We start from the raw sequence: 57345 nt of genomic DNA on the forward strand, positions 1-57345 counted from the left end.
ACCTTTTGCTCTGGGGAAACAGGAGAGGCGTCTAGTCGCGCCTGTGCGGGAAATGGGCCCCCCAATTTGGGGGGGGGGCGCTTCCCGCGCGGGCGCCGCCAAGAACTCCATCACCACGGTTGCACCGCAGCTCAACGTCAAGGGCACGTTTCTCGTTCGCGTCGAAAGCAACCTGGCATACCAGCCGATCATCACCTGGTCGGCGGACAGTGAAAAGCGGCTTGGCTTCACTTCGGCTTTCAACTCGATATCGATGGGCGAAACCTATTTTCTCAGGCCCCGCAGGAGCCCGATCATTACCTGCGACGCCTGCTGAAACGACGGCGCCCGATCGCCATTGCTATCGGCCTGACACCAGGCGCACGATAGCCGCGGATTCCTTGCATGTCGCATGTGAGTTCCCTCTCGTTTTCGTCGATCCACGCCGATGCCGGCGACAATTCTACCATCGCGCCCGGATGTGCACACAGCCGTCTGGTTCCGAATTGCCAATGGCGGCGCGGCCGCCTATGTCTGGGCGGACAGACAAACGATAATAATGATCCCCTGCAATGGCGCGCGCCTTCCTTTTTGTTCTCGATTCCTTCGGCATCGGCGGCGCGGCCGACGCCGAGCGCTATGGCGACACCGGTTCCAACACGTTCGGACACATCGCTCGAGCCTGCGCGGAAGGCCGGGCGGATCGCGAGGGGCTGCGCAAAGGCCCGCTTTTCGTACCCAACATGCTCTCGCTCGGCCTGGCGCACGCGGCGAAAACCGCGACAGGATTCTGCTTCGACAGCGGCGGCCTGCTTGCCTCCGCCTTCCACGGCGCGGCGCAGGAGATTTCCAGCGGCAAGGACACGCCGTCAGGCCATTGGGAAATCGCTGCCTTGCCGGTCCGCTTCGACTGGGGCTATTTCCCGGACACGGTTCCCGCCTTTCCAGCCGACCTGACCGAAGCGATCATTCGCGAAGGAAAGGTGCCGGGCATTCTCGGCAATTGCCATGCTCCGGGCACCGAGATCATCGAGCGGTACGGCGAGGAGCATGTCCGCACCAGCAAGCCGATCTGCTACACTTCGGTCGACTCCGTCCTGCAGATCGCCGCGCATGAAGTTCACTTCGGCTTGGAGCGGCTCTACGAATTCTGCAAGGTGGTGCGCAGGCTGGTCGATCCCCTGAACATCGGACGGGTGATCGCGCGGCCTTTCATTGGCGAAACCGCCGCCAGCTTCGAACGGACGCACAACCGCCGGGACTATTCGGTGCCGCCGCCAGAACCGACCCTGCTCGACCGGCTGACGGCGCGCGGCAGCCGGGTCATCGCGGTCGGCAAGATCGGCGACATCTTCGCCCATCGCGGCATTTCGGAAGTGCGCAAGGCCGCCGGCAACATGGCGATGTTCGACAAGGCGCTCGGCGCGATGGATGACGCGGGCGACGGCGACCTCGTCTTCGCCAATTTCGTCGATTTCGACACCGAGTTCGGCCATCGGCGCGACGTTGCCGGCTATGCCGCTGCGCTCGAGGCCTTCGACCGGCGGCTGCCGGAGGCGCTTGCACGGCTCAGGGAAGGCGACCTTCTCATCCTCACGGCCGACCATGGCAACGATCCGACCTGGCACGGCACCGATCATACGCGCGAACGCATTCCGGTGATCGGCACCGGACCGGGCTTTGGCGGCGACATCGGGCTGAGAGCGACATTCGCCGACATCGGTGAAACCGTCGCCGAGCATCTTGGCTTGGCACGCGGCCGTCACGGCGCCTCCTTCTATAAAGCGATAGGCGGCCATGCCTGAGTTGCCTGAGGTCGAAACGGTGCGGCGGGGCCTGCAGCCGGTTCTGGAAGGCGCCCGCATCGCCCGCGTCGAGGCGCGCCGGCCCGACCTGCGCTTTCCGTTTCCCGAGAATTTTTTGGAGAGGCTGACCGGCAAGACGATTACGGCGCTCGGCCGCCGGGCCAAATACCTGACGATGCACCTGGAAGGCGGTCCGGTGCTGATCTGCCATCTCGGCATGTCGGGCTCGTTCCGCATCGAAACGTCTGATGACACGCCCGAAAGCAGCGAAATGCTGGGCGCGTTTTATCATGAGCGCCCGAAGGCCGCGGTGCACGACCATGTGGTCTTCCATATCGTCTCTCCCCAAGGCGCCCGGTCCCGGGTGACCTTCAACGATCCGCGCCGTTTCGGCTTCATGCTGTTTTCCGAAGGAGCGCCTGACACGCATCCGATGCTGGCGGGGCTTGGCGTCGAGCCGACAGGCAATGCGTTGGACGGCGAGCTGCTCGCCTCGCTGCTGAAAGGCCGGAAGTCGCCGCTAAAGGCAGCACTTCTCGATCAGCGGCTGATCGCCGGGCTCGGCAATATCTATGTGTCGGAGGCGCTGTGGCGCGCCGGCCTGTCGCCGTTGCGCGAGGCGGGCACCATCGCAAAGCCTGGAAAGAAGGCCAAACAGCAGCGCGACGCACTGGCCGAAGCAATCCGCGAAGTGATCGCCGATGCGATCGCCGCCGGTGGATCGTCGCTGCGCGACTACGTGCAGACCGACGGGTCACTGGGCTATTTCCAGCATTCGTTCGCGGTCTATGATCGCGAGGGCGAGGCCTGCCCCAAGCACGGCTGCGGCGGCCATATAGAGCGCATCGTGCAAAGCGGGCGTTCCACCTTCTATTGCCGGACCTGTCAGTTGTGACTTAGGTGGGGATGTAAGCCAGGTGCCAGGGTGTGAGTTGGACGCCTGATGCAAGGAGATGACCGAGTGAGGAGATACAGTCATGGCCTATGAAACGATTATCGTCGAAACCCGCGGCAAGGTAGGGCTGATCACGCTGAACCGGCCGAAGGCGCTCAATGCGCTGAACTCGCAGGTCCTGGCGGACGTGGTCGTGGCCGTGAACGGCTTCTGCGCGAATGCCGACATCGGCGCGATGGTCATCACCGGCTCCGAAAAAGCCTTCGCGGCAGGTGCCGACATCAAGGAAATGCAGGCGATCTCTTTTGTCGACGCCTATGTGCAGGATTTCTTTATCGGCTGGGAAGAGCTCACCCGGGCGCGCAAGCCTGTCATCGCGGCGGTGGCCGGCTATGCGCTCGGCGGCGGCTGCGAACTGGCGATGATGTGCGATTTCATCATCGCCGCCGACAATGCCAAGTTCGGCCAGCCCGAGATCACGCTCGGCGTCATGCCGGGCATGGGCGGATCGCAGCGCCTGACCCGTTTCGTCGGCAAGTCGAAGGCGATGGACATGTGCCTGACCGGACGGATGATGGATGCGGCGGAAGCCGAGCGTTGCGGCCTGGTGTCGCGTGTCGTGCCCGCCGGCGAATTGCTCGAGGAGGCGTTGAAGGCGGCGGCCAAGATAGCCGATTTTTCGCTGCCGTCGGTGATGATGGCGAAAGAGGCCGTCAACCGCGCCTATGAAACGACACTGGCCGAGGGGCTGCGGTTCGAGCGCCGGCTGTTTCACTCACTGTTTGCGCTCGATGACCAGAAGGAAGGCATGGCGGCCTTTGTCGATAAGCGGAAGCCAAATTTCTCGAACCGCTAGCCAAATTTCTCGAACTGGTAGATGGCGACGACATCAGCCGGGAGCGAGCGACAGCAGCGGCCCAAAAAGAAGGCGAAGCAGCGTTGACGCGCCGGAAAAGCTGAACTATAAGCCGCACCAACCGAGGCGGCCCTGTGGCTGCCCGTTTGTTTTTTGCGCCTTGCGGCATCCCGCATGCGCCCACCAGATCAGAAGAGAGGCATCATGGCCAATACCTCCTCGGCCAAAAAGGCAACGCGCAAGATCGCCCGCCGCACGGCGATCAACAAGAACCGCCGCTCGCGCGTGCGGACCTACATCCGCCAGGTCGAAGAGGCGCTCGCCTCGGGCGACAAGGCGGCCGCGCAGGCTGCTTTCAAGGTGGCTGAGCCGGAATTGATGCGCGCCGCGAGCAAGGGCGTGGTGCACAAGAATACGGCATCCCGCAAGGTGTCGCGCCTGGCCCAGCGCCTCAAGGTGTTGTCGGCCTAACCCGGATATCCGGGCTGATATACCTTTACTAAACTTGTCCTTTTCAGACCCGGCCGCTCGTGCCGGGTTTTTTCGTTTGCCGGCAAGTACTTAAAAAGAAAGCCCGCAAGCAACACCCCGCACGATTTCGAAGTTCGAATTGCTTTGCCGGCATATACATGCCGGCTGACAGGCGCAGCCGCTCAAAGCGTTCACGGCGAAAATATCAACTGTCGAAAATCGCCTTTATTTTTCAAACGGTTGCAGACGGTCATCCACAGCTTGTTCACATCGGGTGCGAGGGATGGGGGACAATTGCCTGTCAAGAAAATTATTTGATAAAATTTCGCGCGACGCGGCCTTTTTCACATTCGCCGGAAAAGGGTTTGAATCACAATGGGTTTGTCAAAACAAGCCAGTGCAACGCAGGCTCCGAACACGTTTGCGCTAACCACATTCCTTAAAAATCCGTTAGTCGTGGCCTTGCCCTATCCACAGCGATTTCGCTAAGGTCTGTCTATCGAGAGGGACGGGCCGTTGGCCCTTAACCCAGCCTGAATCGGCCAGCACAAAATGGCAGAATTCATGACGCGGATCATCTCCGCGTACGGGTTTGGTTTGCCTTTTCGATACGGTAGGGGAATGGCGTAATTGTACATGGCAGATCAATGACGCGCCGGCGTTTCGCCGGGCGGAATTGTATTGCCCTGACATGACCAAAGCGGGCTGGCTCCGAGGAGCCGGCGCCGGTTCCCCGACAATGAGGCGACATCAGCTGCCGGCGGCGGCGATGGTGTCGCTGTGAGGACACGGTCGCCGGAAACATGGATGCAGGAGGCGCATTCCCGGCGGAAAAAGGTACAAAAGGACAAGGAACTCGATCATGCAGAGCGGCATCGAAAGGGAGCTTACGGGCGACCTCCCATTCCCTGGGACCTTAACCGGAGGGGACGCTATGTCGGCTTCCATCGACGCGGAACAAAAGTTCGACCGGGTCAAGGCCCAGTTGAAGGCGCGTCTAGGAACCGAAGTCTATTCGAGCTGGTTCGGGCGCATGAAGGTCGCCGAGGCGTCCCGGGGCATTGTCCGTATCTCGGTGCCCACCGCCTTCCTGCGCTCGTGGATCAACGGCCACTACCTCGACCTCATCGCCGAGCTGTGGAAACACGAGGATCCTGAAATCCTCAAGATCGAGATCGTCGTGCGCACCGCTACCCGCCCGGGGCGCAACGGCGTCGAGCCCGAAGTGGCCCCGGCGCGCAAGATGACCAGGCAGGCGCAAACGGCGCTGGCCGCGGGAACAGCGGCCCCCGGCAGGGTGGAGCGGGTACCGGCACCTCGCCCGGGAATGCCTGCCGAGACCGAGTTCCGGCACAATGTGCTCGGTTCGCCGCTTGACCCGCGCTACACGTTCGGCTCCTTCATCGAAGGACCGTCGAACCGGGTGGCCTTCGCCGCCGCCAAGGCGGTGGCGGAATCGCAGTCGAGCGCGGTGCGCTTCAATCCGCTGTTTCTGCACGCGACGGTGGGGCTGGGCAAGACGCACCTGCTGCAGGCGATCGCGGCGGAATCGCTGAAGCAGAATCCGAAATCGCGCGTCGTCTATCTCACGGCCGAATATTTCATGTGGCGGTTTGCCACCGCGATCCGCGACAACAACGCGCTGACGCTGAAGGAACAATTGCGCGACATCGACCTCCTCATCATCGACGACATGCAGTTCCTGCAAGGCAAGTCGATCCAGCATGAATTCTGCCATCTGATCAACATGCTGCTCGACAGCGCCAAGCAGGTGGTGGTCGCCGCCGACCGGCCGCCGTCGGAACTGGAATCGCTGGAGCCCCGCGTCCGCTCGCGCCTCAACGGCGGCGTCGCGCTCGAAATGTCGGCGCCGGATTTCGCCATGCGGATCGGCATGCTCAAGCTGCGCCTTGCCACCGCCAAGGCCGACGATCAATCGCTCGACATCTCGGAGGAGATCCTCAACCATGTCGCCCGCACGGTGACCGGCAGCGGGCGCGAACTCGAAGGTGCGTTCAACCAGCTCCTGTTCCGCCAGTCGTTCGAACCGCAGATCACCATCGACCGCATCGATGAGATCCTCGGCCACATCTATCGTTCGGGCGAGCCGAAGCGGGTGCGCATCGAGGACATCCAGCGCATCGTCGCGCGCCACTACAATGTGTCGAAGACGGAACTTCTGTCCAACCGGCGCACCCGCACCATCGTCAAGCCGCGGCAGGTCGCGATGTACCTGTCGAAGGTGATGACACCGCGCTCCTTGCCGGAGATCGGGCGGCGTTTCGGTGGCCGCGATCACACGACGGTGCTGCACGCCGTGCGCAAGATCGAGGATCTTTCAGGCGTCGACAACACGCTGGCGCAGGAACTCGAATTGCTGAGAAGACTGATCAACGACCAGGCCTGACCGGCCCGAAAAACAAAGGCGTGTCGCGTCTGGATGGCCGCGACGCGCTTGTTATCTTCGTCCTTATGCACGTCGTTGCCGCAAAAACCGCTGCGCACCCTCGGGCCTGACCCAGGGCCTGACCCGGGCCTGACCCGAGGGCATACTTTTGGGCGACGAGCATTGGCTTGCGGGCTTGCCCAGTTTTATCCTGGGAAAGCCCGGGTAACCGGCCGGAAGCGGCAGCGCGGGCTTGCGTTCACCGGTTTTTTCCTGTCAGTTTGTGCAGATTCTGAGCCTGTTCAGACCTTTCGCGGGTTGCCGCTTGCCGGAGATCCGCTCATTCATTCAAGCGAGCCTGTTTCGTCATGCGTGTTATCCTGGAACGGTCAAATCTCCTGAAGTCGCTCAACCACGTTCATCGCGTGGTCGAACGGCGCAACACCATACCGATCCTGTCGAACGTGCTGCTGAGCGCCGAAGGCGCCACCCTTGAAATGAAGGCGACCGACCTCGACCTGGAGGTGACCGAAGCCACGCCCGCCAAGGTCGAGCGCGGCGGGGCGACGACGGTTCCGGCGCACCTGCTCTACGACATCGTGCGCAAGCTCGCCGACGGCGCGGAGGTCATGCTGAAGACCGACGAGGACGGCAACGCCATGACGGTGACCTCGGGCCGCTCGAGCTTCCGCCTCCAGTGCCTGCCGCAATCCGATTTTCCGGAGCTTTCGGCCGGATCGTTCTCGCATATCTTCCGGCTCGATTCGGTCGCGCTCAAGGGCCTGATCGAGAAGACCCAATTCGCCATCTCCACCGAAGAGACGCGCTACTACCTGAACGGCATCTACCTGCACACGCATGACGCCGACGGCAAGCTGAAGCTGCGCTCGGTAGCGACCGACGGCCATCGGCTGGCGCGCGCCGAGATCGACGCGCCGGCAGGATCGGAAGGCATGCCGGGCATCATCATTCCGCGCAAGACGGTCAGCGAATTGCAAAAGCTCGTCGATGACCCGGATATCGCGGTGACCACCGAATTGTCCGACACCAAGATCCGCTTCACCATCGGCAGCGTCGTTTTGACCTCGAAGCTGATCGACGGCACCTTCCCGGACTATCAGCGGGTGATCCCGACCGGCAACGACAAGAAGCTGATCATCGACCGCCAGAGTTTCGCCGCCGCCGTCGACCGCGTCTCGACCATTTCGTCCGAACGCGGCCGGGCGGTGAAGCTTTCGATTGGAGAAGGCCAGGTCACGCTTGCAGTCAACAATCCGGATTCGGGCAGCGCCACCGAAGAACTGGCCGCGGATTATTCGTCCGACGCGATCGAAATCGGCTTCAACGCCAAATATCTGCTCGACGTCGCCGCCCAGTTGACCGGTACCGAGGCAAAATTCATGCTGGCGGATGCCGGCTCGCCAACGCTGATCCACGACATGGCCGACGAAACCACGCTCTACGTGCTGATGCCGATGCGGGTCTGATGCAAGTCGCGCAAAAGTGTGCAGCGGTTTTGCGATAACGACATGCATAAAACAACAACCTAAAGCGCGTCGCATGAGGCCGGTCAAACGCGGCGCGCTTTAGGCCCGAACGAGGCCATCTTGCTGTCATGACCGGAGTTGCGAAGCAGCCTGAGCGCGAACAGCAGACTCATATAAGTAAGCTTTCGCTTACCAATTTCCGCAATTACACAACACTGTCGATCGATCTCGATCCCGGCCCGGTGGTTTTTTCCGGTGACAATGGTGCCGGCAAAACCAATCTGCTGGAGGCGATTTCCCTGTTGACACCGGGGCGCGGCCTGCGCCGTGCGCCTTATGCCGACGTGGCGCGCGAAGGCGGCGACGGCGGCTTTGCCATCCATGCCCGGCTCGATGGACCGGACGGCCCGGTCGAGATCGGCACCGGCATCGCAGGCGGCGACGCCGCCGAGAGCGGCCGGCGGGTGCGGATCAACGGCGCGGCGGCGCGCTCGGCGGAGGACATGCTGGAATGGCTGCGCGTCGTCTGGCTGACACCGGCGATGGATGCATTGTTCACCGGGCCGGCCGCAGATCGGCGGCGCTTTCTCGACCGGCAGGTGCTGGCGATCGATCCGGGCCACGGCCAGCGCGCGCTCGACTACGAAAAAGCGATGCGCGGCCGCAATCGACTGCTTGCCGAAGGCTCGCGCGACGGCGCCTGGTTCGATGCGATCGAGACGCAAATGGCCGAAACCGGTGTGGCGATTGCCGCGGCGCGTGCCGAACTGATGCGCCTGCTCGCCGCCATGATCGACAGGCTGCCAAGCTCCGGTCCGTTTCCGCAAGCCGACATCGGCCTGTCCGGCGCACTGGAAAGCGAGGTCGCAACCAGCGCGGCTGTCGATGTCGAGGAGCGGTTCCGCCGCACTCTTGCCGAAGCGCGCGATCGCGACCGCGCCGCCGGGCGCACGCTCGACGGGCCGCACCGGTCGGATCTCGTGGTACGGCACCGGCCAAAGGCGATGCCGGCCGAAGTCTGTTCGACTGGCGAGCAGAAGGCGCTGCTGGTCGGCATGGTCCTGTCGCACGCCCGGCTGACCGGCGAGATGTCTGGCATGACGCCGATCCTGCTGCTCGACGAAATCGCCGCCCATCTCGACGCGGGCCGACGCGCCGCGCTGTTCTCGATCCTCGAAGAGCTGAATTGCCAGGCTTTCATGACCGGGACCGATGCGGCGCTGTTTTCCAGTCTCAACGGACGCGCGCAGTTTTTGACGGTCGATCATGGGGCGGTTAGGTAATGAATGGTGAATGGTGAATGGTGAATGGTGAATGGTGAATGGTGAATGGTGAATGGTGAATGGTGAATGGTGAATGGTAGTGAGTGTACCCTCACTCCACTGTCCACTGTCCACTGTCCACTGTCCACTGTCCACTGTCCACTGTCCACTGTCCACCACTACCGGCTACCAGCTACTCCCTACTCCCTACTCACTACTCACTATTCACCATTCACTATTCACTATTCACTATTCACCCCCTATATGGTCCGGCGATGATCACCACCGCGCTCACCAACGAAGAACTCGAACGCTACGCCCGCCACATCGTGCTGCCCGAGATCGGCGGCGCCGGCCAGCAGCGACTGAAGCGGGCTCGGGTCCTGGTCATCGGCGCCGGCGGGCTGGGAGCGCCGGTGCTTGAATATCTTGCCGCAGCCGGCGTCGGCACACTCGGCATCGTCGACGACGACAGCGTCTCGCTGTCGAATCTGCAAAGGCAGGTGATCCACGGCACCGGCGCTGTCGGCATGGCGAAGACCGACAGCGCCAAGGCGGCGATCGCCCGCATCAACCCCAACGTCGCCGTGGAACTGCACAATCTCAGGCTGACGGCGGACAACGCCCCTGCCCTTGTCGCCGGTTATGACATCGTCGTCGACGGCTCCGACAATTTCGAAACCCGTTATGCGGTGGCCGACGCCTGCGCTGCCGAAAAGCGGCCGCTGGTCCATGCCGCCGTCGGCCGCTTCGACGGCTCGGTGACCGTGCTGAAACCGTTCGAAACCGGCACGGATGGCAGGCCGAATCCGAGTTATCGCGATCTTTTCCCGGAACCACCGCCGGCCGGCCTGGTGCCATCCTGCGCCGTGGCCGGCGTGCTCGGCGTGCTGACCGGCGTCGTCGGCACGCTGCAGGCCATGGAGGCGATCAAGCTGATCGCCGGCATCGGCGAACCGCTGGTCGGCCGGCTGCTGCTTTACGATGCATTGGCCGCCCGCTTCGACACGATCCGCTACAAGAGCAGCTAGAACAAGAGCAGCTAGATTTTGGACAGCCTGGATTCCGTCGCGCAGCTTCCGGCCGATTTCGACCGTTGGGACGAGGTGCTGGCGCTGATCATGCGCGCCTTCGCTGCCATGGATGGCGTCATCGATCCGCCATCCTCGGCGCATCGGCTCACGGTCGAAAATCTCCGGGACAAGGCCCGGCAGGAGACGGGCTTTGCGGCGCTGAAGGGCGGCAGGATTGTCGGCTGCGTTTTTGTCCTGGAGCGGGCCAACGATTTCTATGTCGGAAAGCTCGCGGTCGAACCGGACTTTCAGGGACAAGGCATTGCCAGGCGGCTGATGCAAGCTGTCGAGAATCTTGCCCGCTACCGCGGCAAGCCTGCGATCGAGCTTCAGACGCGGATCGAATTGACCGGGAACCACGCGGCCTTTGCCCGCCTCGGCTTTCGCGAAACGGAACGGACGGCGCACAGTGGCTATGACCGACCGACCTCGATCACCATGCGCAAGGTGCTTTCGTAAGCCTACGCTAACTTACGATGGTAGCCAGTCACGTCCGCAGCGGCAGCACGCGATCCGGCGGCCGATGGCCATCGAAGAAGGCGCGGATGTTGATGATCACCTTCTCGCCCATGTCGATCCGGCCTTCGAGCGTCGCCGACCCCATATGCGGCAACAGCACGACCTTGCCCTTGGCGGCGAGCTTCAGTAATTTGCTGTTCAGCGCTGGCTCATGCTCGTAGACATCGAGCCCGGCGCCGGCGATCTTGCCGTCCTGGATCAGCTTGACCAGAGAGTCCTCGTCGATGATGTCGCCGCGCGCCGTGTTGACGATGTAAGCGGACGGTTGCAGAAGCGCCAGCCGCCGCGCCGAAAGCAGATGGAAGGTCGCCGGCGTCGACGGACAATTGACCGATATGATGTCCATGCGGGCAAGCATCTGGTCGAGGCTTTCCCAATAGGTCGCCTCCAGCTCATCCTCGACCGCGGCAAGCACGCGATGGCGGTTGTGATAGTGGATCGACAGGCCAAAGGCCTTGGCCCGCCGGGCGACGGCGGTGCCGATGCGGCCCATGCCGACAATGCCGAGACGTTTGCCCCAGATACGCCGGCCAAGCATCCAGGTCGGCGACCAGCCGGCCCATTTCTTGTCGCCGGTCAGCACATTGGCGCCTTCCGCCAGCCGCCGCGGCACCGCCAGCATCAGCGCCATGGTCATGTCGGCGGTATCTTCGGTCAAAACGTTCGGCGTGTTGGTGACGGTAATGCCCTTCTTCGCTGCTGCTGACACGTCGATCTTGTCGACGCCGTTGCCGAAATTGGCGATCAGCTTGAGGTTGTCGCCGGCCTGGGCGATCAGCGCCGCGTCGATTTGATCGGTTATGGTCGGCACCAGCACGTCGGCTTCCTTGACCGCCGCGACCAGTTCCGGCTGCGTCATCGGCCGGTCTTCGACATTCAGCCGGGCGTCGAACAGCTCACGCATGCGGGTCTCGACCGGGTCGGGCAGCTTGCGCGTGATGACGACGAGGGGCCTTTTTCTGCCTACCATTGTTTCCTCGAACCCGACCTCGTTGAGACCTCTTTAACCAAGACAGGCGAAACTGCAGGCCGGTCGCGGTGCCAGTTCTCCATGTAACAAGAGGTTCCGCCGAAGACAAAGAAAAAGGGGCGCCAGGGCCGATGAGCCGGCGCCGAAAGGGAACGAAAGTGTCTGGTTTCGCGTCGCTCCGCCTGGCCCTCAGCGCAGCATTTCTCGGCGCTCTGCTTTATTCCCCGGATGTGGCGGCACAGAATGCGGCAGCACCGACCCAGAGCGTCACGCTCGGGCCGAGCGGCCTGCCGCTGCCGCGCTTCGTCAGCCTGAAAGCCGGCCGCGTCAACTCCCGCGTCGGACCAGGCGTCAACTATTCCGTCGACTGGATGTATATGAAACCCGGCCTGCCGATGGAGATCATCCAGGAATTCGACACCTGGCGTCGGGTGCGCGATGCCGACGGCTCGGAAGGCTGGATCAACCAGTCGCTGCTTTCAGGTCGCCGCACGGCGATCGTAGCACCCTGGCAGCGCGGCAAAGATGCCCGAATCAACCTACTCGACGACCCGCAAAAGGATGCCGGCATCGTCGCAATCGTCGAGCCTGGCGCCATGGGCACGATCAAGTCCTGTGACGGCCAGTGGTGCGAAATGACCTTCAGTGGCCACACCGGCTGGCTCGCCCAGTCGCTGGTCTGGGGCGCCTATCCCGGCGAACGGGTCAAGGACTGACTCTTCTTGCCGGTCGAGTCCGGAGGCCGATACCGGCGAAACGATATCTCGCGGCCTTATGACGAGCCGATCACTCGCAGCGTTTGGGGCGCAGCCTCACCACGATATCGACATTGGCGATCTCCATGCCCTCCGGCGGCTCCGGCAGGTTGGAAACCGTGACAGGACCGCTGGCGATGTCAAAAATCCTGTTTTCGCCCTCAATGTAGAAATGATGGTGATCGGAGGTGTTGGTGTCGAAGTAGGTCTTCGACCCCTCGACGGCCAGGATGCGCAGAAGGCCCGCCTGGGTGAATTGATGAAGGGCGTTGTAGACGGTGGCGAGCGATACCGGCACGCCGGCGGCGATCGCCTCCTCGTGCAGTTCCTCGGCCGACAGATGGCGGTCGCCTTTGGCAAAAAGCAGATCGGCCAGCGCAATGCGCTGACGCGTCGGCCTCAGGCCAGCTTCGCGAACCCGCTTGTCCACAGCGACATTTTCCTTCCGGCAGCCCAGATCCATCTATCCGTCCAAGCTCAAGTTTCGCCTCAAAACCTGTCCAGAACGGCAAAAAACCAACTTTGACCGAACCTGGACATCCCCCGACATATATTCTGTCGGCCGAACACGATCAATAGCGCGCATTGACCCCGGCAGGCGGGCGGGTTAAGCGCAAACGCCGGTTTCCGGCCTGAAATAGATTGTGTTAGGAAACCAACGACAAGGGCGCGCTACCGCCCGGACGATTATTGGGGACGGAGACTGATGGCGGTTTCGAAATCCAGCTACGATTACGAGGAACTGCTTGCCTGCGCCCGCGGCGAGCTGTTCGGACCTGGAAACGCCCAGCTGCCCTATCCGCCGATGCTGATGTTCGACCGCATCACCGAAATCAGCGAGACCGGCGGCGCCTTCGACAAGGGCTTCATCCGCGCCGAGTTCGACATCAAGCCGGACCTGTGGTTTTTCGCCTGCCACTTCATCGGCAACCCGATCATGCCGGGATGCCTGGGCCTCGACGCCATGTGGCAATTGACGGGATTCTACCTCGGCTGGCTCGGCGAGCCGGGCAAGGGCATGGCGCTGTCGACCGGCGAAGTGAAATTCAAAGGTATGGTGACGCCGTCGGTCAAGAAGGTAGAATATGGCGTGGATTTCAAGCGCGTGATGCGCGGCCGGCTGGTGCTGGGTATCGCCGATGGCTGGCTGAAGGCGGATGGCGAACCCATATACGCAGCAACGGATCTCAAGGTGGGTCTGTCCAAGCAATCGGCCGCCGCCTGACCGGCGCCTGCGCAGCGCGGCGAGTCCGCGGGAGGCGCAAAGGAAGCTGTAGAACTTAATTTGCGCATCCTTGTCCGGCAGGTTTCGGTCCGGCAGGTTTCGGGTTCATGCGCTGGAAGGAGTTGCGAATGAGACGGGTCGTAGTGACAGGCCTCGGCATCGTGTCGTCGATCGGCAACAATGCCAACGAGGTGCAGGCCTCGCTGCATGATGCCAGATCCGGCATCAGCTTCTCCGATTCCTTCGCCGAACACGGCTTCCGCTGCCAGGTCTGGGGAGCGCCGACGCTCGACCCCGCCGCGCTGATCGATCGCCGCGCCATGCGCTTCCTGTCGCAAGGTGCGGCCTGGAACCATGTCGCCATGGACCAGGCGATCGTGGACGCTGGACTTGGCGAGAGCGACATCACCAATGAGCGCACAGGTATCGTCATGGGATCGGGCGGACCATCGACCAGAACCATCGTCGAAGCCGCTGAAACCACGCTGAAGAACGGCAGCCCCAAGCGCATCGGCCCGTTCGCGGTGCCGAAAGCGATGTCGTCGACCGCTTCGGCGACGCTCGCCACCTGGTTCAAGATCCACGGCGTCAATTATTCGATCTCTTCGGCCTGCTCGACCTCGGCGCATTGCATCGGCAATGGCTACGAACTGATCCAGTGGGGCAAGCAGGACATGGTCTTCGCCGGCGGCCATGAGGATCTCGACTGGACGATGTCGGACCTGTTCGACGCGATGGGCGCCATGTCCTCCAAGTTCAACGACCGGGCATCGGCTGCCTCGCGCGCCTATGACGTCGATCGCGACGGCTTCGTCATCGCCGGCGGCGCCGGCGTGCTGGTCCTGGAAGAGCTCGAGCACGCCAAGGCGCGCGGCGCCAAGATCTACGCCGAGGTCGTCGGCTATGGCGCGACCTCCGACGGCTTCGACATGGTGGCGCCCTCGGGCGAAGGCGCGGTGCGCTGCATGCGGCAGGCGCTGGCGACAGTCTCTTCGCCGGTCGACTACATCAACACGCACGGCACCTCGACGCCGGTCGGCGACTCCAGGGAGATGGGCGCGATCCGCGAGGTGTTCGGCGAAAACATGCCGTTCATCACCTCGACGAAATCGCTGACCGGCCACTCGCTGGGTGCGGCCGGCGTGCAGGAATCGATCTACTCGATCCTGATGATGCAAGGCGGCTTCATCGGCGAGAGCGCCCACATCGAGCAGCTCGATCCGGAATTCGAGGGTATGCCGATCGTGCGAGAGCGCATCGACGATGCCAGGATCGACACCGTCCTGTCCAACTCGTTCGGTTTCGGCGGCACCAACGCAACGCTGATTTTCCAGCGCTATTCCGCATAAGGACAGCCGACCATGGACGGATTGATGAAGGGCAAGCGCGGGCTTGTCATGGGTGTCGCCAACGACCATTCGATCGCCTGGGGCATCGCCCGGAAACTGTCCGAACATGGGGCGGAACTCGCCTTCACCTATCAGGGCGAAGCCTTCGGGCGCCGGGTCAAGCCGCTCGCCGACAAGCTCGGCTCCTCGCTGGTCGTGCCTTGCGACGTTGAGGACAGCGCATCGGTTGCCGCTACCTTCGAGACCTTGGGCGAGGCCTGGGGCGGGCTGGACTTCGTCGTCCACGCCATCGGCTTTTCCGACAAGAACGAGCTGAAAGGCCTTTACGCCGACACCAGCCGCGAAAATTTCGTCCGCACTATGGTCATCTCCTGCTATTCCTTCACCGAGGTCGCCCGTCATGCGGCCGCGCTGATGAGGGACGGCGGCTCGATGATCACGCTGACCTATGCCGGTTCGGTCCGCGTCATGCCGAACTACAACGTCATGGGCGTCGCCAAGGCCGGGCTTGAAGCCAGCGTCCGCTATCTCGCCAACGACTACGGCCCGCGCGGCATCAGGGTGAACGGCATATCCGCCGGACCGGTGCGGACACTGGCCGGCGCCGGGATTTCCGACGCACGCCACATGTTTTCCTACCAGCAGCGCAACTCGCCGCTGCGCCGCACAGTGACCATCGACGAAGTCGGTGGTTCCGCGCTCTATCTGCTGTCCGACCTGTCGTCGGGCGTCACCGGCGAAATCCACTATGTCGATTCCGGCTACCACATCGTCTCGATGCCGGCGCTCGACGAGCTGAAGCGGACCGACAGCGGACGAGAGTAATTTAATTTCGGCCGCAGAAGATGCCGTTGTCCGCGTGAACCAGCCTTCAGCGGCGCGCCGCGAAAACCTTGAACATGCGGTCGCGGGCAATCTCGGCATGGCTGGAGAAGGCGGCCGCCAGCACCGGCTCGTAGGGAAGCTGGCGGTTCGCCACCATGAACAGCCGACCGCCCGGCTTCAGCGCCTTTGCCGCGGCGCGGACCATGCCGGCGCCGATCTCCGGCTCGGCCGCCCGGCTGCGATGGAAGGGCGGGTTCATGGCGATGGCGTCATAGCGCCGCTCGACCGGCTCGCTCAAAAGATCGATCCAGAAGAAACCGGGTTCCGCCGCTGTATTGCCGATATTGCCTTTCGCCGCCTCCAGCGCATCGAACTCGGCCTCGTAGAGATCGAGCGCCGATATGCCAGGTGAGCGGGCGGCGACCTCGGCCGCCACATAGCCCCAGCCGGCGCAGAAATCGGCAACGCTGCCACGCAGGTCGCCGGGGAGATTGTCGACCAGCAATCTCGAACCTGCATCGATCTTATCGAAAGAAAACATGCTTGGTGCGGTGCGGAACCGATCCTCGACCAGAAGGGCGGGATTGGCAGCGCGAAGCGCTGCCGCGACCGCAGCATCGGCAGGTCGATGAAACCAGAAGGCGATGCCGTGATGTTTCGGCAAATGGCCGTCGAGCGGCACAAGCTCGTCGATGCGCTTGCGCAGGCTGGCAATGCCATCGTCCTTGGCGCCGGCAACGACAATCGATCCGCCCGGCCGCACACGCTCAATCGCCTCGGCGATGCGCAATTCGTTCTGCCCGCGATGGCGGCCGGCAAGCACCAATGCCGCATCGAAACCTTCGCCCTCCAGGCGCGGCGTGACGGTGAAACCGGCCGCCTGCAGCGCGCGAAAGTGCGGCCGGAAGCCTTGCACAAGATGCAGTGCTGCATCAAAACCTTCGGGCAGGCGGAAGCCCGGCTCAGCGCCCAGAAAGAGGACACGCTCGCCCTTACGCGGCAAGGAAACAGCCTCCGCCTCGAACGGATGGAACAGTGTCTTCAGCGGCTCAGCGGACATTTTTCGATCTCGAAGTGCAGCTGGCTTGACCAGAAAATGAAAGCGGGCGCGACCTGTCGGCGCGCCCGTTTCGATTGTTCGGTCAGATCGCTCAGGCGGCGTCTTCTTCGCCGTCGGCCTTCTTGTCGCGGGCGATTTCCTTGCCGGTGGCCTGGTCGACGACCTTCATCGACAGGCGGACCTTGCCGCGCTCATCGAAGCCCATCAGCTTGACCCAGACCTTGTCGCCTTCCTTGACGACGTCCGAAGTCTTGGCGACGCGATCATTGGCGAGCTGCGAGATGTGGACGAGGCCGTCACGCGGACCGAAGAAGTTGACGAAAGCGCCGAAGTCGGCGGTCTTGACGACCGTGCCCTCGTAGATTTCGCCGACTTCCGGCTCGGCGACGATGGTGTGGATCCACTTCTTCGCCGCCTCGATCTCCTTGGCGTTGGACGAAGCGATCTTGACCGTGCCGTCGTCCTCGATGTTGATCTTGGCGCCGGTCTTTTCGACGATCTCGCGGATGACCTTGCCGCCCGAGCCAATCACGTCGCGGATCTTGTCGGTCGGGATGTGCATGACCTCGATGCGCGGCGCGAATTCGCCGAGTTCGGAGCGCGCGCCGGACAGCGCATGGCCCATTTCGCCGAGGATATGCTGGCGGCCGTCCTTGGCCTGATCCAGCGCGATCTTCATGATCTCCTCGGTGATGCCCTCGATCTTGATGTCCATCTGCAGCGAGGTGATGCCGTTGGCGGTGCCGGCAACCTTGAAGTCCATGTCGCCGAGATGGTCCTCGTCGCCGAGGATGTCGGAGAGCACCGCGAAGCGCTCGCCTTCCTTGATCAGACCCATGGCGATGCCGGCGACCGGCTTGGCCAGCGGCACACCGGCATCCATCAGCGCCAGCGAGGTGCCGCAGACGGTAGCCATCGACGACGAGCCGTTGGACTCGGTGATCTCCGAGACGACGCGCAGCGTGTAGGGGAACTGGTCCGATGTCGGCAGCATCGGGCGGATCGCGCGCCAGGCGAGCTTGCCGTGGCCGATTTCGCGGCGGCCGGGCGAACCCATGCGACCGGTTTCACCGACCGAATAGGGAGGGAAGTTGTAGTGAAGGAGGAACTTCTCCTTGTACATGCCGGTCAGCGAATCGACATACTGCTCGTCCTCCCCGGTGCCGAGCGTGGCGACGACCAGCGCCTGGGTCTCGCCGCGGGTGAACAGCGCCGAGCCGTGGGTGCGCGGCAGGACGCCGACTTCGGAGACGATCTTGCGAACCGTCTTCAGATCGCGGCCGTCGATGCGCGAACCGGTGTCGAGGATGTTCCAGCGCACGACCTTGGCCTGGAGCTCCTTGAACACGGTGCCGATCTGCTCGGACGTATACTTGGCTTCTTCGCCTTCTGCGGGTGCGAACGCAGCCTTGACCTTCGCCTTGACGGCGTCGACGGCGGCATAGCGCTTCTGCTTGTCAGTGATCTTGTAGGCATCGCGAAGCTCGCCTTCGACGATCTTCAGCATCTCGGCTTCAAGCGCCGAATAATCCGGCGCGGTGAAGTCACGCGGATCCTTGGCGGCGACTTCTGCCAGCTTGATGATCGCGTCGATCACCGGCTGGAAGCCGCGATGGCCGAACATGACGGCGCCGAGCATCAGATCCTCGCCGAGTTCCTTGGCTTCGGACTCGACCATCAGCACGGCGTCCGAGGTGCCGGCGACGATCAGGTCAAGCTTGGATTCCTGCATCTCGTCGACATGCGGATTGAGCACATATTCGCCGTTGATGTAGCCGACGCGGGCGCCGCCGATCGGACCCATGAAAGGGACGCCGGACAGCGTCAAAGCCGCCGAGGTGGCGACGATCGACAGGATGTCCGGGTCGTTTTCGAGATCATGCTGGACGACGGTGACAACGATCTGCGTGTCGTTCTTGTAACCGTCAGCGAAGAGTGGGCGGATCGGACGGTCGATGAGACGGGAAACCAGCGTTTCCTTTTCGCTCGGACGGCCTTCGCGCTTGAAATAGCCGCCCGGGATCTTGCCGGCGGCATAGGTCTTTTCCTGGTAGTTGACGGTCAGCGGGAAGAAATCGAGGCCGGGTTTTGGTTCCTTCATCGAAACGACGGTGGCGAGAACCTTGGTTTCGCCGTAGGTGGCGAGCACCGCGCCGTCAGCCTGGCGCGCAATCTTGCCGGTTTCGAGGATGAGCGGACGGCCGCCCCATTCGATTTCCACTTTGTGGTGATTGAACATGTCTTGTCCTTCATATGCGGAAAGGGACGCGCCATTTCACCGTGCGCGAGTGCCCCTTTCCCTTGGCTTCGTTTCTCGGGCAGCCACGGGCAAGACAACGGGAAGCTCGGGTATCCGGCGCGGGTGCCGCGCGAGCGTCCTGCAATCCTGCCCCATGACCGTCCATGGGCGGTTTCGAATGGCCCTGTGCTATATCGAAACCGGGTCTAGCCAATCGATCCGACTGGCCTTGCGCATGACCCGAAAACCGCGGCTCTCGGAAATGCCTTGCGCAAATTCAAAGTTTCAGAGCGTCCCATGTGCGCGTCCAAATCGAAGCGCGGCGCTCTACTTCCTTCATTGGAACAATGGACTGCTCCAATGCGCGACCGGCGGGCTCTCGAAAGAACCCGCCGGTCAATTCGTCAACGGCGCAGACCGAGCTTCTCGATCAGCGTCTGATAGCGCGCGTCGTCCTTGCGCTTGAGATAATCAAGCAGGCTGCGGCGCTGGGAGACGAGAGCGAGCAGACCACGGCGGGAATGGTTATCCTTCTTGTGGTCCTTGAAATGGTCGGTCAGGTTCTTGATGCGCTCGGAAAGGATGGCCACCTGGACTTCCGGAGACCCGGTATCGCCCTTGGCGGTTGCGAATTCACCCATCAATTCCTTCTTGCGCTCGGCAGTAATCGACATCGTGTTTTTCCTTATCTGTTTGAGGAAACGGGACGCCCTCGGCCGGGATGTCGTCCAGCAGGGGCCGGTACAAGCAACGTGGCATTGCACGATGCTGCGGCGCATATAGGGCAATTCAGGCAAAAACACCAGCCCAATTCACAAGCCGGCTTTTTGCTGCACAAGCGAAGATTTCGCCTCGGCTAAAGCCACTTCTTCCATCTGAAGAAGGCGACAAGCCCGAGCGCGACAACGGCCATGAACACCAGCGCTGCCGGATAGCCGTATTGAGCCTTCAGCTCCGGCATGTTCCATGGCGAGGCTTCGGGATCGAAGTTCATGCCCCACACGCCAGCGAGAAAGGTGAGCGGGATGAAGATCACCGAGACGATCGTCAGATAGCTGATGACGTCGCTGGTGCGTGCCTGACTCAGCGACAGATGCATCTCGATCAGACCGGTCAGCATGTCGCGCTGGGTTTCGACCAGTTCGATGAGCCGAAGCGAGTGATCGAGCGTGTCGTTCAGGAAGATCTTGGTCTCGGGCTTGACGTAGGGCACGTCGTTGCGGATCAGCGTCGCCAGCGCGTCGCGCATCGGCCAAAGCACCCCCTTCAGCACGTTGGCGTCGCGCCGCAACTCGTGAAGCCGCCGCATCTGGTGCCTGTCCGCCGCGCGCAGCATCTGGTCCTCGATGCTGTCGACCAAGTCGCCGGCGGTCTCGATCGGCGGGAAATAACTGTCGACGATGGCGTCGATCAGCGCATAGGCGAGATAGTCGGCGCCGCGTGAGCGCAGCCGGTTGGGCATCGAGCTTTCGATGCGCTTGCGCACGGGATCGAACGGATCGCCTTCGCGCTCCTGGAAGGTGACGACGAAGTTCCTGCCGAAGAAGACCGCGATCTGCTCGTAGCGATGCGCGGTGACGTCGTCGATCATCCTGACGACGACGAAGGCATGGTCCTCGAAGAAGTCCACCTTGGGCCGCTGGCCGGTGTTGACGACGTCTTCCAGCGCCAGCGGATGCAGGCTGAAAATCCGGCCGATCTCCTCGATCAGCGGGATGTTGGCGAGGCCGGTGCAATCGAGCCAGATGACCGGCCATGCGTTGCAATGAGCATTCAGGTCGTTGATGCTGGCATCTTCGATTGTCTCGAATTTGTCGGGCGACATCAGTGTCAGTCGCAGTTCGCTGCGCCGCGCCGCAGGGTCGGCGATCAGTGTGCCCGGTGATGCGCCGATCGGCGGCCGCCGTGCTGTCACCGGCGCCCGCTTCCTGATTGTCTCGGCCTTTGCCATGTGCCCCTCGAATGTACCTCTGATCGAAGATTAGACGAGGGGGCTCAGCCGGCAAAGACCCGCTTCGGCTTGAACATGCCTTGCTCGACGGCGCCGATGGCGACCAGCTTGCCGCGCGCCGTGGCGCAGGCTTCCTCGGCTTCCACCGGCGCGTCGCGGCCACGGATGATGACCGGGTTGCCGAGGCGGATTTTTGTTGCCGCGTCGTCGCTAATCGCGATCTGCGGCAGGCAGTCGAGCGCGGCTGACGTGTCGACCAGAAACGCGTCGATGGCGTCGAAGTCGACCGGCACCGTGTCCGCTGAATCCGAACCCTCATCGGGCTGTTCGCCGAAGCGGGCGGCTTCCAGCTCGGCGATGGTGACGAAGTCTTCCTGCGTGAACGGCTCGACCTCGATCCGGCGCAGTTCGGCGATGTGACCGAAACAGCCGAGATCGCGGCCCATGTCGCGGGCCAGCGAGCGGACATAGGTGCCCTTGCCGCATTCGACTTCGAAAATGGTGCTGTCGGCACTGTGCTCGATCAGGTCGAGGCGGCCGATCTCGACTTCCCGCGCCGGAATGTCGACCGTCGCGCCGTCGCGGGCAAGATCATAGGCGCGCTCGCCTGCGATCTTGATGGCCGAAAATTGCGGCGGCGTCTGCATGATGACGCCGGTGTATTTCGGCATCAGCAAAAGCACATCGGCTTCAGCCGGACGCTGGTCGGAGCTTTTCGTCACCGGCCCTTCGAGGTCATCGGTCGAACGCTCCTCACCCCAGGCGACCGTGAAGCGGTAGACCTTGGCGCCATCCTGGACATAGGGGACGGTCTTGGTCGCTTCGCCGAGCGCGATCGGCAGCATGCCGGAAGCGAGCGGGTCGAGCGTGCCGGCATGGCCGGCCTTTTCCGCCTGGAACAGCCATTTGATCTTGGAGACGGCTTCGGTCGAACCCATGCCGACGGGTTTGTCCAGCACCAGCCAGCCGGAGATCGGCCGACCCTTCTTCTTGCCGCGACGCGCCACTATTTTTCGTCCTTGTCGTTGTCTTTGTTCTGGTCGCCGATCTGGGCGTCTGGGCCGAGATCGCGCGCCACTTCGGGCGAGTGCAACAATTCGTTGATCTTCTGGAAATTGTCGTAGCTGGTGTCGAGCCGGAAGCGGAATTCCGGCATGTACTTCATCTGCCGGAGCGCGCCGGAAACGCGGCCGCGCACGAATTTCGCATGCTTGTTGAGCGCCTCGACCACCGCATCGGCATCACTGGCGCCAAGCGGCGAGACGAAAGCGGTGGCGATCTTCAGATCGGGCGACATGCGCACCTCCGAGACCGAAACCACCGAATTTTCGATCAGCGGATCGAGGATCTCGCCACGTTGCAAGGTTTCCGACAGCGCATGCCGCACCTGCTCGCCGACGCGAAGCATGCGCTGGGATGGACCTGACGTGGTTGAACGGGGCATTTTTCTCTATCCTGAAATCGTGAGGCACGGGATGGGACCGCGCCGCATGTCTCATATGCTTTAAAGCCTGATCCATCCCGATAGAAATCGGAATGGATCAGGCTCTATTTTTGTTGACCATGATCTTCTCCGAAAACCGGATACCACTTTTCGGGATCATGGTTTAGGCGGCAGCCTTTCGACCACCGCCCGGTTTGTAAATGCTCGAACTCAAGTTGCTCGAACTCAGAGCGTCCTGGTCACCATCTCGACGCGGAAGCACTCGATGACGTCGCCGACGCGCATGTCTTCGTAGTTCTGGAAGGCCATGCCGCATTCCTGGCCACCCGGAACCTCCGCAACTTCGTCCTTGAAGCGCTTCAGCGTCTTCAGCGTGCCTTCGTGGATGACGACGTTGTCGCGGATCAGGCGAACGCCCGCACCGCGCTCGACCTTGCCTTCGGTGACACGGCAGCCGGCGATCTTGCCGACCTTGGTGATGTCGAAGATCTCAAGGATCTCGGCATTGCCAATGAAGGTTTCGCGACGCTCCGGCGACAGCAGGCCGGACAGCGCCGCCTTCACGTCATCCACAAGGTTGTAGATGATCGAGTAGTAGCGGATCTCGATGCCTGCAGCCGCGGCCGCCGCACGCGCCTGCACATTGGCGCGAACGTTGAAGCCGATGATTGCGGCGCCCGAGGTTTCCGCCAGCGAGACATCGCTTTCGGTGATGCCGCCGGCGCCCGCATGAACGATGCGCGCACGCACCTCGTCGGTGCCGAGCTTGTCCAGCGCCGCGCTGATCGCCTCGATCGAGCCCTGCACGTCGCCCTTGATGACCAGCGGGAATTCCTTCAGCCCGCTCGTCTGCAGTTGCGACATCATCTGTTCGAGCGAACCACGCTGGCCGGCATGCTTGGCCACCGCCTTCTCACGCGCCAGACGCTGGCGATATTCGGTGATCTCGCGGGCGCGGGCCTCGTTGTTGACGACGGCGAAGCGGTCGCCGGCCTGCGGGGTTCCCTGCAGGCCGAGCACTTCCACCGGCATCGCCGGCGGCGCTTCCTTGATCTGCCCGCCGCGGTCGTTGACCAGCGCGCGCACCCGGCCCCATTCGTTACCGGCAACGAGGATGTCGCCAGGCATCAGCGTGCCGGTCTGGACCAGCACCGTGGCGACGGGGCCGCGGCCCTTGTCGAGCTGGGCTTCGATGACGACGCCCTCGGCGGTGCGGTCCGGATTGGCCTTCAGGTCGAGGATTTCGGCCTGCAGCAGGATCGCTTCGAGCAGCTTGTCGAGATTGGTGCCCTTGGTCGCCGACACTTCGACGTCCAGCACCTCGCCGCCCATCGATTCGACGAAGACTTCGTGGCGCAGCAGTTCCGAGCGCACCTTCTGCGGGTCGGCGTCATGCTTGTCGATCTTGTTGATCGCCACAATGATCGGAACGCCGGCCGCCTTGGCATGGCTGATCGATTCGATCGTCTGCGGCATCACGCTGTCGTCGGCCGCCACTACCAGGATGGCGATGTCGGTCGCCTGAGCGCCACGGGCGCGCATCGCCGTGAAGGCGGCGTGGCCAGGCGTGTCGATGAAGGTGATCTTGTTACCGTTCTTCTCGACCTGGTAGGCGCCGATATGCTGGGTGATGCCGCCGGCCTCGCCGGACACAACATTGGCATTGCGGATGGCATCGAGCAGCGACGTCTTGCCGTGATCGACATGGCCCATGATGGTCACCACCGGCGGACGCGGCTCGAGATCCTCGGGACGATCGGCGATGTTGAAGAGGCCTTCCTCGATGTCGGACTCGGCGACGCGGCGAACCGTGTGGCCGAATTCGGTAGCGACCAGTTCGGCTGTGTCGGCGTCGATGACGTCGCCCGGCTTCAGGATCTGGCCCTGTTTCATGAAGAACTTGACCACATCGACGGCGCGCTCGGACATGCGCTGCGCCAGTTCCTGGATGGTGATGGTTTCGGGAAGTATCACTTCGCGCATGACTTTCTCGCGCGGTTCGTTATGCAGCGCGCGCTTGAATTTCTCCTGGCGCCGACGCATCGACGACAGCGAACGCGCACGCGCATCCTCATCGGAAAGTGCGGTATTCAGCGTTAGCTTGCCGCGGCGGCGATCTTCCTCGCCCTTTGTCGGCTTGGCCGGACGCGCCACTTCCGGCGTGACCGGACGGCGCACCGGGGCACCGGCGCCGGTCCGCTTCGGCTTGGTGTCCTCGTCGTCGACTGTCGCCAGTTCGGCGGTCAGCGGCGCGCGGCGGCGCGCCTCTTCCTCGGCACGCCGGCGGGACTCGGCCTCGGCCTGCAGCCGGGCTTCTTCCTCGGCCTGGCGGCGCGCGGATTCCTCGCGCTCGCGACGGCGGCGCTCTTCATCCTCGGCGCGGCGCTTGGCCTCGTCGATGGCGCGCTGGCGATCCTCGACGTCGCGCACCTTCGAACCCTCAAGAGCCCGGCGGCGCGCCTCCATTTCATCGCGCGACAATTGGTTCAGCACCATGCCGCCGCGTTCGACCGGCGGCGGAGGCGGCGGCGCCTTGGGCGCTTCCTGCACAACCGGCGCTGCCGCGACCGGTGGCTTCGGCGTGAAGACGGACACAGGGGCAGCAGCCGGCTCCGGCTTGTCACCGGGCAGCGAGAACTTGCGCTTCTTGGTCTCGACCACGACCGCCTTGGTGCGGCCATGCGAGAAGCTCTGGCGCACGGTGCCCTGTTCCGTACCGGGGCGCTTCAGCGTCAAAGTCTTCTTCGGCGTAACACTCAACGTCTTGTCGTCGCCCGATTTCGTATCGCTCATTCCATATCCTCTGCGGCATCATCTTCGTCAGCAACGGCCGCAAGCATTGCCAGATCGTCCGGGGAACCGCCCCGATACCGGTCGAGCGCAACCATGCGCTTCTGGACCGCCCTGCCCGCGTCTCCCGCGAGAACGGCAGCATGTATCACATTTGTACCCCCCAATGCCAAGCTCAACTCGGCCTCGGAGAAAAGTTTGTAGGCAAGGATGGCGGGGCCACCGAGGTGGACGGTTGCCCGTCGCGCCTGGCTGATCTTGCGGACGCCGTCATCTGACGCCTCGGTCGCATGCAACACGAAAAGCGCCAGCCCGCCACGCACCGCGCTCTCAACCTTGGTGGCGCCGAGCGCGATCGCGCCTGCCTTGCGGGCAAGACCGAGCATGCCCAGAGCGTATCTGGAAAGCAGCCCGTCGACCGTGTCGCCGAGATCGGTCGGCACGGTCACCTGCGCCTTGAAGGCGCGAGCGAACAGGTTTTTCGCTGCCGCCTTGTCGATATGTAGGCGGTCGGCAGTCACCCAGCAACCGCGTCCGGGCAGGTTTTTCTTGATATCCGGAACGACGGCCGAATCCGGGCCGACGACGAAACGGATCAGTTCATCCGGTTCGGCCTGTTTGCGCGTGACGATGCAAGTGCGATCGTTCATCTCGTCCAAGGGCGGCTTGTGTGCGATGCGGTTTCACCTCACGCACCAACGGCTTCGTCAGCCGGCACGTCTTCGGCTGCTAGCTCGTCTTCGGTGATCCAGCCGGCCTTGAGGCGAGCAGCCAGAACCATCTGTTCAGCATCGGCCCGCGACACGCCGTGATTGGCGAGCACGCCCGGGAATACCTTCGTCTCGCCGTCCTTGCGTTCCTTCCAGCCGGTCAGATCATCGGCCGCATAGCCGGCGAAATCCTCGATCGTCTTCACGCCGTCCTCGCCGAGCGTCACCATCATGGCGGTGGTCACGCCTGGAATCTCACGCAACTCGTCCTTGACGCCGAGCGCCTTGCGCTTCTCGTCATGCTCGGCTTCGATCTTCTCCAGATATTCGCGGGCGCGGGCCTGGATTTCCGAGGCGGTGTCCTCGTCGAAGCCATCGATCGACGCGATCTCGTCGGCATCGACATAGGCGACTTCCTCGACGCTGGTGAAGCCTTCGGAGGCGAGCACCTGGCCGACCATCTCGTCGACGTTGAGCGCATCCATGAACAGCGCCGAGCGTTCGACGAACTCCTTCTGGCGGCGCTCGCTCTCTTCCTGTTCGGTCAGGATGTCGATATCCCAGCCGGTGAGCTGCGAGGCGAGCCGGACGTTCTGGCCGCGGCGGCCGATGGCCAGCGACAGCTGGTCGTCCGGCACCACGACCTCGATGCGTTCGGCGTCCTCGTCGAGCACGACCTTGGCGACTTCCGCCGGCTGCAGCGCGTTGACGATGAAGGAAGCGGCCGAAGGCGACCACGGAATGATGTCGATCTTCTCGCCCTGCAATTCGCCGACCACCGCCTGAACGCGGCTGCCGCGCATGCCGACGCAGGCACCAACCGGATCGATGGAACTGTCACGCGAGATGACGGCGATCTTGGCGCGCGAACCTGGATCGCGGGCGACCGACTTGATCTCGATGATGCCGTCGTAGATTTCCGGCACTTCCATGGTGAACAGCTTCGCCATGAACTGCGGATGGGTGCGAGACAGGAATATCTGCGGACCGCGCTGCTCGCGACGCACGTCATAGACATAGGCGCGGACGCGATCGCCATATTTGTAATTTTCGCGCGGGATCAGCTCGTCGCGACGGATGATCGCCTCACCGCGGCCGAGATCGACGATGACGTTGCCGTATTCGACGCGTTTGACAGTACCGTTGACGATCTCGCCGATACGGTCCTTGTACTCGTCGTACTGGCGGTCACGCTCGGCCTCGCGCACCTTCTGCACGATGACCTGCTTGGCCGACTGGGCGGCGATGCGGCCGAAATCCATCGGCGGCAGCTGTTCGGCAATGAAGTCGCCGAGCTGGGCGTCGGGATTGCGCTCACGCGCCGAGGATATGGCGATCTGCGTCGCATAGTCGTCGACCTTCTCGACCACTTCCATCAACCGCTGCAGCTTCATCTCGCCGGTATTCGGATTGATGTCGGCACGGATGTTGGTTTCCTGGCCATAGCGCGAGCGCGCCGCCTTCTGGATCGCATCGGCCATGGCGGCGATGACGATCGACTTGTCGATCGACTTCTCACGCGCGACCGCATCGGCGATCTGCAGCAGTTCAAGCCTGTTGGCGCTTACAACCATCTTTTTTCTCCCGAGCCTGTTGCCGAGGCTTTGCGCCCGGCAGCCCAATCACATTTCCTGTTCGGTTTCATCTTCTACGCCCGCTTCCACGCTCTCTGGCGCGTCTTCGGGCTCGCCGCGGCGATTCTTGGCTTCCTTGCGCGCCCTGTTGTCCTTCGACAGTGCGTCGCGGATAAGGTCGTCGGTCAGGATCAGCCGTGCTTCGGCAATCGAATCGTAGGGCACACGCACCGTCGGCTGTTCGCCATAGGCCGCCTTGTCGCGCTCGATCAGCACGCCGTCCGCGTCGCTCTCGGCGATCTTGCCCTTGAAGCGCTTGCGGTCGGCGACGAGGACCGAGGTTTCCATCTTCACCAGATGACCCGTCCAGGTCACGAAATCCGACTTGCGGACCAGCGGCCGGTCGATTCCCGGCGACGACACTTCGAGATGATACGCCTTTTCGATCGGATCATCGACATCGAGCGCCGGCGACACTGCCCGGCTGACCTCTTCGCAATCCTCGACGGTCATGGTGCCGTCCTCGCGTTCGGCCATGATCTGCAGCGTCAGCCCGTTCTGGCCCGTCAGATGCACCCTGACAAGGCGGAAGCCAATGGCACGCAGAACCGGCTGCACGATCAGCGCGATGCGCGCATCGATGCCGCTTTCGCGGATGATGCGGTCGTCGCTGTCGGGTACCGTTGCCGTCATTCTATTCCTGTCGCTTCGTCGGCGGCCGGAAGGTAACAAAAAAGAGCGGGACCGGGTGGACCCACTCTTCGCCATACCGACCAAGAATTTGAGCTTGATATAGACGATCGCAGCCGTCGTTTCAAGCCCGCATGCAGTCCGTGTCGGTAAGCAGATGAATCGTCCGCATGCAGGGTGGGCGAAACTGTCGGGGGCGGCAGCATTGCACAGGGCGCATGGCGGCCATGCGCCAACGTCCCTGTGATATCAGGCAGTACGCGCCTATCTATGTTGCGTTGCACAAAATCAATCACGCATTGCAGCAGGCGAAAGGGCATAATCATGACCAACCGCAAGGTTTTCTCGGCCATCGGCGATTTCTTCACCGTCTTCGGCAGCGCCGTCGCCGCTTCGCACGCCGTCGAAGCCGGCCGCAAGCCGCGCGCACGCGATCTGCGCAATCTCGGCATGGATCCGGCCGCCTTCAACAAGATCGGCCGCTTCTAAGTCTAAGTCCGGCGACGCAGGGACGAGGACATCTCTGGTCCTCGTCGACGGCAAAGTGTGCTAGGCGCGCTTTGAATAGGACTATCTTCGGACGAAGGTGAGGTAGGCCGGCCGCCGGCCTTCGCGAACGGCCTTCGCCTCGTAGCGTGTACCCGGCCAACCCTTATAGGGCCGCTGCCAGTCGGCTGCCTCTTCAGCCTGCCACGCAAACGCTTCATGTGCCCGGCAGTGCAGCAGCGTCCAGTTCACATAGCTATCGATATCGGACGCAAAGCGGAATGTTCCGCCTGACTTCAGCACGCGCGCGAAACGGTCGAGATTGACCGGACTGACGAAGCGGCGCTTCCAGTGTTTCTTCTTCGGCCAGGGATCGGGATAGAGAAGGTCGATGCCGTCGAGCGAGGCTTGCGGGAGCCAGTCGAGCAGGCGCGTGGCGTCGTCGTCATAGACCCGAAGATTGGCAAGCGGCCGTTGCCTGACCGCCATCATCATCTTGGCCATGCCGTTGACGAAAGGCTCGACGCCGACAAAACCGGTCTCAGGAGCCGCCGTCGCCCGATGCAGCAGGTGCTCGCCGCCACCAAAACCAATTTCGAGATGAATGGCGCGGACATCGGCTTCGAACAGGCTGCGCAAGTCGGCCGGCGGTCCGGCCGTCAGATCAAACCGGTAAGTGCTAAAACCGCTTTCCAGTGCCGCTGCCTGCTGCGGACGGATGGCCTTGCCGCGCCGGCGACCGAAAAATGCTTCGGTCGCACGGCTTGGCCGGTCTTTCGGATCCATGTCTTCCGGATCTATGGACGCCGCGGCTAGGCCGCGACTGCTTCGGCAGGCGCTTCGGCGAGTGCGTCTTTGAGAGCCTTGGCGAGGTCGGTCTTTTCCCAGGAGAAGGACCCGTCGCGGCCGGCCTTGCGGCCGAAATGACCATAAGACGACGTCTTGGCATAAATCGGCTTGTTGAGATCGAGATGGCGGCGGATGCCGGACGGCGACAGATCCATCACGGTGCGCAGCGCCTGCTCGAGCTTTGCCTCATCGACCCTGCCGGTGCCGTGCAGGTCGACATAGACCGACAGCGGCTGGGCCACGCCAATGGCATAGGAAAGCTGGATGGTGCAGCGATCGGCGAGCTTCGCCGCCACCACGTTCTTGGCGAGGTAGCGGGCCGCATAGGCTGCGGAACGGTCGACCTTAGTGGTGTCCTTGCCGGAAAAAGCCCCGCCGCCATGAGGCGCAGCACCGCCGTAAGTGTCGACGATGATCTTGCGCCCGGTCAGGCCGGCGTCGCCGTCGGGCCCGCCGATGACGAACTTGCCTGTCGGGTTGATATACCAGTTGCAGCTGTCGGCGATCCTCAGGTCGCCCAGCGCCTCGCGAATATAGGGTTCGACGACGTTGCGGACCTTCTTCGAATCCCAGTTGGCGTCGAGGTGCTGGGTGGACAACACGATTTGCGTCACTTCAGCCGCCTTGCCGTCGATATAGCGGACGGTGACCTGGCTCTTGGCGTCCGGCCCGAGCCGGCCGGCATCGCCGTTGCCTTCATGGCGCGCGGCGGCCAGCAGTTCGAGGATCTTGTGGCTGTAGTAGATCGGCGCTGGCATCAGATCCGGGGTCTCGCGGCAGGCATAGCCGAACATGATGCCCTGGTCGCCGGCCCCTTCCTCGCCTTGCCGGTCGGAGGCATTGTCGACGCCCTGGCCGATATCCGGCGACTGGCCATGCAGCAGAACCTCGATCTTTGCCGTCTTCCAGTGGAAACCGGCCTGTTCATAGCCGATTTCGCGGATCGCCTTGCGGGCGGCCGACTTGAACTTCGCCGGATTGACGAGCGGATGACCGGCGGTATCCATCAGGATGTTGCCGGCCTTGTCCTTCTTGAGCAGGGTCTCGGGGACGCGCACCTCGCCAGCGATGACGACGCGATTCGTGGTCGCCAGCGTTTCGCAGGCGACGCGGACCTTCCAGGGGTCCATGCCGGTCTTTCTGGCCTCGCGATAGACCAGATCGACGATCTCGTCGGAGATACGGTCGCAGACCTTGTCGGGATGACCCTCGGCAACGGATTCCGAGGTGAATAGATAGTTTTGCCGCGTCACGGGTGTCCCCTCTTGAAAAATCATCGGCACGCTGCCGATTGGCGCGCCACGTGTTAGCTGTGCCGAGCAGCGCTCGTCAAGCGGTGGGCACCATTATCTTGTACCACTTTGACCGCCGGCAGGATGCCGCCAGCCTGCCTGGCTCCAGCACGTGCTTTAGCTTCAACACGTTGATGAGAAAGACTTTGAGCATGGCTGTCGAGCAAAATCGATCCGCCCTCCGGCATGCCTGCGGGATGTAAATTCCACGATGCGCGAGACCGCAAGAAATTGCCTGCCCGCAATGACGGCTTCGCTTTGTTCGACTTTTCAACGGCTACCCAATCAATCGACCCAGACCAATGTGCGTAATCAATCGACTGCGTCGGAGGAAAGGGCCTTCACAAGCTCGATAACCTTGCGGCGTATCTTCACGTCGGTGATCTTGACGAAGGCCCGGTTGAGTTGAAGACCTTCAGGACTGCCGCAGAATTCGACGGCAGAAGCCATTGATGCATCCTCGGCAAATCCGCGGTTGCCCACGGCCTCCTGGCCCGGCGCGTCCTCGAAAAAGAAAGCGACAGGCACACCCAGTATCGAGGCGATTGCCTGCAAACGGCTGGCGCCAACGCGATTGGTACCCTTTTCGTATTTCTGTATCTGCTGAAACGTTATACCGAGGTTCTCGCCCAGCTTTTCCTGGCTCATTCCCAACATATTGCGACGAAGCCTGATGCGACTTCCGACATGGATGTCGATAGGATTCGGCTTCTTCTTGTTTTCTTCTGCCATTTTTTCCTCGCCGAATTTTTCCGGCTTTTTGTGTTTTTTCTGCCCAAAACGAAGCCGGCGGCCAGTGCCCCAACAGAACCGACGTGCTGACTTCGAGAAATTTCAGGCGGTTACAGTATGAGTTTCTAATGTGTCGACTGTCAATTCGCCCGTAGCCGTTGCCTTACATTCATTGTGAAAGCGGCGAGAGCGAACAGCAACATGATCATCAGTCCATTAATGCGTCTTTGGCTGGAAGAAACGATGGCTCGATTGGAAATCGGCACGTGGACATCAATGGCTCCGCGGGCGTCGATTGCCAGCGCGTCGAGGATGTGTCCGCGCGGATCGACGACAGCGGAAATGCCGTTATTGGCTGCACGCAACAATGGCACCCCGTTCTCCACCGCACGAATCTGCGCCTGCCTGAAATGCTGGTACGGACCCGGCGTGTCACCGAACCACGCGTCGTTCGTGACATTCACAATAAGCTCAGCTGACGTAGCGTCAACCGCCACCAGATCGGGAAAGATGACTTCGTAGCAAATGAACGGAAGCACGCGGATGCCGCCGGGCAACGCGATCGGGTGCCGCTCATTGCCCGCCGCGTAGGTTGTCGGCCCGGCGACGAGTTGTTTGAGCCCCAAGCGGCCAAGCAGGTCGGCAAAAGGCAGATATTCGCCAAAGGGCACCAGATGAACCTTGTCGACTGCATCGGCGATTTGACCCTTGTCGTCGATCGCCACCACCGAATTGTAGTACCGCCAGTCGGCATCATCCGCCGACCCGCCTTCCTCCCGGACGACGCCGGCGATCAGCGTCTGGCCGTCGCCAAGCATCTCTCCCAGCGCGGTCAGCGCATCGGGACGTTCGGCGAAAAAAAACGGCACGGAGGTTTCCGGCCACAGGATCAATTGCGGCTTGGCATGACCAGTCTCTGGCACCTTGGCCGAAAGCCCCATCAGTGTAGCGAAAATCCGGTCGGGCACTGAAGGGTCCCACTTTTCGCTGAGGTCGACGGCCGGCTGCACGATGCGGACGTCGATTGCGCGGGTTGCGGGTTCGACCTTGGCAGCAAGCTTGACATAGCCGAAGCCGACATGGGCCGCGACGAGAACGGCAGCCAGTGCACCCCCAAGGCGGATATGCCGGCGCGCCGCAAGCAGGGCCGGCAAGGCGAAGACGAAGACCGCCAGCGCGTTGATGCCGACCATGCCGGTCACCGACACGCTCTGCATAAGCAAGGGCACCGGCATCGCCGCGTAGCCGACGGCATTCCAGGGAAAGCCGGTGAACAGAAAGTCGCGCAGCCATTCCGCCAAGCCGAAGCCGAAGGCAAGGGCGGCGATGCGGCCGATGTCGTTGCTCCACAGCAGCCGGGCAACCGCTGTCGCGAAGCCATAGAAAAAGGCGAGCGCCAGCGGAATTCCGACCACTGCGAAGGGAAGCGCCCAGGCGAAACTGTCGGCCTCGACCAGGAGTGCTGAGCCGATCCACCACAATCCGGCGAGAAAATAGCCGAAGCCGAACCACCAGCCGACGGCAAAGGCCGGCCGCAAATGCCGGAACCAGCCATCGGAGGCTTCGCCGGTTGCGCCGTCGAGGAGCCAGACCAGCAGCGGAAACGAAACGAAACAGACGGCGAAGAAATCGTAAGGCGCCTGGGCAAGAACCGCCAGCGCACCGGCAAGAAACGCCACAAGCGCGCGGCGCCAGCCCCACAGCAGAATTATCCGGCCGGCCAGGCGCTTCATCGATGCTTCCGAGTCGTGCGAATCACGGCAGAAGATTTATCAGGCCGCAGTCCACGCTCCAAACGGCCATGCTTCGGCCAGCCTGCCCGATTAAGTCTGCTGGATAGGTGGGGCGACTGACGCCGGCAAGATAAGTGTCGCATGTGAATTGTCGCGCAGACCGCACGTGCCGGTGTATCACTATAATGCGCGTGATAGAAATGCGTTCAGCCGCTCCAGCACGAGATCCGGGGCTTCGAGCTGAGGCAAGTGACCGACGCCAGGTAATGTTTCGAACGATGCCTGCGGGATCAGCGTATGAAGCGCTTTGCCTCGCTCCAGCGGGATCCATGGATCGTCCTTGCCCCAAATAATCTTTACCGGACACCTGATATCACCGAACGCCGGCTCGACTTCGGCGGTATATTTTTCGTCGGCTTGCGCGAATTGCCGATAGAAGCTTCCTCGTCCCTCCTCGGCAAGCCACGGCTCGACAAGTTTCTCGAAATCTCCGGGCGCGATGTCATTTACGATCGCCCCCTTGATATATGCTTCCACGACCGCTCTGTGGATATGCGGCGGCAGGCCCAGAAAGGCATCCACATGGCGACCGACATGATCGAAGAACGCCGATCCCCAAGGGCGCATGGCGACGACATTCATCAGGACATACCGCTCGAAGTCGCAGCCATGCAGCAAATGCGCCCGTAGCGTCGTCGCTCCGCCGAAATCATGGGCAACAACGGTGGGCTGCTCAAGGTCCCAATGCGCGAGCATCTCGGCGAATACTTCTCCTTGCACGTCGAGTGAGGTGCGCTGCTCCGCGCCTTTGTCGGATCGCCCGTATCCGGGCATATCGTACCAGTGGACACGATACCGCCTTGCAAGATCTGGAATAATCCGATGCCATGAGAACGAAGACCACGGCCAGCCGTGAGCCAGCACAAGCGCAGGTCCACTACCAAATTGACCCGCTGCCACAGCGCCCGCGGATGTTTCCACGGTCTCATCGAGTTTCCACGACATCAGATATTCTCATAGAGCGTCGGCCATAAAGGTGGAAACCGGTTTTTGGCAAATTCCGACGCTCAAATAAAGCTGGTATTCAGGACAGAGCCCTCCGTACGAATTGGTTCGCAAGTGCTTGAACGGATCGTCGACCATCATCTGGCGAGCGGCGTCTTTCACGCCTGCTCGGCACGGACGGCGCGCCGCCGGCGCTCGCTTTTCTGGGTCTCCACGATGCGCACCCGCTTGACGCGGCGTGGATCGGCGTCGAGCACATGGAATTCGAAGCCGGGGATGGCCTGCACCACTTCGCCGCGTGCAGGGACCCGGCCAAGCGTGTTGAAGATCATGCCGCCGATCGTGTCGACATATTCGCCATGCTCGCCGGCGGCAAAATCCTCGCCGATCATCTTGGCGACATCGTCGATCTCGGCCTTGCCGTCGACGACGAACACGCCCTCGCCGGTCTGGGTGATCATCGGCTCGTCCTCGTCGTGCTCGTCCTCGATGTCGCCGACCACCATCTCGACGATATCCTCGAGCGAGACCAGACCATCGGTGCCGCCATATTCGTCGATGACCAGCGCCATCTGGGTGCGCATCGCCTGCATGCGCCCCATCAGGTCGGAGGCGAGCATCGACGGCGGCACGAAAAGCACCGGGCGGATCAGGGTCAGGTCGCCGATGGTGCGCGTGAGATCGACCTTGGCGAGATCGAGAAGCGTGGCAGGGGCGGCTTTCCTGGTCGCCCTGCTCTTTCTGACGCGGGCCAGCTTGGTGATGTGAGCGAGCACGTCGCGGATGTGGACCATGCCACGCGGGTCGTCGAGCGTCTCCGAATAGACCGGCATGCGGGAATGGCCGGACTGCTCGAACAGTCCCAGAAGATCGCCCAGGTTCGTCGTGATCTCGACCGCCTCGATGTCGGCGCGCGGCACCATGACATCCTCGACGCGAACCTCGCGCAGGCGCAGAATGTTGTTGAGCATGGCCCGTTCGCCGGGCGAAAAGGCGCCGGCATCGCTCGCCGTTTCGGCAAGCGCGTCGGCGATCTCCTCGCGCAGGCTGGTGCCGTTGCGCTGCCTGAACAGGCCGAGCACGCGATCGAACAGGGAAGGACCGGCAGGCGATGGCTCGCTGGCGAAGCTGCCGGTCGTGGTACTCGGACTAGAGTCCTCTTCCGTCTGTTCGGATGGCTTGGTCGCACTGCCGGCGTCTGGGTGGGCGGCAGTCTCTGGTTTGTCGTTCATCGTCGTCCGGTCTTTTGATCTTTTTAGTTACGCGTAGGGATCGGGAATGGCAAGCCTTGCAAGCGCTGCGCGTTCGACGGCTTCCATTTCTTCGGCCTCGGCGTCGGTCTCGTGATCGTAGCCCAGCAAATGCAGCAGGCCGTGGATGACGAGATGGGTGATATGGTTGTCGACAGGCTTGTCTTCCAGTGCGGCTTCGCGCGCAACCGTCTCGGCGGCCAGCACAATGTCGCCCAGCATGGGCGGAAGCGGACCGCCCTTGGCGAGCGGAAAAGCCGGGAAAGACAGGACGTTGGTCGGTTTGTCCTTGCCGCGCCATCCCGCATTGAGACTGCGGATATGGGCATCGTCAGAAAAAACGATGCTGAGCTCGGAAAGGCCGGCCGCGCCGGTTTCGGCAAACGCGGCGGCAACGGCGCGATCGACCAGCCGCGTCAGCGCGGCCTCATCGGGCCAGTCGCCCGCTTCGACTGCTATATCGATGTCGACGGGGACCGGAAGATCCCCGCCTACAGTTTTTTTGTCCTCAGCCATAAGGCTGCATCATCGTGTTTTCTTGTCTGAGCATCGGATTGCCCCAAAACCGGTTCCCACTTTTGGGTCCGATGTTCTAGCCTTCAGCGCCCAGGCCCCGGGCCAGCTTGCCGTCGCGGTCGTAGGCCTTGACGATCTCGGCGACCAGCGGATGCCTGACGACGTCGCCTTCGTTGAAGCGCACCGTCACCATGCCGGTGACGCCGTCGAGGATCCTGAGCGCCTCGACCAGACCGGATTTGGTGTTTTGCGGCAGGTCGATCTGGGTCGGATCGCCGGTGACGATCATGCGCGAATTCTCGCCGAGACGGGTCAGGAACATCTTCATCTGCATCGGCGTGGTGTTCTGCGCCTCGTCGAGGATGACGGCGGAGTGCGCCAGCGTGCGGCCGCGCATGAAGGCCAGCGGCGCGATCTCAATCACCTCGGCGGCAATCGCCCGCTCGACCTTGTCGGCCGGCATCATCTCGTAAAGCGCGTCATAGAGCGGCCGCAGATAGGGATCGACCTTCTCCTTCATGTCGCCGGGCAGGAAGCCGAGCCGCTCGCCGGCCTCGACGGCAGGCCGCGACAGCACGATGCGCTCGACCATGCCACGTTCGAGCAGCATCGCCGCATGCGCCACCGCCAGGAAGGTTTTTCCAGTGCCAGCCGGGCCGATGCCGAAGACGAGCTCGGACCGCTCCAGCGCGCGCATATAGGCGTCCTGGTTGAGCGAGCGGGCATAGATCGTCTTCTTGCGCGTCGATATCTGGGCGGCTGACACCTTGCCCTTGCGCTCCAGCGTCGGCAGCGTCAGCTGGTCGTCGGCGGCGATCGCCATGCGCACGGCGCCGTCGACGTCCGACTGGCCGATGTCAGCGCCTTTCTGGAGAATGCCGTAGAGATTATCCAGGGCGCGGCGCGCCTGCTCGGCGGCCGAGGCGGAGCCCTTGATGGTCAGCTGGTTGCCGCGCGAGCGGATATCGACGCCAAGCTTCTGCTCGAGCCTGGCCAGATTCTCGTCGAACTGGCCATAAAGGGCGCTGGCAAGCTTGTTGTTGTCGAAAGTCAGAACGATGTGCGCCATATCCGAAGCCCCCGATGGTAGGTTCTGGGGCAGGTTCTTCACTTCCGCAGCGCTCAACCGTCTCTCCTCATCTGCCGAGACCTTCAGGCCAATTCGGCGAACAGGCTGTTGTAACCCGTCTTCGTGATTCGTACCTGGATAATCTCACCGATTTCGCCGGACTTTTCATCAACAATAACCGGCTGCAGCCACGGTGAGCGGCCGACCTTCTGGCCAGCCTGGCGGCCCGGCTTCTCGATCAGCGTGTCGATGGTGCTGCCGACCAGGCTGGCGCCGAACTCCTGCTGCTGGGTCAGCAACAGCGCCTGCAGTCGCTGCAGGCGCTCGTCCTTGACCGCTTCCGGCACATGATCGGCCATTTCCGCGCCCGGCGTGCCGGGGCGCGGCGAATATTTGAACGAGAAGGCCGAGGCATAGTTCACCTGGTGGACAAGGTCCATCGTCGCCTCGAAATCCGCATCCGTCTCGCCGGGAAAGCCGACAATGAAGTCGCCCGAAAGCGCGATATCGCTCCGTGCGGCGCGGATCCGGTCGAGCAACGTCAAATAATCTTTTGCAGTATGCCTGCGGTTCATCGCCTTGAGGATGCGGTCGGAGCCGGATTGCACAGGCAAATGCAGATAGGGCATCAGCGCCGGCAAGTCACGGTGAGCGGCGATCAATTCGTCGTCCATGTCGCGCGGGTGGCTGGTGGTGTAGCGCAACCGCGCCAGCCCGGGAATCTCGGCCAGCCGGAACAGCAGGCGGCCAAGACCCCATTCCTCGGTCTTGCCCCCTTTGGCTTCGCCTTCGCCGTGCCAGGCATTGACGTTCTGTCCAAGCAGCGTCACCTCGCGCACGCCGGCTTGCGCCAGCCGCTCGGCCTCGGCGACGATCTGCGCCACCGGCCGCGACACTTCCGAGCCTCTGGTATAGGGCACCACGCAGAAGGTGCAGAACTTGTCGCAGCCTTCCTGCACCGTCAGGAACGCGGTGACGCCGCGCCTGATGATCTCGGCGCGCTTCGGCTGCGGCAGATGCTCGAACTTGTCTTCGATGGCGTAGTCCGTCTCGACGATCTTTTCGCCGCCGCGCACCCGTGCCAGCACGTCGGGCAGCCGATGATAGGTCTGCGGGCCGATGACCAGATCGACAGAAGGCGAGCGGCGGATGATCTCGGAGCCCTCCGCCTGCGCCACGCAGCCGGCGACGCCGACCAGCATCTCGCGGCCGGCCCGAGCCCGTTCGGCCTTCATCTCACGAATGCGGCCGAGTTCGGAATAGACCTTTTCGGCGGCTTTCTCGCGGATATGGCAGGTGTTGAGCAGCACCAGATCGGCCTCGCCGATCGCATCCGTCGCAGTATAGCCGTCGGCGGCCAGCGCGTCGGTCATGCGCTGCGAATCGTAGACGTTCATCTGGCAGCCATAGGTCTTGACGAAGACCTTCCGGCTCGCGGCAGGCGGCGCGACCGCAGTTTCGGTCGCAGTATCGATGTCGTCCCGTTCGATCGTGTTCAATTCCATCTGGCGGCTTCTAACGCCTTTCCCCGACAAAAAACAGACGATTCTGCCTTACAGCGCCGCGCCTCCTTTGGACGCGCAAAGCGCTGGAGCTTTTCCGGCTTACCGGCTCGGGCGCGGATCGGCGAGCGCCGCCTGCACCATATCACGCACCTGACTTTCCATCAGCCTGGCCGTTTCCTTGCGCCTGGAGCCCTTGGAGAAGGCGACCGGCTCGCCGAAATGCACTTCGACATCGAGCCCGCCCTCCGCCATCAGCACCTTGAGATGCGGCATCAAATCCTCGTCGCCGATCCAGGCGGCAATCGGCCGGTGCCTGCGGCCGAGCGGCACGCCGTGCAGGCGCGTATAGACGATCGCCACCGGCTGGATGAAGACCGTTTCGGCCGCCCCTTCCGAAATCGCCATCGAGGCGGCGCCGAACAGCGTGCTCTTGAACGGCAAGATCATGTTGCCGTCGCTAGTCGAACCTTCGGCAAACAGCACCATGGCGTCGCCCTTGGCCATGCGGCTGGCGATCTCGCTCGCCTGGTCGCCCGACGAACGTTTGCGCTCGCGCTCGATGAAAACGGTGCGCTGCAGCTTCGACAACATGCCGATCAACGGCCAGCCGGCCATGTCGGCCCTGGCGATGTACGTCACGTCGGCCATCGACCCCAGCACCATGATGTCGGTCCATGAAACGTGGTTCGACGCAACCAGTAACGGGCGCTGATTGGACAAGGTCCCCTTGACGTGGATGCGCATGCCGAGCGCCCGGATGATGAGCCGGTGCCAGATCTTCAGGATGAACGTCTCGCGCCACAGGCCGGTCTTCATCGACAGGATCTGCAACGGCACGAGGATCAACGAGCCTGCGACAACGAGGCCCAGCGCCAGGAAAATCCTGATTTTTCCGATCATTCGCTCTTGGCCCTGTCCCGAGTTCTGGCTAGAGCGACGCGTCCAACTGGACGTCCAAGCACGCTCTAGCGCTTTTTAATCTGCGCATCTCAACCTGCGCATCGTGCTTTCCGAGAATCGGTTCCGATTTGCGGGCCGATGCGCTAGCGAAGATCGCGGCGCATGACAAGCGCTCCGGTCGGGCCGTGCTCGGGCGATCTGTAGTAGTTGGCACGTTTGCCGACCTCGCGGAATCCCAGCCGCCGATAGAGCGCGATCGCGGCGACGTTGGTCTCGTCGACCTCGAGGAAAAGCGCCTCGGCGCGTTGCGCATGCAGTTCGCGCAGCACCGCATCCATCAGTTGCCAGCCAAGGCCCTGGCGGCGATGGGAGCGCGCCACCGCGACAGTCAGGACCTCGCCTTCGCCGGCCGCCAGGCGCGCCAGCACGAAACCGACCGGCGGCTTGGCACCCTGGCCGGTCTCGCGCGCGGCATAGCCGAACACCGTGTCCTGCTCGATCAGCGCGGCGAATTCGTCATCACTCCACGGCCGGACGAAATCCTCGCGATGCAGCACCGACAGGGCCGCACTGTCGGCGACAGTCAGCGGCTCGAGCGCAAAGTCCCTGCGACGCGGCTGGAGGAAAGGAATGCGCATCAGTTTTTCTTCCCGGCTTTCTTCCTGGACAGGATGAACCCGGCCTGCGGCTTGGCGTCAGCTCCGCGCAAATAAAGCGGTTTCGGCTTTTCGCCTTCACCCTTGGCAGCGGCCAGCCGGGCATAGATTGCGATATCCGCAGTGGCGCTTGTCGGGCCGACGTCGAAGGCGCGCCCGGCCGATGCAGCAATTTGCGTGGCCGCGGTGCCGGCCAGAACCGGAAACCCGTCAACCGCCATGGCGGCGGCTTGCGAAAGCATGGCCACCGCGGGACCATAAATCAAAACGGATGCTTCGTCGTAAAGCGCTGCATGGATCTCCTCGCGGCCGGCGTCGAGCGCGGCCAGCACGGCGCGGCCGGGAAATGTCTCTTTCGCCTGCGCCGCCAGCGCTTCCAGCGTCGTCACCCCGATTGCCGGGATTTTCAGCGCCAGCGCCAGGCCCCGCGCCGCCGAGACGCCGACGCGCAGGCCGGTGAAGGAGCCCGGGCCGGTGGAGACAGCGATGGCGTCAAGACCGGCATAGTCGGTGCCGCCGGTCGTCAACGCCTCTTCGATCACAGCCATCAGATGTTCGGCATGGCCCTTGCCGAGATCGAGCACCGAGCGGCCGAGTTCCTTCCCGGCCGCCGGGTCGTAGATACAGGCGGCGCAGAGATTGGCGGCACAATCGATAGCAAGCAACTTCATGAGACGGCCGGTTGGCAGTGCCCGCTTGGGGCACAGGGGGTTCGAAAGACAATTTCCCTGTGCCTGCCATGGCTCGTCCCTGCAAGGGGATAATGCATAAATCGTTTGGCGGCTTCGCTTCGACCTCGCCCAAAAAGAGGTAACTCTCGGCGACCACAACCGTCAATGAACCAGTGCGGCACTATGCGGCCTGGTCGATGCGCAGCATGTGATTGTCCCAGACATAGTCCGGCTCGGACCGTGTCGCGCCGCCGGCTTGGGCTATCTGCCCCGTGCCGGTCGTCGCCATGAAGCTCGCCCCGTCGGGCGCCACGCCGCAGACCTCGGCCAGTGCGCTGGTGGCGACGATCCGGCCGCTGGCCGCATCGATGATGACAAGCGAGTTGCCTTCCGGCGAGGACACCGCGACGGTACCGGCAGCAGGGTTGGCGGCGACCGAACCGATGTAATTCCTGAAGCCGGACAGCACGTCCTGCGGCATGTCGAGCAGTTGCAGATCCTTGCCGCGCGCGGCGCGGCCGACCAGCAACGGACGATCGCCGCCCGGCCCCCTGTACTGGCAGCCGAACCAGACCGCGCCGGATTTGTCGGTATCCATATGCCGGATCGAAAGCTGGTGCAGCGCCGGCGGCAATTCGTGCTTTTCGACAAGGTCGCCGGTAAAGCGGTCGACCAGCACATAAGATGGCTTCATCGTCGCGATGTTGAGCTCGGCGCGGCCATAATCGGGATGCGTCTCGATGCCGCCATTGGCGACGGCAATCGTCCTGCCATCGCCGAGCAGCAGCAGCTCGTGCGGACCCATGCCATAGGTCGGGAACTCGCCAACGCGCTTGAATTTCGTACGCGTGTCATAGACCCCGACCACGCCGGCGGCATTGTCGAAATCGTTCTCGGTGGCGTAGAGCAGCGCACCGTCGGTCGAAAACACGCCGTGGCCGAAGAAATGCCGGCCACTGATGCTGGCAATGGTCAGCGGCTCGTCACGGCCGGTATGGTCGAACACAACCGCGAAAGTGCCGGGCTGCCTGGCAAAGACCACCGAGCGTTTCGACCGCGGATCGAAGGTGACGTCGTGACCGCGGGCGGGCAGGTCGATGGCATGCAGCACCTTGCCGGCCTCGGACAGGATCGCCGCGCCATAGCTGCCGTCGCGCTTGACGAAAGCGGTGGCGAAGACGGCGTCCGTGCTAAGCGTCTTCGCCCATGCCGACGGCGCCATCGCGGCAACAAAGCCTGCCCCGGCAGCCCTCAGGAAGTCGCGGCGGTCGGTCAGCGACGTTTTCAGAATCAGTCTCCGTCGAGCGACGAGAACCCGGCGGTCAGGCCGAATTCGGCGGTTAGCCTGGTGCCGATGAGGGTCGACAGGCTGGATGTCACAAGCGAGAAGTGGTCGAGCTTCTGGCGCAGCGCCGGATCGGCAAGCGCCTTGTCGATCGGGCCTCTGATGGCGGTGGCGTCGGCGGCGCCGTTGACGAGCTGAATGTGGATCGATTCCGCCATCCAGCGCGCATCGGGCGACAGCGCGTCGCCAAGCTGCGAAGCCTGGAACAGAGCGTCCATCCCCGAAAGATTTCCGGTCAGCGAACGCGCGGTGTTTTGTGAACGCCAGTAGATCGCCTGTTTCGGCTTGTCGGCCTGCGGGCTACTGCCCAGAAAACCTTTCAGGCGCACGTCACGGACCATCTCCAGTTCGTTGATGAAGACGCCGACCAATTCGGTCACCGCTTCCGTGCCGTCGCGGTAGAGTGCGTTTTGCGGCCCCGGATTGGCCCAAAGTGCAGCAAAGCCGTCGGGCTTGTTCCAGGCGTCGCTGACCTCGGCGGCAATCGTTTCGATGTTGCCGGCGACGGCCGCGCCGTAAGCGCAGCGATAGGGATCGTCCCTGCCGGCGAGCCGCTCGGCGCCATCGCCGTAAAGCACGAATTCCAGCGCGCCGAGCCCTTGCATGGCGACGCTCTTTTTCGCCAGATGGGCCGGATCGGCGGCGGTCCGGTCTTTACTGGCCAACGCCGCCTGCACCTGCCTCAGGCCGATGCTCTTGCGGTCCGGCCAAAACAGCATGCGTTCCAGCCGGTTGATCTGCGTGATCGGTCCGATGCGGATGATCTCGACGACCGACCAGGCATCCACGGTGCCGGAGAATTCGGCGCGCGCCGCATCGAGATGGTCCTGCGAAGGCGCGTCGCACAGCGTGCGCACTGCCTTGCTCAGGCTGTCGGCATGGTCTTGCAGGCGTGCATAGGCCGGGCGGACAAAGCCGTCGATCGCTCGCTGGATCACGTCGGAAGCCTTCACCGCTGCGGACGCCGGCAATGCGCCGGCGAGGACCAGCGGGAAAACCAGGACAAACGCCAGACGCTTCGACATCACAACGACTCCAGGAATTTGATCAGTGCGGCGCGATCGGGCGCGGCGGCGGCGGCAAAGCGGTCGCGCGCCTTCTGCCCCTCGCCGCCATGCCACAGGATCGCCTCGGTCAGCGTGCGCGCCCGCCCGTCGTGCAGGAAGAAGTTGTTGCCGTTGACGGTCTGGGTAAGACCGATGCCCCACAGCGGCGGCGTGCGCCATTCGCTCCCGCTGGCATCGCCCACCGCTTGCCCGTCGGCCAGGCCCGGCCCCATGTCGTGCAGCAGAAAATCGGAATAGGGCCAGATCAGCTGGAAGGCCTGCGCCTTGTTGGGCGTGCCGCGGCGGGTGACGAATTTCGGCGTATGGCAGGAAATGCAGCCCATGTCGTAGAACAGCTTCTTGCCGGCCAGCACATCGGGCTTGTCGAGATCGCGCCGCGCCGGCACGGCGAGGTTTTGCGAATAGAAGGTGACCAGGTCCATCACCGGCGGCGGCGCCTCGACTGGGCCGAGGCGCTCCTGTACGCCGTTTGCCATGGCAAGGCAGTTCTTTTCGGCCGCGGTGCAATCGCCCCAGTGGTTCGGCACTTCCGGCGTCGAAATGCCGATGTCGCCAGCGAATGCGTCCGCCACTTGCTGGCGAATCGAAGGGGTCTGCGCCTTCCAGCCAAAGCGGCCGAGCGTCGGCTCGCCGCTGTGGCCGTCGCGCACAATATTGGGCTTTCCGGAGATGCCGTCACTGTTGCGATCGTCCGGATCGGCACTGGCGAGAATGTCGGCCGGCGCGATTTGCTCGACCAGGCCGAGGCCGATCATCGGCGGCGTCAAGCGCGGCGAAAGCGTGGTGTGCGGATCGAGCGGCCCGTTGGCAAGATCATCGACCGAATAGCTCGGCTTGCGCAGCCAAACCACGGTGCCGTCCGGCAGGGTGACTTTTTGCTCCTGATAGTCGACACGCATCCTGCCTTCGCCGCGAAGGCCCGGAACGGCCAGTTCCTGCAATTGCGAGCCGTAGACCGGATCAGGGAAGTTGAGCACCTTGCCGGCGGCGAGCGCTGCTTTCTCCTCCTCGGTGCTCGCCTGCTGCGCCAGCCGCAGGAACATCGAGGTGGTGCCGCTGTCGGCTTGCGGCGGATGACCGCGACCGTCCTTCAGATGGCAATTCTGGCACGCCCGCTCGTTGAACAGCGGACCAAGCCCGTCCGATGCCTGGGTCGACGAGGGCGACGACACCCAGTTCTTGCGGAAAAGAGCATTGCCGAGCTTGAAGGTGCCTTGTTCCTCGAAAGTGATATTGGCGGAAGATTGCGAGAAAGCGTCCTTGTTGGCGCCTTTCCGCGACGTGCCGGCGCCGCCCGGCATCGGCTCGAACTGCTCGGGCTTGGAGAAATCCCTGGTCGGCCTGGCGATGGCAATGACGCGCGCCAGATCCTTCGGCGTCAGATCGGCACGGCTGGTGGCGAGACCCGCCGGTTCGGGCGCGCCGGCCAACGCCGAGGCGGTCAGCGCGACCACTACGGCAGGCGAAAGCCGGCGAAGCCAGCCGTATCGCGGGTTGTGCTGGGACGGCAGGCCGCAATCCTCGGCCCGCCGCAAGCGGCGCAAGTAGTCTAAGCGGCGCCGCATTCCCGCATGTCCCTAATCCGCCTCGTCGGCCGATGCGGCGTTGAGCTGGCCGTATTTTTCCTCGCCGATCGAGGCGAGCAGGTCGAGTTGCGTCTCGAGGAAGTCGATGTGACCTTCCTCGTCGGACAACAAATCCTCGAACAGCTTCATCGTCACATAGTCACCTGCTTCGTCACAAATCTCGCGCGACCGTTTGTAGGCAGTGCGCGCGTCATATTCGCCGGCAAGATCCGATTCGAGCACTTCCTTGACATTCTGTCCGATGCGCAGCGGCGCTACCGACTGCAGGTTCGGATGGCCTTCAAGGAAGATGATGCGGGCCACGAGCCGGTCGGCATGGTGCATCTCCTCGATCGATTCCGCGCGTTCCTTCTTTGCCAGCTTGGCGTATCCCCAGTCTTCCAGCAGGCGGAAATGCACCCAGTACTGATTGACTGCTCCAAGTTCCAGAAACAGAGCCTCGTTAAGCCGCTCTATGATCTGTTGTTCGCCTTTCATGGGTTCTGCTCCCGTATTGGACGCGCAGGCCTCTGACGCGATCCAGGTGTGAAACGACATCCACACCGCTCGCCTCCGAGCGGGCGTGGTAATTTTCGGTTACCCGAATGATCGTTTCGACCACATTTGGGAAACAGCCGCAACAGCGACCACGCTTCTGCATGGCATGATAGATCTTCGCCGGCACGATAAGCTGCCAGGGATCCTGATCCAGCAGCCCGACGATCGTCTGCTCAATCTCCTTCTCGGTGATGATGTTGCAATGGCAGATCAGCATTATTTGCTCTGTGTGGCTGACGGCGCGTGCTCGGCGCCATGTGGCTTATTTTCTTAGTGGAGCCTGGACTTTCGGTTCGGGCTCCGGGCATCGACGCCTTACTGAAACACCTTGTCCGGCGCATCGAGGCTGTCCGAGCCCTCGAAGGCGATGGCATTGAGTTTCAGGGTGCCGACGGCGCGTTCGATCGACTTGGTCTGGTCGACCAGCGCGTCGATCGCCGCCTGCACGGTGGCGTTGCCTTGCGTATTGCCTTCGCCGATCTGCTGGTCATAGGCCTCGCCGCCAAGCGCCCGCGCCTTGATCGCCTCCATATTGGCGACGGTGACATCCAGCTTGTCCGACAGTTCCTTGTCGACAGCCGGATCGGCCTCCTTGACCATGTCGGATACCGACGGTCCTTCGACGACGGTGCCGTCGAGGCGGGTGTAGCTGCCCTTATAGGCGGCGCGAATGCCGACGGCATCGTAGAAATGGGAATCGTAGGTGTTGTCGGAGAAGCAGTCATGCTCCTCTTCCGGGTCGTGCAGCAGCAGGCCGAGCTTCATGCGCTCGCCGGCGAGTTCGCCGTAGGACAGCGAGCCCATGCCGGTGAGGATGGTCGAGATGCCGGCTTTCGGCTCGCCATCGACAAGGTTCTTGCGGGCGGCGCCGCCTTCCTTCCAGTCGTCGACCATGTCCTGCAGATCGGAAACCAGAAGCTCGCTCGCCGACTTCAGGTACTGCGCGCGACGATCGCAATTGCCGCCGGTGCAGTTGGCGAGGTCGTAGTCGGTATAGGGCCGTTCGCCAGCGCCCGGGCCGGTGCCGTGCAGGTCCTGGCCCCACAGCAGGAATTCGATGGCGTGATAACCGGTCGCCACATTGGCCTCGATGCCGCCGGCTTCCTGCAGCGTGCCGGAGAGGAACTCGGGAGTAAGATTGGTGGCGTCGATCTTCTTGCCGTCGATCTCGATCGACTTGTTGGCGATCACATTGGCGGTGTAGAGCGCATTCGCGTCCGACTCGGTGCCGTAGTTCTCGGCGACATAATCGATCAGGCCCTCGTCCAGCGGCCAGGCGTTCACCTTGCCTTCCCAGTCGTCGACGATGGCGTTGCCGAAGCGATAGACTTCGGTCTGCTGATAGGGAACGCGCGACGCTTTCCAGGTCTCGCGGGCGGCGGTGAGCGTTTCCACCGAAGGCTTGGCGAGCAGCGCGTCGACGGCCTTGCCGAGCGCCTGCGCCGTGGTCAGCGAATCCTCATATTTGGCGAGCGCAACATCGGAATAGGTCTTGATGACCGCCTTGGCATCGGTTTCCGCCTTGGCCGGCAGCACGAATATCGCCGCCGTCAAGGCCACCGTGGCGCCGATCGCTGCAAGCCTGCTGCCATATCGCGCCGTGATCATCGCTCTCATGATTGTCATCTCCCTCGGGAATTCAGTGAAAATGCCGGCGCCAAAGGCGCGTCGGCAGGCAATCGGCGCCAAGGCAGATCCATGCCATTGAGCGATATACAGGCCGCGGCACAGCGCGGTTTGCGGAAGAAAGACATCGAAATGCCTCCAATCGAAAGGGTTCAAGGCCCAGACATCAAAGGGATGCGCTTGACGCGCACGCTTCCATAAAGCGATGAAGGTGCCGGAAGTCAACCAATTTCAGAGAGAAAAGCCAATTGAAACAACAGTTTAGAATTATTCTAAACTGCAAGTATCAACTTTAGCCGTATTTGCCGCGCCGCCGTCGAACGAACGATTGACAGACCGCCATTCCGGGTGCGACCCGCAAGGGTGGTCTTGCGGCGGCGTCAGACAATCGCCACTTGGCGAGACGTCCTAGACTTGGATAACGCCTAGGAGAGATGAGGAATTGGGGCTGCGATGAAAAACGGTGTGGTCATTGTCGGTGCGGGTCATGCGGGCGTGCAAGCGGCCGCCAGCCTGCGCGAGGACGGCTACGACGAACCCGTGATCCTCATCAGCGATGAGGACGAACTGCCCTACCACAAGCCGCCGCTGTCGAAGACCTTCATCAAGGATCAGGAGGCCAAACCGCAGCCGCTGCGCGGCGAGGCTTTTTATACCGGCAGCGCGATCGACTACCGGCTGGGCGTCCGCATAGATCGCATCGATGCCGGCGGCCGCAGGCTGGAGCTATCGGATGGCGGCACACTGCCGTTCGACCGGCTGATCCTGGCGACCGGTTCGCGGCCGCGCATGCTGTCGCTGCCGGGTTCGGATTTTTCGGGCGTGGTGTCGCTGCGCTCGCTCGCCGACGCGCGCCTGATCCGCGAATTGAGCGCGCAGAGCGAGGATGTCGTCATCCTCGGCGGCGGCTTCATCGGGCTGGAGATCGCCGCGACGCTCACAGCGGCCGGCCGCAAGGTCATCGTGGTCGAGGCGGTCGACCGGCTGCTCGGCCGGGCGGTGGCGCCGATCATCGCGCGCCACGTGCGGCAGCGGCTGGAAGCGACCGGCGTGCGCATTGTCACCGGCACCACGATTGCACGGCTCGAAGCCGAGAACGGCCATGTCTCGGCGGCAATCACCGCATCCGGCGATCGGCTGCCGGCGCAGATGGTCATCATCGGCATCGGCGTCGTGCCGAATGTCGAACTGGCGCAAGCCGCCGGCATCACTGTCGCCAACGGCATCCGCGTCGACCAGCAGATGCGCACGTCGGTGCCCGAAATCCTCGCCATCGGCGATGCCGCCTCCTACCGGCACTGGCTCACCGGCGGCGATGTGCGGCTGGAATCGGTGCAGAATGCGACCGACCAGGCGCGTCTTGCAGCACGCACCGTTGTCGGGCATGCGGACGCCTTTGCGGCGGTGCCGTGGTTCTGGTCCGACGTCGGTGACATCAAGCTGCAGATGGTCGGCCTGATTTCGGGCGGCGACAGCCATGTCGTGCTGGGCGACGTCAACGAGAACCGGTTCTCCATCTACCACTATGCTGGGAATCGTCTGCTCGGCATCGAATCGGTCAACCGGCCTGGCGACCACATGCTTGGCCGCAAGATGCTCGGCGCCGGCTTTTCGCCGACGCCGCAGACGGTCGCGACAGGACCGGACGGATTGAAGGCGGCGCTCGCCGCTTTCCAGCAGGTAGAGCCCGTCCGCGCCGCGGAGTAGGGAGCCGCCCGCCAATTGTCGATCTCGGCGCTGCCCCTCATCGCCCTGCCGGGCACTTTTCCCCGTGAAGGACGGGGAGAAGGGGCTGATCGCAACGCTGGCGCCCCCTCTCCCCGTTTTTCACGGGGAGAGGGTAAGGGTGAGGAGCAGCGCCAACGCCCGGAAAGATCCGCTCAAGCAGCGCGGACCTCGCGGATCGAGCTTTCCAGGATGTCGAGCGCTTCGTTCATGACGCCGTCCTGGATGGTGATCGGAGCGAGGAAGCGGATGACGTTGCCGTAGACGCCGCAGGTGAGCAGGATCAGGCCCTTGTCGAGCGCCTTCAGCCGGACCGCATTGGCGATCTCGGCCGACGGCAGGCCCTTTTTCACATCGTTGAACTCGACAGCGTTCATGAAGCCCGGGCCTCTGATATCGACGATCTCCGGCGTGTCGTCGCGGATCGATTGCAGCCGCTGCTTCAGCCGGTTGCCCAGCGTGTTGGCGCGGTCGCAGAGCTTTTCCTCGTCGATGACGTCGAGCACGGCATGCGCCGCGGCAACGCCGATCGGGCTGCCGCCATAGGTGCCGCCGAGCCCGCCGGGGCTGGGCGCATCCATAATCCCTGCGCGGCCGGTGACCGCCGACAGCGGGAAGCCGCCGGCAAGGCTCTTGGCCATGGTGGTGATGTCGGGCGCCACCTCGTGATGATCCATGGCGAACATCTTTCCGGTGCGGGCAAAACCGGTCTGCACCTCGTCGGCGATCAACAGCATGCCGTGCTGGTCGCAGATCTTGCGCAGCGCCGTCATGAAGTCGCGCGGCGCCTCGTAAAATCCGCCCTCGCCCTGCACCGGCTCGACGATGATGGCGGCGACGCGGGCCGGATCGACATCGGCCTTGAACAGCCGGTCGAGCGCGGCCAGCGAATCGGCGACCGTGATCCCATGCAGCGCCACCGGGAACGGCGCGTGGAAAACATCGGCCGGCATGGCGCCGAAGCCGACCTTGTAGGGCACAACCTTGCCGGTCAGCGCCATGCCCATGAAGGTGCGGCCATGGAAGCCGCCGGCAAAGGCAATGACCGCCGGACGGCCGGTTGCGTTGCGGGCGATCTTGATGGCGTTCTCCACCGCTTCGGCACCGGTGGTGACGAAAATCGTCTTCTTGTCGAATCTGCCCGGCAGCAAGCCGTTCAGCCGTTCGGCCAGCCTGACATAGCTCTCATAGGGCACCACCTGGTGGCAGGTATGGGTGAAGCGGTCGAGCTGCGCCTTGACCGCCTCGATCACCTTGGGATGGCGGTGGCCGGTGTTGACGACGGCGATGCCGGACGAGAAATCAATGTAGCGCCGGCCTTCGACATCCCAGATTTCCGAGTTCTCGGCGCGGTCGGCATAAATCTGTGTGGTCATGCCGACGCCGCGCGAGATCGACTGGTTCTTGCGTTCGGAAATGGCAGAGTTCTTCATGATGTTCCCTCACCGGGCCGACGCCCGTTCTCGTTTGGATGATTGCCGGGAATTGTTCTGGCCTTATTTCATGTTTTCCTCAAGTTGGCACCGGTGGCAGGCGATTGGGCCTGCCGGGACCGCCGCCAGGCAATTGGGCCCGCCGCCTTTGGCGTCGTGTTCCTTCGCCCCCCCTCTGGCCTGCCGGCCATCTCCCCCACAGGTGGGGAGATTGGCTGTCATTGATGGTTTCGCCAATCGCGAACGCTGCAGGAGGAGCGCCGTCGATGAAGCTGCCGATCTCCCTCCTTGTGGGGGAGATGGCCGGCAGGCCAGAGGGGGGCGCGAAGGAATGCGACATATGGAATAAAAAGATACTCTAAGCCCTGACAAACCCGTCGCTCGCCCTGAGCAAATTGCGCGTATAATCCTTGCTGACGCGGCGCTCGACGAGGTCATCAGCGGTGAGATGCTCGACCGCCTCGCCGTTCTGCATCACCATCAGCCGCTCGCACAAATGGGTGATGATGGCGAGGTCGTGGCTGACCATCAGGAAGGTCAGCTTGCGCCGCCGCCGGATGTCTTCCAACAGGTTGAGCACCTCCGCCTGCACGGAAGCGTCGAGCGCCGAGGTCGGCTCGTCGAGCAGCAGGATCGCCGGTTCGAGGATGAGCGCCCGTGCGATCGCCACGCGCTGGCGCTGGCCACCCGACAATTGATGCGAATAGCGGAAGCGGAAGCCGGTGCCGAGCCCGACTTCGTCGAGCGCCCGCTGGATGCGCTTCTCGCCATCGGCAAAGCCGTGGATGGCGAGCGGCTCCTGCAGCAGGCGGTCGACGGTCTGGCGCGGATGCAGCGAGCCGTAGGGGTCCTGGAAGACCATCTGCACCTCGCGATAGAAGGCCTTGTCGCGGCGCTTGCCGAGTTTTTTCCCGTTGACGGTGATGCTGCCCGAAGCGGCCGGCGCGAGGCCGGCAATCGCGCGCAGCAGCGTCGATTTGCCGGAGCCGGATTCGCCGACCAGGCCGAAGGATTCGCCGGATTGCACCGCGAGGCTGATACCCTTCAGCGCGCGAAAGCGGTCGAAGACCACCTCCAGCCTGTCGACGGAAAGTGCTGCCGTCATGCCGCCCACTCCGGCTTGCGGTCGAGCACCGGCAGCGGGTGGCGGTCGGCGCCGATCTTGGGCATGCAGTTGAGCAGGCCGCGCGTGTAGGGATGCTGGGCGCGGCCGAGCTCCGACGCCTTGAGCTGCTCGACCACCTTGCCGGCATACATGACGATCACCCGGTCGCAGAAGGACGAGACCAGGCGCAGATCGTGCGAGATGAAGATCAGGCCCATGCCGCGCTCGCTGACCAGCCTGTCGAGGATGCCGAGCACGTCGAGCTGAACGGTGACGTCGAGCGCCGAGGTCGGTTCGTCGGCGATCATCATCTCCGGCCCGGCAATCAGCATCATGGCGATCATGGCGCGCTGGCCCATGCCGCCCGACACCTCGTGCGGATGCAGGTCGAAGACACGGGCGGGTTCACGGATCTGCACCGCCTCCAGCATGGCAAGCGCGCGGTCGCGGGCTTCCGCCTTGCCGACCTTTTCATGCGTGCGCAGCGTCTCGACGATCTGGCGGCCGATGCTCATCACCGGGTCGAGCGAGTATTTTGGATCCTGCAGGATCATGGCGATGCGCTTGCCGCGCAGCGCCCGGCGGTCGCGGGGCGAGGCGGCGAGCAGGTCGATGCCGTCGAAGGCAAGTTTGCTGGCCGTGACCTCGGCCTGCGGCGGGGTCAGGCCCATGATGGCGCGGCCGGTCTGCGACTTGCCGGAACCGCTCTCGCCGACGATGCCGAGCCGTTCGCGGCCGAGCGAAAAGGAAACGCCGCGCACCGCCTCGATCCGGCCGGTGCGCGTCGGGAAGGTGACGCGCAGATCGTCGACCTCGAGAAGCGTGCTCATTGGTCACCACTGCGCGGGTCGAGCGCGTCGCGCAGGCCGTCGCCGAGCAGGTTGAAGCCGAGGCTGACGATGAGGATGGCAAAGCCCGGTGCACCGGCCACCCACCATTGGTCAAGCACGAAGCGGCGGCCCGACGCGATCATCGCGCCCCATTCCGGCAGCGGCGGTTGCGCGCCGAGGCCAAGGAAGCCGAGACCGGCGGCGGTCAGGATGATGCCGGCCATGTCGAGCGTCACCCTGACGATCAGCGACGAGATGCAGAGCGGCATGATATGGCGCAGCACGATGCGGAACGGCGAGGCGCCCATCAATTGCACCGCCTTGATGTAATCCGAATTGCGCACGGTGAGCGTTTCGGCACGCGCAATACGGGCGTAGGGCGGCCATGAGGTGACGGCGATGGCGAGCACCGCATTCTCGATGCCAGGGCCAAGTGCGGCGACGAAGGCCAGCGCCAGGATCAGCTTCGGAAAGGCGAGAAAGATGTCGGTGATACGCATCAGGATCGCATCGATCCAGCCGCCGGCATAACCGGCGACGGTGCCGACCAGCAGGCCGATAGGAGCGGCGATGACTGCGACGAGAATGACGACGTAAAGCGTCCATCGCGAGCCGAAGATGACGCGCGAAAGGATGTCGCGGCCGAGGTCGTCGGTGCCGAACCAGTGCTCGGCACTTGGCGCCAGCAGCCGCGAGCCCTTGAGGTCGCCGAATGTCGGCGAATAGGGCGCCAGCACATCGGCAAAGGCGGCGACCACCAGCAAAGCGATGATGATGAGCAGGCCGAGAAACGCCAGCCGGTTGGCTGAAAAGCGCCGCCACGCGACATAGGCGCGGCCGAGCCTGGCCTGCATGCGCGACGCCGGCCGCTCGCTGAGCAGCCAGTCGCGGCGGGAGAGGGGGCCGGCGTGGGAGGCGGTCATGGCGATACCTCTTGAAGCTGTCGACCCCCACTCCGGTCTGCTTCGCAGACCACCTCTCCCCCGTTCGACGGGGGAGAGGAAAGGCGCCAAGCGTGCGACCAGCTTTTCCTCTCCCCCGGGCAGGGGGAGAGGTGGCCCGAAGGGCTGGAGTGGGGGTGATTGGCCGCAGCCAAGCCCGAAAGTGCAATACCTCTGCTCATCGTACCTTGGTCCTTGGATCGAGCACCCGATAAAGCAGGTCGGACAGCAGATTGATGCCGATGAACACCGAGCCGATGATGATGGTGCCGCCGAGCACGGCGTTCATGTCGGCGTTCTGCAGGGAATTGGTGATGTAGAGGCCGATGCCCGGCCATGAGAACACGGTCTCGGTGAGCACCGAACCTTCGAGCAGACCGGCATAGGAGAGTGCGATCACGGTGACCATCGGCACCGCGGCGTTGCGTAGCGCGTGGCCCCAGATGATGCGCGTTTCCGACAGGCCCTTGGCGCGCGCCGCGACGATATATTCCTGGGCAAGCTCGTTCAGCATGAACGATCGCGTCATGCGGCTGATATAGGCGAGCGAGAAATAGCCAAGCAGCGAGGCCGGCAGGATGATGTGGCGAAAGGCGTCGCGAAACACATCCCACTGCCGCTGCCACAGCGCATCCAGGAGATAAAAGCCGGTGATCGGGGTGAAGGTATATTCGTAGACGATGTCGAGGCGGCCGGGAAAAGCCACCCATTGCAGCCTGGCGTAGAACAGCACGAGCGCCAGCAGTCCCAGCCAGAAGATCGGCACGGAATAGCCGACCAGGCCGATGATCCGCACGATCTGGTCGATGATGCTGCCGCGCCGGACCGCGGCCAGCACGCCGAGCGGCACACCAAGCAAAGCACCGATCAGCGTTCCCAGCGTCGCCAGTTCGATCGTCGCCGGAAAGGCGCGGCGGATGTCGGTCATGACAGGATTGGTGGTCAGCACCGAGGTGCCGAAATTGCCGTTCAGGGCATTCTTCACATAGATGTAGAACTGCTCGATCAGCGGCAGGTCGAGCCCCATCTCGCGGCGGGTGCGCTCGACGACATTGGCCGGCGCCCGGTCGCCGAGCACCGCCAGCACCGGGTCGATCGGGATCACCCGGCCGATGAAGAAGGTCACCGCGAGAAGACCGAGATAGGTGGTTATCGCGATGACCAGGAAACGGGCGATCGACGACGCCATAGCGACGGTGCGAGCGCTGCCGCGCCGTGCCGTCGCTTCGCTTTCAACAGTACTCATGCGGCGCGTCCGCCGGCGTCACTCCTTGGAGATCTGGCTGACAAAATTGGTGTCGAAGCTCGGGCCGAGCGCAAAGCCCTTGAGGTTCTTGCGCAGGCCGGCCACTTCCAGCTGCTGGTGAACGATGATGAAAGGACTGGTTTCGAGAATCTTCCTCTGCAGATCCTGGTACATTGCGGCGCGCTTGGCCGGATCCTTCTCGAGCAGGGCCGCTTCGGTCTGCTTGGTCAAGTCCGGAATGTCCCAGGCGTTGCGCCAGGCCAGCGTCTTGGTCTTGCCTTCATCCGAATTGTCGGGGTTGCTGGCGAAGGTCTGGGCGTTGGAGTTCGGATCGAAATAATCCTGGCCCCACTGGCCGATATAGATGTCGTGATTGCGAGCGCGGTATTTGGTCAGCGTCTGCTTGCCATCGCCGGGAATGATCTCCAGCTTGACGCCGGCCTGGCCGAGCGTCTGCTGGAACGATTCCGCCATGCCGGTCACCGGCTGGGTGTTGCGTACGTCCATGGTGACGCTGAAGCCGTCGGCCAAGCCGGCCTTGGCGAGCAGTTCCTTGGCCTTGGCGAGGTCGAATTTGAACAGATTTTCGTCCAGCTCGCCAAGCACGCCTTTTGGCAGGAAGGTCTGGTGGATCTCGCCGATGCCCTTGAGGATGGTCGAGCTCAAGGCATCATAGTCGACGAGATATTTGAAGGCCTGGCGAACCTCCGGCTTGGCGAGGTTCGGGTTCTTCTGATTGAGGCTGATGTAGAAGACCGTGCCCTTCGGCGCGCTGGTGGTGGTGAGATCGGCGTTCTTGGCGATGGCGTCGAGGTCGTTCGGCTCGAGATTGCGGGCAACGTCGATGTCGCCGGCCTCCAGCGCCAGGCGCTGGCCCGAGCTTTCCTTCATGTTGCGATAGATGACGCGGGCGAGCTTGGCCTTTTCGCCGTGGTAATTGTCGTTGCGCTCCATGACGACGACCTCGTTGGCCCGCCATTCGCGCAGCTTGAAGGCGCCGGAGCCGGCATAGCCGGTCTTCAGCCAGGCGTTGCCGAAGTCGTTGTCGTATTTGTAGTCGGCACTGGGCGTCACCGCGGCGGCATGCTCCTTGACCAGCTTGGCGTCGACGACCGACGCGACTGTTGCCGACAGGCAGTTCAGGACGAAGCTCGGCGCATAGGCCTTGTCGACCGTGAACTGGAACGTCGTGTCATCGACGGCCTTGGCCTTCTCGGTGACGTTGTCGCCATTGATGCCGAACTGGCCGATTATGAAGGCCGGGCTCTTGTCGAGCTTGATGGCGCGCTCGAACGAGTAGGCGACATCAGCCGCGGTGATCGGATTGCCCGAGGCAAATTTCAGGCCGGGCTTGAGCTTGAAAGTGTATGTCAATCCGTCGTCGGAGACAGTCCAGCTTTCGGCGAGATCGCCCTTGACCTTGGACGTGTCGCTCAAGTCGAGGCGGACAAGCAGGTCGTAGGTGTTGCCGGTGACCTCGGCGGTCGACAGCTCGAACGCCTCGCCCGGATCCATCGAGATGATGTCGTCGATGGCGAAACCCTCGACCAGCGTGTCGGCCGGCGTGACAGCAAGGGCAGGCGCACCGGCCAGAAGCAGCGCGGACATGGCTGCGCCGGCAAGCAGGACGCGGGAGCGTAGGGCAAACTTTTCCATCATCATTTTTAACTGTTCCCTGTTTTTGTTGACCTGAGTTCCCGGCTCAGGGTTTGGCATTCACTTGACACATCGGCCCGAAAATCGGAATCGATTTTCGGCAAGCACGATGTGTAGTTCAAAGTCTTAGAGCGTCCTTTGCGTGTCCAACGGACGCGCGGCGCTCTAATCGAACGGTGACCCTGAACCGGTCGTCCTGGTGATTTTTATCCAGTTCGGCCTCACCATATCCGGCGGTTTCAGGCGCGGCAACGAGCATTTGCAAAGCTGTTTGTTGGGCCAGATCAGGCAGCCACCACCGCCGGAAGCAACAACCCGGAGCGCAGCTATTTCAACGCGGTGACCAGGTCGGCGTCGGGAAAACAGGTGGCGGCGCGACCGTTCCTGGCCTGCCATTTGCCGATCGACCGGCGCGTCTTGAAACCGGGCAGGCCGTCGGCGCTGCCGACATCGTGGCCCTCGGCCTCCAGCGCCCGCTGCAAGGCGGCGATATCGGACCTGTGGAGCCCGCCGACCGCGCCCCAGCGCCCAGAAAAATTGCTGTCGCCGTTGGCGATGCGGTCAGCGCCGTGGCCGATGAACAGGGCGTAGAGATCGCTGGTGTTGTATTGCTTCAGCACGTAGAAATTTGGCGTGACGATGAAGGCCGGACCGCTGCGCCCGGCCGGCATCAGAAGGAAGCCTTCGGCCTTCAATTCGCGCGCCGGGAACGGTCTTGCCGCGACACGCTTGATGCCCATATCAGCCCACTCGGAAATCCTTTTGCCCTGGTCGGGGCCTTCGAGCGAACAGGAGACCGCTTCCGGCACCGTCACCTCAAAACCCCAGCCGCGGCCCTTCACCCAGCCATAATGGACGAGGTAGTTGGCGATCGAGGCCAGCGTGTCCGGCACCGAGTTCCAAATGTCGACCCGACCGTCGCCATCGAAGTCGACGGCATGTTTGAGGAACGAACTCGGCATGAACTGCGGCTGGCCGAGTGCGCCGGCCCATGACGATTTCATCGCGCCGACCGGGGCCAGCCCGCGCTCGACGATCTCGAGCGCTGCCATAAGCTCGGTACGGAAGAAATCCTTCCTGGTCGCCATGAAGGCCTTGGTCCCCAGCACTTCGAAGGCGTCGTAAGGCATTTTCGCCGCGCCAAAGCCGCTCTCGCGGCCCCAGATCGCCAGCAGCACCTCGCCCGGCACGCCGTAGCGCTTCTCGATCGCGGCAATGGTCCTGGCATTGGCCGCCTTGCGGGTGCGCCCACCAGCGGTCACGGCGCGA

Annotated in this window: 52 protein-coding genes and 1 pseudogene (1 of these 53 cut by a window edge); 16 read left to right on the forward strand and 37 right to left on the reverse strand. The window is 63.0% G+C overall.

Annotated elements, in window-relative coordinates:
• The 10 genes and pseudogenes from AC0L18_RS02670 to AC0L18_RS02715 all read left to right on the forward strand — a co-directional run.
• Positions 1-316, forward strand: a pseudogene (locus AC0L18_RS02670) (hypothetical protein); the annotation flags it as partial.
• A 235-nt stretch (positions 317-551) separates the two neighbouring features.
• Complete coding sequence (locus AC0L18_RS02675) at positions 552-1784, forward strand: phosphopentomutase (RefSeq protein WP_473490512.1); 1233 nt, start codon at positions 552-554, stop codon at positions 1782-1784.
• Positions 1777-2679 carry a bifunctional DNA-formamidopyrimidine glycosylase/DNA-(apurinic or apyrimidinic site) lyase gene (gene mutM, locus AC0L18_RS02680; protein ID WP_473490513.1) on the forward strand — a complete coding sequence of 301 codons (903 nt, stop codon included), beginning with the start codon at positions 1777-1779 and terminating at the stop codon, positions 2677-2679. Before AC0L18_RS02675 ends, mutM begins: the two co-directional genes overlap by 8 nt.
• Before the next feature lie 82 nt (positions 2680-2761).
• Positions 2762-3535: an enoyl-CoA hydratase gene (locus AC0L18_RS02685; protein WP_473490514.1), complete on the forward strand. Its 774-nt coding sequence runs from the start codon at positions 2762-2764 to the stop codon at positions 3533-3535.
• 204 nt (positions 3536-3739) lie between these two features.
• Complete coding sequence (gene rpsT / locus AC0L18_RS02690) at positions 3740-4006, forward strand: 30S ribosomal protein S20 (RefSeq protein ID WP_023802137.1); 267 nt, start codon at positions 3740-3742, stop codon at positions 4004-4006.
• Between the two features lie 934 nt (positions 4007-4940).
• A complete protein-coding gene (gene dnaA / locus AC0L18_RS02695) occupies positions 4941-6413 on the forward strand; it encodes a chromosomal replication initiator protein DnaA (protein ID WP_023802135.1) in 1473 nt (490 codons plus the stop codon).
• Positions 6414-6760: 347 nt separating this feature from the next.
• Entirely contained in the window at positions 6761-7879 is a 1119-nt protein-coding gene (gene dnaN / locus AC0L18_RS02700; protein ID WP_023802134.1) for a DNA polymerase III subunit beta, read from the forward strand.
• Between the two features lie 128 nt (positions 7880-8007).
• On the forward strand, positions 8008-9162 hold the full coding sequence (gene recF, locus AC0L18_RS02705; protein WP_473490515.1) for a DNA replication/repair protein RecF: 1155 nt from the start codon (positions 8008-8010) through the stop codon (positions 9160-9162).
• Between the two features lie 254 nt (positions 9163-9416).
• On the forward strand, positions 9417-10172 hold the full coding sequence (locus tag AC0L18_RS02710) for a molybdopterin-synthase adenylyltransferase MoeB (protein WP_473490516.1): 756 nt from the start codon (positions 9417-9419) through the stop codon (positions 10170-10172).
• Between the two features lie 18 nt (positions 10173-10190).
• Positions 10191-10673: a GNAT family N-acetyltransferase gene (locus AC0L18_RS02715; RefSeq protein ID WP_473490517.1), complete on the forward strand. Its 483-nt coding sequence runs from the start codon at positions 10191-10193 to the stop codon at positions 10671-10673.
• A 28-nt stretch (positions 10674-10701) separates the two neighbouring features.
• Here the strand turns inward: AC0L18_RS02715 and AC0L18_RS02720 are convergent, their stop codons facing one another.
• Positions 10702-11703, reverse strand: coding sequence for a 2-hydroxyacid dehydrogenase (locus AC0L18_RS02720; protein WP_023802130.1), 1002 nt, complete (start codon positions 11701-11703; stop codon positions 10702-10704).
• A 158-nt stretch (positions 11704-11861) separates the two neighbouring features.
• Between AC0L18_RS02720 and AC0L18_RS02725 the strand changes: the two genes are divergently transcribed.
• Positions 11862-12419, forward strand: a complete 558-nt coding sequence (locus tag AC0L18_RS02725; protein WP_027151699.1) for an SH3 domain-containing protein — start codon at positions 11862-11864, stop codon at positions 12417-12419.
• 70 nt (positions 12420-12489) lie between these two features.
• On the opposite strand, the gene irrA is transcribed toward AC0L18_RS02725, so the two are convergent.
• Entirely contained in the window at positions 12490-12921 is a 432-nt protein-coding gene (irrA, locus tag AC0L18_RS02730; RefSeq protein WP_023802128.1) for an iron response transcriptional regulator IrrA, read from the reverse strand.
• 243 nt (positions 12922-13164) lie between these two features.
• Here irrA and fabA point away from each other — a divergent pair, with 243 nt between their 5' ends.
• The 3 genes from fabA (at position 13165) to fabI (ending at position 15857) form a co-directional block, all read left to right on the forward strand.
• The gene (fabA, locus tag AC0L18_RS02735) at positions 13165-13683 is read left to right on the forward strand and encodes a 3-hydroxyacyl-[acyl-carrier-protein] dehydratase FabA (RefSeq protein WP_023802127.1); all 519 of its coding nucleotides are present in this window, start codon (positions 13165-13167) and stop codon (positions 13681-13683) included.
• A gap of 128 nt (positions 13684-13811) precedes the next feature.
• Positions 13812-15032 (forward strand): beta-ketoacyl-ACP synthase I, encoded by a 1221-nt coding sequence (gene fabB, locus AC0L18_RS02740; protein ID WP_473490518.1) that lies wholly within the window; start codon positions 13812-13814, stop codon positions 15030-15032.
• 12 nt (positions 15033-15044) lie between these two features.
• On the forward strand, positions 15045-15857 hold the full coding sequence (gene fabI, locus AC0L18_RS02745) for an enoyl-ACP reductase FabI (protein WP_473490519.1): 813 nt from the start codon (positions 15045-15047) through the stop codon (positions 15855-15857).
• 46 nt (positions 15858-15903) lie between these two features.
• On the opposite strand, the gene AC0L18_RS02750 is transcribed toward fabI, so the two are convergent.
• From AC0L18_RS02750 to rimP, 10 genes are all read right to left on the reverse strand, one after another.
• Positions 15904-16917, reverse strand: a complete 1014-nt coding sequence (locus AC0L18_RS02750) for a class I SAM-dependent methyltransferase (RefSeq protein ID WP_473490520.1) — start codon at positions 16915-16917, stop codon at positions 15904-15906.
• Positions 16918-17008: 91 nt separating this feature from the next.
• On the reverse strand, positions 17009-19156 hold the full coding sequence (gene pnp / locus AC0L18_RS02755; protein ID WP_023802123.1) for a polyribonucleotide nucleotidyltransferase: 2148 nt from the start codon (positions 19154-19156) through the stop codon (positions 17009-17011).
• 404 nt (positions 19157-19560) lie between these two features.
• On the reverse strand, positions 19561-19935 hold the full coding sequence (rpsO, locus tag AC0L18_RS02760; protein ID WP_274609416.1) for a 30S ribosomal protein S15: 375 nt from the start codon (positions 19933-19935) through the stop codon (positions 19561-19563).
• A 77-nt stretch (positions 19936-20012) separates the two neighbouring features.
• Complete coding sequence (corA, locus tag AC0L18_RS02765; RefSeq protein WP_473490521.1) at positions 20013-21107, reverse strand: magnesium/cobalt transporter CorA; 1095 nt, start codon at positions 21105-21107, stop codon at positions 20013-20015.
• A 44-nt stretch (positions 21108-21151) separates the two neighbouring features.
• Complete coding sequence (gene truB, locus AC0L18_RS02770; protein WP_473490522.1) at positions 21152-22114, reverse strand: tRNA pseudouridine(55) synthase TruB; 963 nt, start codon at positions 22112-22114, stop codon at positions 21152-21154.
• Positions 22114-22551, reverse strand: a complete 438-nt coding sequence (gene rbfA, locus AC0L18_RS02775) for a 30S ribosome-binding factor RbfA (protein ID WP_128169859.1) — start codon at positions 22549-22551, stop codon at positions 22114-22116. Before rbfA ends, truB begins: the two co-directional genes overlap by 1 nt.
• Positions 22552-22776: 225 nt before the next feature.
• Complete coding sequence (gene infB / locus AC0L18_RS02780) at positions 22777-25344, reverse strand: translation initiation factor IF-2 (RefSeq protein WP_473490523.1); 2568 nt, start codon at positions 25342-25344, stop codon at positions 22777-22779.
• The gene (locus AC0L18_RS02785; RefSeq protein ID WP_473490524.1) at positions 25341-25991 is read right to left on the reverse strand and encodes an RNA-binding protein; all 651 of its coding nucleotides are present in this window, start codon (positions 25989-25991) and stop codon (positions 25341-25343) included. The genes infB and AC0L18_RS02785 overlap by 4 nt, the downstream gene beginning before the upstream one ends.
• A 38-nt stretch (positions 25992-26029) precedes the next feature.
• Entirely contained in the window at positions 26030-27625 is a 1596-nt protein-coding gene (gene nusA / locus AC0L18_RS02790; RefSeq protein ID WP_023802116.1) for a transcription termination factor NusA, read from the reverse strand.
• Between the two features lie 48 nt (positions 27626-27673).
• Positions 27674-28318, reverse strand: a complete 645-nt coding sequence (gene rimP / locus AC0L18_RS02795; protein ID WP_473490525.1) for a ribosome maturation factor RimP — start codon at positions 28316-28318, stop codon at positions 27674-27676.
• A gap of 321 nt (positions 28319-28639) precedes the next feature.
• Between rimP and AC0L18_RS02800 the strand changes: the two genes are divergently transcribed.
• Positions 28640-28804, forward strand: coding sequence for a hypothetical protein (locus AC0L18_RS02800; protein ID WP_095517012.1), 165 nt, complete (start codon positions 28640-28642; stop codon positions 28802-28804).
• Between the two features lie 81 nt (positions 28805-28885).
• On the opposite strand, the gene trmB is transcribed toward AC0L18_RS02800, so the two are convergent.
• The 18 genes from trmB to AC0L18_RS02890 form a co-directional block, all read right to left on the reverse strand.
• On the reverse strand, positions 28886-29587 hold the full coding sequence (trmB, locus tag AC0L18_RS02805) for a tRNA (guanosine(46)-N7)-methyltransferase TrmB (protein ID WP_473490526.1): 702 nt from the start codon (positions 29585-29587) through the stop codon (positions 28886-28888).
• Between the two features lie 26 nt (positions 29588-29613).
• Positions 29614-30927, reverse strand: coding sequence for a methionine adenosyltransferase (metK, locus tag AC0L18_RS02810; RefSeq protein ID WP_473490527.1), 1314 nt, complete (start codon positions 30925-30927; stop codon positions 29614-29616).
• Positions 30928-31254: 327 nt separating this feature from the next.
• Positions 31255-31674 carry a helix-turn-helix domain-containing protein gene (locus tag AC0L18_RS02815; protein WP_023802110.1) on the reverse strand — a complete coding sequence of 140 codons (420 nt, stop codon included), beginning with the start codon at positions 31672-31674 and terminating at the stop codon, positions 31255-31257.
• A 140-nt stretch (positions 31675-31814) separates the two neighbouring features.
• Complete coding sequence (gene lnt / locus AC0L18_RS02820) at positions 31815-33407, reverse strand: apolipoprotein N-acyltransferase (RefSeq protein ID WP_473490528.1); 1593 nt, start codon at positions 33405-33407, stop codon at positions 31815-31817.
• A 180-nt stretch (positions 33408-33587) separates the two neighbouring features.
• The gene (locus AC0L18_RS02825) at positions 33588-34412 is read right to left on the reverse strand and encodes an alpha/beta fold hydrolase (protein WP_473490529.1); all 825 of its coding nucleotides are present in this window, start codon (positions 34410-34412) and stop codon (positions 33588-33590) included.
• A gap of 158 nt (positions 34413-34570) precedes the next feature.
• Positions 34571-35644, reverse strand: a complete 1074-nt coding sequence (locus AC0L18_RS02830; RefSeq protein ID WP_473490530.1) for a hemolysin family protein — start codon at positions 35642-35644, stop codon at positions 34571-34573.
• Positions 35645-35671: 27 nt separating this feature from the next.
• Entirely contained in the window at positions 35672-36178 is a 507-nt protein-coding gene (gene ybeY / locus AC0L18_RS02835; protein WP_473490531.1) for an rRNA maturation RNase YbeY, read from the reverse strand.
• Positions 36179-36254: 76 nt separating this feature from the next.
• A complete protein-coding gene (locus AC0L18_RS02840) occupies positions 36255-37247 on the reverse strand; it encodes a PhoH family protein (RefSeq protein WP_287305617.1) in 993 nt (330 codons plus the stop codon).
• An 83-nt stretch (positions 37248-37330) separates the two neighbouring features.
• Positions 37331-38752, reverse strand: coding sequence for a tRNA (N6-isopentenyl adenosine(37)-C2)-methylthiotransferase MiaB (gene miaB / locus AC0L18_RS02845; protein ID WP_287258257.1), 1422 nt, complete (start codon positions 38750-38752; stop codon positions 37331-37333).
• A gap of 99 nt (positions 38753-38851) precedes the next feature.
• Positions 38852-39652, reverse strand: coding sequence for a lyso-ornithine lipid O-acyltransferase (gene olsA / locus AC0L18_RS02850; RefSeq protein WP_473490532.1), 801 nt, complete (start codon positions 39650-39652; stop codon positions 38852-38854).
• Between the two features lie 143 nt (positions 39653-39795).
• Positions 39796-40290, reverse strand: a complete 495-nt coding sequence (gene rimI / locus AC0L18_RS02855; protein ID WP_023802102.1) for a ribosomal protein S18-alanine N-acetyltransferase — start codon at positions 40288-40290, stop codon at positions 39796-39798.
• Positions 40290-40979: a tRNA (adenosine(37)-N6)-threonylcarbamoyltransferase complex dimerization subunit type 1 TsaB gene (tsaB, locus tag AC0L18_RS02860; protein ID WP_473490533.1), complete on the reverse strand. Its 690-nt coding sequence runs from the start codon at positions 40977-40979 to the stop codon at positions 40290-40292. The genes rimI and tsaB overlap by 1 nt, the downstream gene beginning before the upstream one ends.
• 181 nt (positions 40980-41160) lie before the next feature.
• Positions 41161-42267: a DUF1513 domain-containing protein gene (locus AC0L18_RS02865; protein WP_473490675.1), complete on the reverse strand. Its 1107-nt coding sequence runs from the start codon at positions 42265-42267 to the stop codon at positions 41161-41163.
• A 2-nt stretch (positions 42268-42269) separates the two neighbouring features.
• Positions 42270-43349, reverse strand: coding sequence for an imelysin family protein (locus AC0L18_RS02870; protein WP_473490534.1), 1080 nt, complete (start codon positions 43347-43349; stop codon positions 42270-42272).
• Positions 43349-44956: a di-heme oxidoreductase family protein gene (locus AC0L18_RS02875; protein ID WP_473490535.1), complete on the reverse strand. Its 1608-nt coding sequence runs from the start codon at positions 44954-44956 to the stop codon at positions 43349-43351. Before AC0L18_RS02875 ends, AC0L18_RS02870 begins: the two co-directional genes overlap by 1 nt.
• Positions 44957-44968: 12 nt before the next feature.
• The gene (gene bfr, locus AC0L18_RS02880) at positions 44969-45454 is read right to left on the reverse strand and encodes a bacterioferritin (RefSeq protein ID WP_023802097.1); all 486 of its coding nucleotides are present in this window, start codon (positions 45452-45454) and stop codon (positions 44969-44971) included.
• The gene (locus tag AC0L18_RS02885) at positions 45420-45731 is read right to left on the reverse strand and encodes a (2Fe-2S)-binding protein (RefSeq protein WP_023802096.1); all 312 of its coding nucleotides are present in this window, start codon (positions 45729-45731) and stop codon (positions 45420-45422) included. The genes bfr and AC0L18_RS02885 overlap by 35 nt, the downstream gene beginning before the upstream one ends.
• 98 nt (positions 45732-45829) lie before the next feature.
• Positions 45830-47122 (reverse strand): imelysin family protein, encoded by a 1293-nt coding sequence (locus AC0L18_RS02890; protein WP_473490676.1) that lies wholly within the window; start codon positions 47120-47122, stop codon positions 45830-45832.
• 471 nt (positions 47123-47593) lie between these two features.
• Here AC0L18_RS02890 and AC0L18_RS02895 point away from each other — a divergent pair, with 471 nt between their 5' ends.
• Positions 47594-48847, forward strand: a complete 1254-nt coding sequence (locus AC0L18_RS02895; RefSeq protein WP_473490536.1) for an NAD(P)/FAD-dependent oxidoreductase — start codon at positions 47594-47596, stop codon at positions 48845-48847.
• A gap of 173 nt (positions 48848-49020) precedes the next feature.
• Here the strand turns inward: AC0L18_RS02895 and AC0L18_RS02900 are convergent, their stop codons facing one another.
• The 7 genes from AC0L18_RS02900 to AC0L18_RS02930 form a co-directional block, all read right to left on the reverse strand.
• Positions 49021-50298: a 4-aminobutyrate--2-oxoglutarate transaminase gene (locus AC0L18_RS02900; RefSeq protein ID WP_473490537.1), complete on the reverse strand. Its 1278-nt coding sequence runs from the start codon at positions 50296-50298 to the stop codon at positions 49021-49023.
• 358 nt (positions 50299-50656) lie between these two features.
• Positions 50657-51403, reverse strand: a complete 747-nt coding sequence (locus AC0L18_RS02905) for an ABC transporter ATP-binding protein (RefSeq protein ID WP_473490538.1) — start codon at positions 51401-51403, stop codon at positions 50657-50659.
• Positions 51400-52233, reverse strand: a complete 834-nt coding sequence (locus AC0L18_RS02910) for an ABC transporter ATP-binding protein (protein WP_473490539.1) — start codon at positions 52231-52233, stop codon at positions 51400-51402. Before AC0L18_RS02910 ends, AC0L18_RS02905 begins: the two co-directional genes overlap by 4 nt.
• Complete coding sequence (nikC, locus tag AC0L18_RS02915; RefSeq protein WP_473490540.1) at positions 52230-53156, reverse strand: nickel transporter permease; 927 nt, start codon at positions 53154-53156, stop codon at positions 52230-52232. Before nikC ends, AC0L18_RS02910 begins: the two co-directional genes overlap by 4 nt.
• Positions 53157-53352: 196 nt before the next feature.
• Entirely contained in the window at positions 53353-54420 is a 1068-nt protein-coding gene (locus tag AC0L18_RS02920; RefSeq protein ID WP_473490541.1) for an ABC transporter permease, read from the reverse strand.
• Between the two features lie 18 nt (positions 54421-54438).
• Positions 54439-56082: an ABC transporter substrate-binding protein gene (locus AC0L18_RS02925; protein ID WP_287207008.1), complete on the reverse strand. Its 1644-nt coding sequence runs from the start codon at positions 56080-56082 to the stop codon at positions 54439-54441.
• Positions 56083-56402: 320 nt separating this feature from the next.
• Positions 56403-57345, reverse strand: the 3' portion of a protein-coding gene (locus AC0L18_RS02930) for a lytic murein transglycosylase (protein WP_473490542.1). It continues 332 nt past the right edge of the window; 943 of the gene's 1275 nt are visible here — the last part of the coding sequence; its start codon lies off the right edge, out of view — the gene reads right to left on this strand; it ends in the stop codon at positions 56403-56405.

The organism is Mesorhizobium sp. WSM4819, assembly GCF_055811215.1.

Bases quoted from the DNA above. Each gene is read 5' to 3' on its own strand.
- AC0L18_RS02675 (WP_473490512.1), top strand. From the start codon at position 552: ATGGCGCGCGCCTTCCTTTTTGTTCTCGATTCCTTCGGCATCGGCGGC.
- mutM (WP_473490513.1), top strand. From the start codon at position 1,777: ATGCCTGAGTTGCCTGAGGTCGAAACGGTGCGGCGGGGCCTGCAGCCG.
- AC0L18_RS02685 (WP_473490514.1), top strand. From the start codon at position 2,762: ATGGCCTATGAAACGATTATCGTCGAAACCCGCGGCAAGGTAGGGCTG.
- rpsT (WP_023802137.1), top strand. From the start codon at position 3,740: ATGGCCAATACCTCCTCGGCCAAAAAGGCAACGCGCAAGATCGCCCGC.
- dnaA (WP_023802135.1), top strand. From the start codon at position 4,941: ATGTCGGCTTCCATCGACGCGGAACAAAAGTTCGACCGGGTCAAGGCC.
- dnaN (WP_023802134.1), top strand. From the start codon at position 6,761: ATGCGTGTTATCCTGGAACGGTCAAATCTCCTGAAGTCGCTCAACCAC.
- recF (WP_473490515.1), top strand. From the start codon at position 8,008: ATGACCGGAGTTGCGAAGCAGCCTGAGCGCGAACAGCAGACTCATATA.
- AC0L18_RS02710 (WP_473490516.1), top strand. From the start codon at position 9,417: ATGATCACCACCGCGCTCACCAACGAAGAACTCGAACGCTACGCCCGC.
- AC0L18_RS02720 (WP_023802130.1), bottom strand. From the start codon at position 11,703: ATGGTAGGCAGAAAAAGGCCCCTCGTCGTCATCACGCGCAAGCTGCCC.
- irrA (WP_023802128.1), bottom strand. From the start codon at position 12,921: ATGGATCTGGGCTGCCGGAAGGAAAATGTCGCTGTGGACAAGCGGGTT.
- fabA (WP_023802127.1), top strand. From the start codon at position 13,165: ATGGCGGTTTCGAAATCCAGCTACGATTACGAGGAACTGCTTGCCTGC.
- fabB (WP_473490518.1), top strand. From the start codon at position 13,812: ATGAGACGGGTCGTAGTGACAGGCCTCGGCATCGTGTCGTCGATCGGC.
- fabI (WP_473490519.1), top strand. From the start codon at position 15,045: ATGGACGGATTGATGAAGGGCAAGCGCGGGCTTGTCATGGGTGTCGCC.
- AC0L18_RS02750 (WP_473490520.1), bottom strand. From the start codon at position 16,917: ATGTCCGCTGAGCCGCTGAAGACACTGTTCCATCCGTTCGAGGCGGAG.
- pnp (WP_023802123.1), bottom strand. From the start codon at position 19,156: ATGTTCAATCACCACAAAGTGGAAATCGAATGGGGCGGCCGTCCGCTC.
- rpsO (WP_274609416.1), bottom strand. From the start codon at position 19,935: ATGCGCCGCAGCATCGTGCAATGCCACGTTGCTTGTACCGGCCCCTGC.
- corA (WP_473490521.1), bottom strand. From the start codon at position 21,107: ATGGCAAAGGCCGAGACAATCAGGAAGCGGGCGCCGGTGACAGCACGG.
- rbfA (WP_128169859.1), bottom strand. From the start codon at position 22,551: ATGCCCCGTTCAACCACGTCAGGTCCATCCCAGCGCATGCTTCGCGTC.
- infB (WP_473490523.1), bottom strand. From the start codon at position 25,344: ATGAGCGATACGAAATCGGGCGACGACAAGACGTTGAGTGTTACGCCG.
- AC0L18_RS02785 (WP_473490524.1), bottom strand. From the start codon at position 25,991: ATGAACGATCGCACTTGCATCGTCACGCGCAAACAGGCCGAACCGGAT.
- nusA (WP_023802116.1), bottom strand. From the start codon at position 27,625: ATGGTTGTAAGCGCCAACAGGCTTGAACTGCTGCAGATCGCCGATGCG.
- rimP (WP_473490525.1), bottom strand. From the start codon at position 28,318: ATGACGGCAACGGTACCCGACAGCGACGACCGCATCATCCGCGAAAGC.
- AC0L18_RS02800 (WP_095517012.1), top strand. From the start codon at position 28,640: ATGACCAACCGCAAGGTTTTCTCGGCCATCGGCGATTTCTTCACCGTC.
- trmB (WP_473490526.1), bottom strand. From the start codon at position 29,587: ATGGATCCGAAAGACCGGCCAAGCCGTGCGACCGAAGCATTTTTCGGT.
- metK (WP_473490527.1), bottom strand. From the start codon at position 30,927: ATGATTTTTCAAGAGGGGACACCCGTGACGCGGCAAAACTATCTATTC.
- AC0L18_RS02815 (WP_023802110.1), bottom strand. From the start codon at position 31,674: ATGGCAGAAGAAAACAAGAAGAAGCCGAATCCTATCGACATCCATGTC.
- lnt (WP_473490528.1), bottom strand. From the start codon at position 33,407: ATGAAGCGCCTGGCCGGCCGGATAATTCTGCTGTGGGGCTGGCGCCGC.
- AC0L18_RS02825 (WP_473490529.1), bottom strand. From the start codon at position 34,412: ATGTCGTGGAAACTCGATGAGACCGTGGAAACATCCGCGGGCGCTGTG.
- AC0L18_RS02830 (WP_473490530.1), bottom strand. From the start codon at position 35,644: ATGAACGACAAACCAGAGACTGCCGCCCACCCAGACGCCGGCAGTGCG.
- ybeY (WP_473490531.1), bottom strand. From the start codon at position 36,178: ATGGCTGAGGACAAAAAAACTGTAGGCGGGGATCTTCCGGTCCCCGTC.
- AC0L18_RS02840 (WP_287305617.1), bottom strand. From the start codon at position 37,247: ATGGCGCACATCGTTCTGACTTTCGACAACAACAAGCTTGCCAGCGCC.
- miaB (WP_287258257.1), bottom strand. From the start codon at position 38,752: ATGGAATTGAACACGATCGAACGGGACGACATCGATACTGCGACCGAA.
- olsA (WP_473490532.1), bottom strand. From the start codon at position 39,652: ATGATCGGAAAAATCAGGATTTTCCTGGCGCTGGGCCTCGTTGTCGCA.
- rimI (WP_023802102.1), bottom strand. From the start codon at position 40,290: ATGCGCATTCCTTTCCTCCAGCCGCGTCGCAGGGACTTTGCGCTCGAG.
- tsaB (WP_473490533.1), bottom strand. From the start codon at position 40,979: ATGAAGTTGCTTGCTATCGATTGTGCCGCCAATCTCTGCGCCGCCTGT.
- AC0L18_RS02870 (WP_473490534.1), bottom strand. From the start codon at position 43,349: ATGTCGAAGCGTCTGGCGTTTGTCCTGGTTTTCCCGCTGGTCCTCGCC.
- AC0L18_RS02875 (WP_473490535.1), bottom strand. From the start codon at position 44,956: ATGCGGCGCCGCTTAGACTACTTGCGCCGCTTGCGGCGGGCCGAGGAT.
- bfr (WP_023802097.1), bottom strand. From the start codon at position 45,454: ATGAAAGGCGAACAACAGATCATAGAGCGGCTTAACGAGGCTCTGTTT.
- AC0L18_RS02885 (WP_023802096.1), bottom strand. From the start codon at position 45,731: ATGCTGATCTGCCATTGCAACATCATCACCGAGAAGGAGATTGAGCAG.
- AC0L18_RS02890 (WP_473490676.1), bottom strand. From the start codon at position 47,122: ATGATCACGGCGCGATATGGCAGCAGGCTTGCAGCGATCGGCGCCACG.
- AC0L18_RS02895 (WP_473490536.1), top strand. From the start codon at position 47,594: ATGAAAAACGGTGTGGTCATTGTCGGTGCGGGTCATGCGGGCGTGCAA.
- AC0L18_RS02900 (WP_473490537.1), bottom strand. From the start codon at position 50,298: ATGAAGAACTCTGCCATTTCCGAACGCAAGAACCAGTCGATCTCGCGC.
- AC0L18_RS02905 (WP_473490538.1), bottom strand. From the start codon at position 51,403: ATGACGGCAGCACTTTCCGTCGACAGGCTGGAGGTGGTCTTCGACCGC.
- AC0L18_RS02910 (WP_473490539.1), bottom strand. From the start codon at position 52,233: ATGAGCACGCTTCTCGAGGTCGACGATCTGCGCGTCACCTTCCCGACG.
- nikC (WP_473490540.1), bottom strand. From the start codon at position 53,156: ATGACCGCCTCCCACGCCGGCCCCCTCTCCCGCCGCGACTGGCTGCTC.
- AC0L18_RS02920 (WP_473490541.1), bottom strand. From the start codon at position 54,420: ATGAGTACTGTTGAAAGCGAAGCGACGGCACGGCGCGGCAGCGCTCGC.
- AC0L18_RS02925 (WP_287207008.1), bottom strand. From the start codon at position 56,082: ATGATGATGGAAAAGTTTGCCCTACGCTCCCGCGTCCTGCTTGCCGGC.